This is a genomic window from Pseudomonas sp. FSL W5-0299, from assembly GCF_005930655.1.
Lineage (GTDB): Bacteria > Pseudomonadota > Gammaproteobacteria > Pseudomonadales > Pseudomonadaceae > Aquipseudomonas > Aquipseudomonas mandelii.
In genome coordinates, this window is the sequence record NZ_RXHX01000018.1 from 57,672 (window position 1) to 114,411 (window position 56,740).

Genomic DNA, 56,740 nt, shown 5'->3' on the forward strand with positions numbered 1-56,740 from the left:
TGGTGCTGGGCGGCGGTTTCCGCCTCGGTCGGCAACTATTACGGCACCGGGTCCTGGACCCAATGCGGCGTGGCCACCACTGCGCTGGACCGCAACTGCTGTAATCAACCGGGGCCGTGCAACGTGTATGGCTATCTGGATACAGCCCTGAGGATCACCCGCAGTTTCAACGGCATGAATCAGGGTTCGCTGCAGATGTCGGCCATCCAGAACCAGATCAACATGGGCCGACCGATCGGTTTGCGCTGTGCCTGGTTCGGTGGCGGTGCGCACTTCCTGACGATCTATGGCACCAACGGCAACTACGTGCTGGTCGCAGACTCGATCTACGGCTACTCGACCCGAGCGTTGAACGCGTTCCCCGGTTCTTACAACGGCGGCGGCAACTGGACCAACACTTACTTCACCGTTAAAAACTAGGAGGGCGACATCATGCAACTGACTTATCCAAAGGCGCCTTCCAACGGCGTGCAGACATTGCGTCCGGCGCTGCAAGCCGCCCTGCAAACCCAAGGCTTCGGCGTCAATCGCCAGTTTGCCAGCGCCACGCCTGGCAACATCAGCCTGAGCGAGGCCTACCGTGGTTACTCGCTCAGCCTGGAGGACGTGACCCAGGGCAAAGGCCTGAAAGACGCCAAAGTCGGCGATTGGCATTACCTGGTGTTTTCCAATGGCGTGACGATTGCCGATGCTCAATTGGCCGACGTCCGCGGCCATGTCGAGTTCGCCTCGCTGAACCATGGGGCCATCGCCGCTGCGACGGTCGGGGCGTTGAAACTGGCGGAACAGTCGCCGCAACTGCAGGGTAAAACCGTTGAGCTGCGGGTGCTGTTTGTTTCGGCGCTGCACTTGGTGGCGATCTGGCTGCATGCCGACACTGAAGACGTGCTGATCCCGATTGAGCCGACGCCAAAGGAACTGGCGGTCACACGGTTGTACGGCGAGGCCGAGCTACTCACGCTACTCAAACCGAAGGCTGATCAAGCCAAACAACGCTTTGATGCGGACACCAGTGGGCTGTTGGGGAGCTGACAAACGCTGGAGATAAAAAAACCCGGACACTTGTCCGGGTTTTTATTGGATCGCTACGGCTAAAACCAGTCCCCCAGTCAGTCAGAAGCAACACGGATCCTGTGGCGAGGGAGCTTGCTCCCGCTGGACTGCGCAGCAGTCCCTTCTTTTCAGGGCCGCTTCGCGCCTCAGCGGGAGCAAGCTCCCTCGCCACAAGGTTTTGTGTTCGCCATACCTACCCTAACTGACCTGACAACGCCTTATTCAGCAGCCGGTGCTTCCGGCTTGCGGCGCTTGAGCGGCGCCATGCCGTCCTTGCTGACCAGCGACAGGGCGTCGGTCTTCGGGCGGTTGGCGATCTTGCGCTTGGTCGGGGCCTTGGCGCCGGTTTTCTTCTTATCGCCCTTGGCGTCCACTTTTTTCTTCTTCACGCCAACGGCTTTGCCCGAGGCCTTGACCTTTTTCGGTCCGCCGTAGGTGCCTTTGACTTCCTTGATGGTGCGGCGCTCGAAGCTCTGCTTGAGGTAGCGCTCGACGCTCGACATCAGGTTCCAGTCGCCGTGGCAGATCAGCGAGATGGCCAGGCCATCGTTGCCGGCGCGGCCGGTACGACCGATACGGTGAACGTATTCGTCGCCGCTGCGCGGCATGTCGAAGTTGATCACCAGGTCCAGGCCTTCCACGTCGAGACCGCGAGCGGCGACGTCGGTGGCGACGAGGATTTTCACACCGCCCTGCTTCAGGCGGTCGATGGCCAGCTTGCGGTCTTTCTGGTCTTTGTCACCGTGCAGCACGAACGCTTTGTATTCCTGCGCCACAAGACGACCGTAGATGCGGTCAGCCATGGCCCGGGTGTTGGTGAACACGATAGCCTTCTGATAGGTCTCGTTGGCCAACAGCCAGTTGACGATCTGTTCTTTGTGCTGGTTGTGGTCAGCGGTGATGATCTGCTGACGGGTGGTCGCGTTCAGATCGCTGACGTTGTTCAGCTGCAAGTGTTCCGGGTTGTTCAGGACCTTGGCGACCATCTCGCGCAAGCCCGAACCGCCGGTGGTGGCGGAGAACAGCATGGTCTGCTGACGGTTGGTGCACTCTTCCACCAGACGCTGCACGTCTTCGGCAAAGCCCATGTCGAGCATGCGGTCGGCTTCGTCGAGGACCAGCACTTCAACTTCTTTCAAGTCGAGGTTGCCGGCGTTCAGTTGCTCGATCATCCGGCCCGGCGTACCGATCAGGATGTCCGGCACTTTGCGCAGCATGGCGGCCTGGACCTTGAAGTCTTCACCACCGGTGATCAAACCGGACTTGATGAACGTGAACTGCGCAAAGCGCTCGACTTCCTTGATGGTCTGCTGGGCCAGCTCGCGGGTCGGCAACAGGATCAGGGTCTTGATGCTGACGCGGACTTTGGCCGGGCCGATCAGACGGTTGAGGATCGGCAAAACGAATGCAGCGGTCTTGCCGCTACCGGTTTGCGCTGTCACCCGCAGGTCACGCCCTTGGAGCGCCAGCGGAATAGCCGCTGCTTGCACAGGCGTTGGCTCGACAAATTTAAGCTCGGCCACGGCTTTGAGCAGGCGTTCGTGCAGGGCGAATTGGGAAAACACGGGTGCTACCTCGAAGAAATACAAAAAAACAGCTGCATAGGGTAACGGTTTCGAGCGCCGAGGCCGAGTTTCTTTATGCAAACGGCGGTAAACAGTGGCTTTTTTGTTGCCTGATTTGTCTCAAAACGTCATGCAAAGCGTCTTAGATGCTCTAATCGCCCCGTCGCGTCCTACAGAAGAACCGGTTTTACCCATGGATATCAAACAGCTCTGGCTCAACGCCCAAGACCTCTGGGGTGCCCTCGATCAGCACCCGCTCCTGCATTCCAGCCTGGCACTGATCCTGCTGCTGGTGGTGGCGCTGGTCCTCGGACGAGTGGCGCGCTACCTCATTATTCATGCGACCAAAATGCTTGGCCGGCAACCGGCCTTGCACTGGGTCAACGACTTTCGGCATAACAAGGTCTTTCATCGCCTGGCACAGATGACGCCGTCGCTGGTGATCCAGTTCGGCCTGCACCTGGTGCCGGGGCTGAGCAAGACCAGCCTGATATTCCTCGGTAACGTCGCGCTGGCGTTCACCATTCTGTTCCTGATGCTGTCGGTCAGCGCCCTGCTCAGTGCCCTGCTGGACATCTACGCGCGCACCGAACATGCCCGTACCCGGTCGATCAAAGGCTACGTGCAACTGACGAAAATGGTCCTGTACGTGTTTGGCGCGATCATCATCGTCGCCACGCTGATCGACCGTTCGCCCCTGTTGCTGCTGTCCGGCCTGGGCGCCATGTCGGCAGTGATTCTGTTGGTCTACAAGGACACGCTGCTGTCGTTCGTCGCCAGCGTGCAACTGACCAGCAACGACATGCTGCGGGTCGGCGACTGGATCGAGATGCCGCAAGTCGGTGCCGACGGTGACGTGGTGGATATCACGCTGCACACGGTGAAAGTGCAGAACTTCGACAAGACCATCGTTTCGATACCGACCTGGCGCCTGATGTCCGAGTCGTTCAAGAACTGGCGCGGCATGCAGCAGTCCGGCGGACGACGGATCAAGCGCAGCCTGTTCATCGATGCCAGCGGCGTGCGATTCATCCGTGATGACGAAGAGTTGAAGCTGAGCCAGGTGCATCTGCTGACCGACTACATCGGCCGCAAACAGGCGGAGCTCAAGGCCTGGAACGAGGCGCAGGGCAACGTCGCGGCGATGTCGGCCAACCGTCGGCGGATGACCAACATCGGGACATTCCGCGCCTATGCGCTGGCCTATCTGAAGAGTCATCCGGAGGTTCAGCCGAGCATGACCTGCATGGTCCGCCAGATGCAAACCACCGCGCAGGGTATTCCGCTGGAAATCTACTGTTTCACCCGCACTACAGCGTGGGCGGATTACGAGCGGATTCAGGGGGATATTTTCGATTACCTGCTGGCGGTGCTGCCGGAGTTCGGATTGAGCCTGTATCAGCAGCCGAGTGGCGGGGACTTGCGGAGCGGGTTGCTCCCGGCCATGTTAGGCGCGAGCCACATTCCCGAGCCCGAAAAACACATCATGTAGCCCACCGAACTGATCGCTCCCACGCTCCGCGTGGGAATGATCATGCGATAGCTGGCCTGCGTACACCCAACCGACTGATCCACACCGCCATCAAAATCACCGATCCGCCGAAGAACAACCGCCCCAGCTCTTCATGCTGATTCCAGATCAACAGATTGATCAGCAACCCCACCGGCACATGCAGGTTGTTCATCACCGCCAATGTTCCACCGTTCACCATACAGGCGCCCTTGTTCCACCAGTACAACCCCAACGCGGTCGAGACCAGGCCGAGGAACACCAGCACACCCCATTGCAGCGGCGCCTCCGGCAGGAAATTCTGTTTGCCGAACATCAGGAATGCCGGTAATGCCACCGCCAGCGCGCCCAGGTAAAAGTAGCCGAAGCGTCGGTAATGCGGCAGATCGCTCGGATGGCGCGCCACCAGATGTTTATAAAGCACTTGCCCGGCGGCGTAGGTGAAGTTGGCCAGTTGCAGCAGCAGGAAGCCCATGAAGAAATCCGGGTTGATCCGGTCGTAACGAATCACCGCCGCACCGAGCACCGCCACCAGTGCGGCCACCAGCGCCCACGGATTGAAGCGCCGATTCAAGGCATCTTCGATCAAAGTCACGTGCAGCGGCGTGAGGATGGTGAACAGCAACACTTCCGGCACCGTCAGCACCCGGAAGCTCAGGTACAGGCAGACGTAGGTCACGCCGAACTGCAACGCGCCGATCAACAGCATGCCGCGCATGAACGCCGGCTCAACCGAACGCCAGCGCGTCAACGGGATAAATACCAGCCCGGCCAACAAAACCCGCACCAGCACCGCGAAGTAACTGTCGACATGACCGGCCAGGTATTCGCCGATCAGACTGAAGGAAAACGCCTGGATCAGCGTGACAAAAAGTAGATAGCCCATGCTCGCCTCGTTTCGAATGGCGGCGACGATAGCGGGTTTTGCAGGCGATCACGAGAACACATTGATCCCTGTAGGAGCGAAGCTTGCTCGCGAAGACGCTGTGTCAGCCGCTATCTATGTTGGATCTGACACCGTCTTCGCGAGCAAGCTTCGCTCCAGGTTCGTGTTCAACCCCAAAAATCCCAGGCAAAAAAAAGCCCGATCTCGCTAAAGCGTTCAATCGGGCGACAGCACTCAGGAGCAACAAGTGCAAAGGGAGGTTCGATGCGCGTAAAGCCTTGAAGGGGTTGCGCCAGGCCACTTGAACATCAAGGGATTATCTGGCGATTAAAGCCTCAGGCCACCTGGGAAAGCTTGGCGTTGGCCTGGTTCAGTCCTTTCTCCTGGAAGTCACCGCCCAGGTTCATGCCTTCGGCGTGAATGAAGGTCACGTCGTGAATCCCGATGAAACCCATCACCTGACGCAGGTACGGTTCCTGGTGATCGGCGGTGCTACCGGCGTAGATCCCGCCGCGAGCGGTCAGCACGTAGGCGCGCTTGCCGCTGAGCAAACCTTGCGGGCCGGTCTCGGTGTACTTGAAAGTCACGCCGGCACGCAACACATGGTCGAGCCAGGCTTTGAGGGTGCTGGGGATGGCGAAGTTGTACATCGGCGCGGCCATGACCAGTACGTCAGCGGCCAACAGTTCGTCGGTCAACTCGTTGGAGCGTTCCAGGGAGACCTGTTCAATGTCGCTGCGCTGTTCGGCGGGTTTCATCCAGCCGCCCAGCAGATTGATGTCCAGGTGCGGCACCGGGTTGACGGCGAGGTCACGCACGGTGATCTGGTCGTTCGGGTGAGCGGCTTTCCACTGGCTGATGAACGTCTGGGTCAACTGACGGGAAACCGAGTCTTGCTGACGTGCGCTGCTTTCGATGATCAGAACGCGTGACATGGGATGTAGGCTCCATCTGAGAATGCTGTAAGGCGATGGAGTGAAGGTTAAACAGAGTCATATCGATGAAAAAGCGCAAATAACTGCTATAACCCATCAATAAATTCGTTTATAAGCTGATCATGCCCTGCACCTGCAGGAGCGAGGCTTGCCCGTGAAGGGGCCGGTGTCATTCAACATCCATGTCGACTGGCACACCGTCTTCGCGGGCAAGCCTCGCCTCTACAGGGTTTTATGTCATTTGGGGGTGCAGCTCAGGTTGATGCGCATCTTGATGATGGTGCGGGTGAACTTGGCGGTGGCATTTTTGTGTTTGCCAGCGGCCACTTCGATAGAGCGGGTGCGCGGCGCTTCCGGGCCATTGTTGAAAACCACCTTGCAGATCGCATCGGTATCGCCGTAGTTGTTGACCTGAATGGATGCGATGTCGTTATCCGTGTCGTAGGCGTTGTAGTCGATCTTCATACCGTTGAGGTTTTTCTCCACATCGATCGGGTAAGCAAACGCAGTCAGCGGCAGCAGCGCCAGCACCAAACAACAGAATTTTTTCATTCAGCAGTCTCCAATAAGGACTGCCAGCTTAGGACAAGAGGAGCTATTCATGAAAGCGCCCCGCGTGACCCTTGATCAATGGCGAACATTACAAGCCGTGGTCGACCACGGCGGTTTCGCCCAGGCCGCCGAAGCGCTGCACCGCTCGCAATCGTCGGTGAGCTACACCGTGGCGCGTATGCAGGACCAGCTCGGCGTGCCGCTGTTGCGCATCGACGGCCGCAAAGCGGTGCTGACCGAAGCCGGCGGCGTGTTGTTGCGCCGCTCGCGGCAACTGGTGAAACAGGCCAGTCAGCTGGAAGACCTGGCCCACCACATGGAGCAAGGCTGGGAAGCGGAAGTGCGGCTGGTGGTCGATGCGGCTTACCCGAGCGCCCGCCTCGTCCGCGCATTGACCGCGTTCATGCCGCAGAGCCGTGGTTGCCGGGTGCGTCTACGCGAAGAAGTGTTGTCGGGCGTTGAAGAAGTACTGCTCGAAGGCGTGGCCGACCTGGCCATCAGTGGTTTCAGCATTCCGGGCTACCTGGGCGCGGAGTTGAGCGACGTCGAGTTTGTCGCGGTCGCCCACCCCGAACACGCCTTGCATCGCCTCAACCGCGAACTTAATTTCCAGGACCTTGAAAGCCAGCTGCAAGTGGTCATCCGCGACTCCGGTCGCCAGCAGCCACGAGACGTCGGCTGGCTCGGCGCCGAACAGCGCTGGACCGTCGGCAGCCTGGCCACCGCGGCGACGTTTGTCAGCAGTGGCCTGGGTTTCGCCTGGCTGCCCCGGCACATGATCGAACGCGAACTCAAGGAAGGCACGCTCAAGCTGCTACCGTTGGACCAGGGCGGCAGCCGCAACCCGAGTTTTTATCTGTATTCGAACAAGGACAAACCCTTGGGCCCGGCGACACAAATCCTGATCGAACTGCTGCGCACCTTCGACACCGCGCCGCTGGATGCGCCGTTCGCCGCCCCTGAACAAGCCTGACACGGAGTATCCGCATGGCCTATTTCGAACATGAAGGTTGCAACCTGCACTATGAGGAATACGGTCACGGCACGCCGTTGCTGCTGGTCCACGGGCTGGGTTCCAGTACCCTGGACTGGGAAAAGCAGATCCCGGCGCTGTCAGCCCATTACCGTGTAATCGTTCCGGATGTGCGCGGTCACGGCCGCTCCGACAAACCCCGGGAGCGTTACAGCATTGCCGGGTTCAGCGCCGACCTGGTCGCCCTGATGGAACACCTGAACCTCGGCCCCACGCATTACGTGGGCTTGTCCATGGGCGGCATGATCGGTTTTCAACTGGCCGTGGATCAATCGCACATGCTTAAAAGCCTGTGCATCGTCAACAGTGCGCCGGAGGTCAAGCTGCGCAGCCGCGACGATTACTGGCAGTGGTTCAAACGCTGGAGCCTGATGCGTGCCCTCAGTCTGGGCGCCATCGGCAAGGCCTTGGGTGCCAAGCTGTTCCCCAAACCCGAACAAGCTGATTTGCGCCAGAAAATGGCCGAGCGCTGGGCAAAAAACGACAAACATGCTTATCTCGCCAGCTTCGATGCCATTGTTGGCTGGGGTGTTCAGGAACGACTTTCCAAAGTCGCCTGTCCAACCCTGATCGTCACCGCCGACCGCGATTACACGCCGGTCTCGCTGAAGGAAACCTACGTAAAACTGCTGCCCGATGCGCGGCTGGTGGTGATCGCCGATTCCCGCCACGCCACCCCGCTGGATCAACCCGAACGCTTCAACCAAACCCTGCTCGAGTTTCTCACCGCAGTCGACACCCCCTCACTCAGGATCACTGACCCATGCTGAAAAAAATTGCCCTCGTCGCCGGCTCCGTTCTGTTTGCCGCCAACCTGATGGCCGCAACGCCCGCCGCCAAGGCGCCGCACGTATTGCTGGAAACCACCAACGGCCAGATCGAAATCGAACTGGACCCGGTCAAGGCACCGATCAGTACCAAAAACTTCCTTGATTACGTCAACAGCGGCTTTTACAACAACACGATTTTCCACCGCGTGATTCCTGGCTTCATGGTCCAGGGCGGTGGTTTCACTCAACAGATGCAGCAAAAAGAAACCAAGGCGCCGATCAAGAACGAGTCCAAGAACGGCCTGCATAACGTGCGTGGCACGCTGTCAATGGCCCGCACCTCGAACCCGGATTCGGCCACCAGCCAGTTCTTTATCAACGTCAAGGACAACGATTTCCTCGACCAGGGCGATGGCTATGCCGTGTTCGGAAAAGTCGTCAAAGGCATGGATGTGGTGGACATCATCGTCAATTCCCCGACCACCACCAAAGGCGGCATGAAAGATGTGCCGGCCGACTCTGTTTTCATCAAGTCGGCCAAAGTGATCAACTAATCTGCACAGGAGTGCTTGAGCGGCTGCCGGCATCCGGCGCCGCTCATATCGTTTAAAGGAGAGCCCGCGCGCGGGCGGAGAACTGATGCTTTATCGCCGTTTCGAGAAACTGATCGACATATTCCGCGACGCTCCGACGGCGGCTCCGCCAGATCGGGTTCTCCCCTTCTATACCTATTACTTGAAGCAGGTCTGGCCGAGTTTCGCCGCCCTGCTGATTGTCGGCCTGTTCGCCTCCTTGATCGAAGTCGCGCTGTTCAACTACCTGAGCCGCATCATCGACCTGGCCCAAGGCACGCCGAACCCCGATTTCTTCCAGGACCACGCACTTGAACTGACCTGGATGGTGGTAGTGACCCTGGTTCTGCGACCGATTTTCTTCGGCCTGCACGACCTGCTGGTGCACCAGACGCTGAACCCTGGCATGACCAGCCTGATTCTCTGGCAGAACCACCGCTATGTCCTCAAACAGAGTCTGAACTTCTTCCAGAACGACTTCGCCGGGCGCATCGCCCAGCGCATCATGCAGACCGGCAACGCCCTGCGCGATTCCGCCGTGCAAGCGGTGGATGCCCTGTGGCATGTGCTGATCTACGCCATCAGCGCGCTGGTGCTGTTTGCCGAAGCCGACTGGCGCCTGATGATCCCGCTGACGACCTGGATCGCCGGGTTCATCGGCGCGCTTTATTACTTCGTGCCGCGGGTCAAGGACCGCTCAGTGCAATCCTCCGATGCGCGCTCCAAACTCATGGGACGGATCGTCGACGGCTACACCAACATCACCACCTTGAAGTTGTTCGCCCATACCAACCATGAACAGCAATACGCCAAGGAAGCCATCAAGGAGCAAACCGAAAAAGCCCAACTGGCCGGGCGCGTGGTCACCAGCATGGACGTGGCCATCACCAGCATGAACGGCCTGCTGATCGTCACCACCACCGGCCTGGCCCTGTGGCTGTGGACGCAGTCGCTGATCTCGGTGGGCGCGATTGCCCTGGCGACTGGCCTGGTGATTCGTATCGTCAACATGTCCGGCTGGATCATGTGGGTGGTCACCGGCATCTTCGAAAACATCGGCATGGTCCAGGACGGTTTGCGGACCATCGCCCAACCGGTCAGCATCACTGACCGCGATCAGGCCAAACCGCTGGCCGTGCCCCGAGGCGAAGTGCGTTTCGAGCACGTGGATTTTCACTACGGCAAGAAGAGCGGAATCATTGGCGACCTTAACCTGACGATCAAGCCCGGTGAGAAAATCGGCTTGATCGGGCCATCCGGTGCCGGCAAATCGACCCTGGTCAACCTGCTGTTACGCCTCTATGACGTGCAGGGCGGGCGAATCCTCATCGATGGGCAGAACATCGCCGAAGTCGGCCAGGAAAGCCTGCGCGAGCGCATCGGCATGATCACCCAGGACACCTCGTTGCTGCACCGTTCGATTCGCGACAACCTGCTTTACGGCAGACCCGATGCCACCGACGCCGAGCTGTGGGAAGCGGTGCACAAGGCGCGCGCCGATGAATTCATTCCGTTGCTGTCGGACGCCGAAGGCCGTACCGGTTTCGATGCGCACGTGGGTGAGCGCGGGGTGAAACTCTCCGGCGGCCAGCGTCAGCGGATTGCGATTGCTCGTGTGCTGCTCAAGGACGCACCCATCCTGATCATGGACGAGGCGACCTCGGCGCTGGACTCGGAAGTCGAAGCGGCGATCCAGGAAAGCCTGGAAACCCTGATGCAGGGCAAAACCGTGATCGCCATCGCCCACCGGCTCTCGACCATCGCCCGGATGGACCGGCTGGTGGTGCTGGAAAAAGGCAAGATCGCCGAAACCGGCACCCACGCCGAGCTGCTGGCGCATGGTGGATTGTATGCGCGGCTGTGGCAGCACCAAACGGGTGGGTTTGTCGGTATCGACTGATATCCTGAGATCACCACCGAACCTGTGGGAGTGAGCTTTTGTGGCAAGGGAGCTTGCTCCCGCTCGGCTTCGCAGCAGTCGTAATTTCAGGCGGCCTGGTTTTTCTGACACTGTGGAGTTTTTGCCATGGGGACAGCTTCGCTGTCCAGCGGGAGCAAGCTCCCTCGCCATAAGCGCCCTCTAAATCCACCAAAAAACCGCCACAGCCTGCTAACCACAGGCCCTGGCGGTTTTTTGTGGCCGCTGGAAATCCGCAGAAACCCTGCTGTACTCAGCCAAGGTTCTGGAGATGAGCCTGTCGTAAGTCTGCAGGATGCATCACGCGATACAGTCTCGATAGGTCGCCTATCAAGGACGCTCTCATGTCGCTGTTCAAACGTTCTGTCACTGAGTTGTTAGGTACGTTCTGGCTGGTATTGGGGGGTTGCGGCAGTGCGGTGCTCGCTGCTTCTTCGCCCCTCGGAATCGGGGTACTGGGTGTGGCCATCGCGTTTGGTCTTACCGTGTTGACCATGGCCTTCGCCATCGGCCATATCTCCGGTTGCCACCTCAACCCTGCCGTCTCCGTCGGCCTGTGCGTCGGCGGTCGGTTCCCGGCGCGGGAATTGCCCGCGTATATCATCGCCCAGGTGATTGGCGCCATTATCGCCGCCGCGCTGATCTACTACATCGCCAGCGGCAAGGAAGGCTTCGACCTCTCCGCCGGCCTGGCGTCCAACGGCTACGGCGAACACTCCCCGGGCAAGTACTCGATGGCCGCGGGCTTTGTCTGTGAACTGGTGATGACCGCGATGTTCGTGCTGATCATCCTCGGTGCCACCGACAAACGAGCGCCCGCCGGGCTTGCACCGATTGCCATCGGCCTGGCCTTGACGCTGATTCACTTGATCTCGATTCCCGTCACCAACACTTCGGTCAATCCGGCCCGCAGCACCGGTCCGGCGCTGATGGTCGGTGGCTGGGCCATCGCGCAATTGTGGATGTTCTGGGTGGCACCGCTGTTGGGCGCGGTGATCGGCGGCGTGACCTATCGCTGGCTAGGCAAGGAAGGCACTTGAGGCCACGGGCGAGGATCATGCTTGCCGATAAGGCAACGCGGTCCTCGCTTCCTCGGCATAGGCCAACACCCCAAGACGCTCCTGGTGAAGGAAGTCTTTGACCGCGGCTTTCAGTCCCGGATGACGCAGATAGTGCCAGGAATGGGTGATCACCGGTTCGAACCCGCGAATCAGCTTGTGTTCGCCCTGGGCGCCGGCGTCAAAACGCTGGAAGCCATTGGCAATTGCGTAGTCCATGCCCTGGTAGAAGCAGGTCTCGAAATGCAGGCGGTCGAACTCCGCCAGGCAGCCCCAGTAACGCCCGTAAAAACTGTCGCCGCCCACCAGACTGAAGGCCATGGCCACGGGTCGTGAACCTTGCTTGGCCAGCACCACGCGAATGGCTTCGGGCATGCGCTCGGCCAACAGACTGAAAAATTCCCGCGTCAAATAGGGCCGTTGCCTACGCACTGCGTAGGTATTGGCGTAGCAGGCATAGACAAAATCCCACTGCGCCTGATCCAGCTGCTTGCCTTCCAGCCATTCGAACTCAATACCCTGCCCCGCCACTTGCTCGCGCTCTTTGCGCATCTGTTTGCGTTTGCGCGAACTGAGGACGTCGAGGAAGTCTTGAAAGTCCCGATATCCGCGATTCTGCCAGTGGTACTGACAGCCGATCCGCTGCAACCAGCCGGGTTGTTCGGCCAATGCCGCATCGGTGAAAGGGTCTGTGAAGTTGATGTGGGCGCTGGAGAGTTCTTCGATTTCAAGGTAGCCCGGCAGGCTCTTCAGTAGTTCAAAACCGTCCTCGACATTACGCGCCAGCAACCGTGGCCCACTGACCGGGCTGAACGGCACGGCGGTCAACAGCTTCGGGTAATAGTCGATGCCGGCACGCTCGCAGGCATCGGCCCAGGCGTGATCGAACACGTACTCGCCGTAGGAATGCCACTTGCGGTAACTGGGTAACGCGGCGATCAGACGCCCTTCTTCGAGGTGCAACAGATGCTCGGGCTGCCAGCCGGAATGGGGGCCGAGGCTGCCGCTGTCTTCCAGTGCACTGAGAAAGGCATGGCGTAGAAACGGCTGATTCTCCGGCACCAGGGCATCCCACGTGCGCGGACCAATATCGGACAGGCTTTCCAGACGTTGCAGCGGCATTGACACCCTCTCGACTTCTTCGCGTAACAGCCCGGCGAGTATCGCCTATCGCCCGCCATTACACATCCGTCAAAACCGCCTGACAGGGTTCTGGATCAAAAGTTCATACGGTCTTTGTATCGTCATCGAGACGCCATCACTTTGCCACCGCTCTGTAATAAACCATCGCGATACTGGCGCCAGTTTTTAGAGCGTCGGGTTCTACCCGGCCACTGTTTCCGTCCCTCAACGGTCGGTTGTGTCCCGGATGGCTCAGTCATCCCCTTACATCTTCGGAGATTGATATGCGTCTTGCTTCCACGAAAACTGCGGCGGCCCTGTGTGGCGGTCTGCTGCTGGCCATGAGTGTTCCGGCCAGTGCCGCAGTCGACGCCAAACTGCTCGACATGCTTAAGGCAAACGGCTCGATTACCAATGCGCAATACAGCGAACTGCAAGCCGAGCTGGCCAGGGATCAAAAAGATCAGCAAATCGCCCGTCAGGCTCAGCAAGAGACCAACGAGCAGATCGCGGCCACCGCGAAGAAAACCAATGAGCTGAGCACCTTCGACCAGAAACTGGCCTGGGCTGCCAAGACCCAATTCAAGGGCGACGTGCGTTTCCGTCAGGAAACGGTCAAGAACGATGGTGTCTCGAACAACCGGGACCAGGACCGTCAGCGCGTTCGTGCCCGTCTGGGTGCCTATACCGAAATCAACCCGCAAGTCGACACCGGTATCCGTATCGCCACCGGCAACAACGACGACGCGCGCTCCACCAACCAGAGCCTGGACAACTACTTCGACAAGAAGTCGATCTGGCTGGACCAGGGTTACGTCGACTACCACCCGGACGCGATCAAGAACCTGCACATCGTTGGCGGCAAGATGCCACAGCAATGGGTGAGCATGGGCGACATCATCTGGGATAGCGACATCAGCCCTGAAGGTCTGTCCGTGTCGTATAAATACCCGCTGGGCGCCAGCACCGAGGTGTTCGGTAGCGCCGGCCACTACACCCTCAAGGACAACGTCGACGGCGACGGCGTGCAGTTCAAGCACGACTTGCGTCTGTACGCCGGCCAGTTGGGCGCGCGCTTCGCCCTCACCGACAACCTGAAACTGACTCTGGGTGGCAGCGTCTACGGCTACGACAACGACGACGACATCACCGCCGGCGGCACCAGCATCCCGTCCGTACTGGCCACCAACGGCAATACCCCGAACGAGCAATTCAAACTGTACGAAGGCTTCGGTCAGATCGACATCACCGGCCTGCCACTGCCGCTCTCGCTGTACGGTCAGTACGTCAACAACAAAGACGCCAGCAACGATCAGGATTCTGCCTGGCTGGCCGGTGTAAAGACCAAGTTCTATGGCTTCGCCGTGGACTACAACTACCGCGACGTGCAGCGTAACGCCGTGGTCGGCGCCTTCACCGACTCCGACTTCGCCAACGGTTTCACCGGTTCGCGTGGCAGCAAGTTGAAAGTGAGTTACGAGCTGGACAAGAACTTCGCCCTGGGCGCGACGTACTTCATGGCTAACTCTGACTACACCAACGCCAACCTCAAGGATTCGGACATCAACACTCTGCAACTGGACGCCGAAGCCAAGTTCTAAGCAGTACCGCTCCACGCCTCAGGTCATGGACGCTTGAGGCGCTTTACAGTCTGGCGTGGATGGATCGATCCCCATCATCCGTTCGATGCATCCACGCCGGCCTGCTTCTGTTCCCTGCGATAACGCCACGACTTTACGGAATGTCCTTGCGACGCTCCGCAGCGAGACGTTCGGCGAGTGCATCGACCTCCGGCACAGCCTCCTCCGGCAAGACGCGCAGCGTCTGCTGCATCAAACGCATCTGACGAATGAACCGCCGGCAATTGGGGCAGAACATTAAATGATGCCGCACCAGCAACTTCTCCCGAAAGCTCAACTGGCCATCGAGATAATCACTGGCGCGCGCCACTTGCTCCTTACAGGTCAGCATTCGCCGGTTTCCTCAAAATGCTCCACGGTCGCAAAGACCTTCAACCGTGCCCGATGCAGCAGCACGCGAACATTGGAGAGCGATATGTCCAGAAGATTACAGATGTCTTCCAGTTCCAGGCCCTGACGCTCGCGCAACAGCAAGACGCTGCGTTGCAGTTCCGACAGGCTGAGCAACGTGTGTTCGAGACATTCGCGCAACTCGCGTTCGGTGAGCAACGCCTCCGGGGTGTCCTGGTGCCAGGCGAACGGCGCCACCAGCCAATGGCCATCAGCGGACGAAAAACGATCATCATCAATCGTGCCATGGGGCGATGGAAGGTCATCAAGCAGCACCTCGCGACGGTTCTGCTTGTAACGGCCCTTCGCCGCATTGGCGGTGATGGTCAGCAACCAGGTCTTGAGGCTCGAACGCGCCTCGAACTTGCTCAGGTTGCGCACGACCGACAGCCACGCATCCTGCACCACTTCGTCAGCATGCCGGTTGCCGACGATCGCATAAGCGACTGCACGCATCGGGCTCTGGTAAGTGCTGACCAACTCTTTGAAGGCTTGTTGTTCACCTGCCAGCAATCGTTGCAGCAGTTGCGCGTCGTCAGCCGCCATTCACAAACCCCTTGTCCTGACCTCGAAAAATGAGTCAGCAGGGCGTCGCCGTCGGCAACGTCCTGCTGTCATTTCCGAAAACTACAGCGTCCCGACTGCTTCGGCTGTAGGAAAAACCACCGCAAATCAACGGAAATAGCGACAGCCTTCCCCTCAACGCTTGCGCAACAGCACGCTACCAATCGAGTAACCCGCGCCGAACGAGCTGAGCACGGCCAGGGAACCGGCGGGCAGATCATCCTGATGCTTGTGAAAGGAAATCACCGACCCGGCGGAGCTGGTGTTGGCGTAGGTGTCGAGAATCACCGGGGCTTCTTCTTCGGTGGCTTCACGGCCCAGCAGCTTCTTCACGATCAGGTGGTTCATGCTGAGGTTGGCCTGGTGCAACCAGAAACGTTTCACGTCACTGACGTTGAGCTTGTTCTCTTCCAGGTGCGTAGCGATCAGCTCGGCCACCATCGGGCAGACGTCGCGGAACACCTTGCGGCCTTCCTGCACGAACAGTTTGTCCTTGGCTCCGATGCCCTCTTCCGCCGCGCGGTTGAGGAAGCCGAAATTGTTGCGAATATTGTTGGAGAACTTGGTCAGCAGTTTGGTGCTGACGATGTCGAACTGGTACGGGGAGGTCGCCAGGTCGGCACGCTCGATGATCACCGCCGTCGCCGCGTCGCCAAAAATGAAGTGGCTGTCACGGTCGCGGAAGTTCAAGTGACCGGTGCAAACTTCCGGGTTGACCATCAGGATTGCCCGGGCCTGGCCCAGTTGCACGCTGTTGGCGGCCGCCTGGATGCCGAAGGTCGCCGAGGAGCAAGCCACGTTCATGTCGAAACCAAAGCCCTGGATACCCAGCGCTTCCTGGACTTCGATGGCGATGGCCGGGTAGGCGCGCTGCAGGTTGGAGCACGCCACAATGACGCCGTCGATGTCGGCGGCGGTCTTGCCGGCACGCTGCAAGGCCTGTTCGGCCGCGCCGATGGCCATCTGGCAAAGCACCGACCATTCGTCGTTGGAACGCTCAGGCAGACGCGGCGCCATGCGTTGCGGGTCGAGGATGCCATCCTTGTCCATCACAAAGCGGCTTTTGATACCGGAAGCTTTTTCGATAAACGCAGCGCTGGATTCGGTCAACGCTTCGACTTCGCCACGGGCGATGGCGTCGGCGTTATCGGCGTTGAATTGCGCGACGTAAGCGTTGAAAGACTGCACCAGCTCTTCATTGGAGATGCTGTTGGCCGGGGTGTACAGGCCGGTGCCGCTGATGACGACGTTATGCATGGTCGTTTCTCTAATCTGTTCAGGCAGAAAGCGTTGGCACCGACGTACCAACACACAAAGGGTCTGTTCCCGTCACGGAAAGCACACCTGGCATCGCTTTATTCCGTACCGCCCGAACCTTGAGAGGCTCAAAACTGCGGGACCGGCGTTTATAGGCGCGAAGTTTGCCATAAACATTGGGTTTTGGCGCCATTTTGCTCGATGACTCCCACCTGCCAGGCAATACAAAAACCTGTGGGAGCGAGCCTGCTCGTGATGGGGCCATCACCTCCAACATCTATGTCGACTGTGATGCCGCCAGCGCGAGCAGGCTCGCTCCCACAGGTATTGCACAAGTCTCGGGGTCAGGGTTCGACCTGGGTCCATTGCTTGTTCAGGCGCTTGTCGGAGATTGGCACTTTGGTCCCCAGTTGCTGGGCGAACAGCGAAACCCGGTATTCCTCCAGCCACCAGCGATAGAGCTCCAGTTGCGGATCGCGCTTGCCTTCCTGGGCGTGTTTGTTGGCGCGGGTCTGGTATTGGGCCCAGAGACCGGACAGTTCGCCACTCCAGACCCGATCCCTCTGCACCTGTGCGCCAATCTTCTCGAAGCGTTGCTCGACAGCCTTCAGGTAACGCGGCAATTCCTTGAGCCACTGCATCGGCGTCTCCCGGACAAACCCCGGATACACCAGATGACTGAGCTGTTGCTTGATGTCGTTCAGGGCCACGGCTTGCGCCAGATCAATCTTGCCCTTGAAGCGCTTTTGCAGGCCGTGCCAGTGCTTGAGAATCTCCAGCGTCAACTTGGCCAGGCGCTCGGCGTGCTCGGTCCAGCCACCGCGCTTGCGCTCGGCCAACGAGGCCAGCCCGGCGCCATCCCGTGGCAACGGGTCTTCGCCCTCGAGAATGCAACTGTCGAGGCTGGCCAGCAGAATGTCTTCCACCAGCGCATCAATGCGCCCCAGTTCACGGTACATCAGCCCCAGCTCGGTCAGCCCCGGCAGCTTGCCGCGCAGGAACTTCGCCGGCTCGGCCAACTGCTGCATCAGCAATCGCTGCAAGGCGCGGCGATGCTGGAACTCGGCTTCGGCGGGGGTCGAAAAACGCCCTTCCTTGACTGTCCCGCTCTCTTCCACCAGCGCCGGATACACCGTCATCGACAACCCGGCGATCTTCTGCTGGGTTTTCTCGGCGACGGCGGCAAAGACTTTCGGCTCCACCGGCTGTTGGTTTTTCGCGGTTTGCGGCACGGCCAACGCGGCTTGGCTGGCTTCGGCAAAGCGTGCGGTCAACTCGGCCAGATCTCGCCCTTCGCCGAGGAACTTGCCCTGGCCGTCGACGATTTCCAGGTTCATGCGCAGATGACTGTCGACTTGCTGTGAAGCTTCCGCCCACGCCTCATCGCTGACCCGCGCGCCCGTCATGCGCAGCAGCTCGCGGCCCAACGCCTGCGGCAACGAGCCCTCGGCGAAGGTCATGCGCTGCAACGCGGCTTTGACGAAGTCCGGCACCGGCACGAAATTCTTGCGCAGGGCCTTGGGCAGGTTGCGCACCAGCGCGATGCACTTGGCCTCGATCACGCCCGGCACCAGCCATTCCAGACGTTCCGGCGGCAACATCGGCAACAGCGGCGCCGGCACGCGCAGGGTCACACCATCGCGGGGGTGATTCGGCTCGAAGTGGTAACTCAGGGCCAGCTCCAGATCGCCGATGTGCAAGGTGTCCGGGTAATGCAGGGCGGTGACTTCGCTGGCCTCACGGGCCAGCACGTCTTCTTCGCGCATGATCAGCAGCTGCGGGTCTTTCTGGCTGTTGACCCGGTACCAGCTGTCGAACGTTGCGGTCTGGTGGATCTCCGCCGGCAATCGCGCATCGTAGAAAGCGAACAGGGTTTCTTCGTCAGCGAGAATGTCGCGACGCCGAGCCTTGGCTTCCAGCTCGTCGAGTTGTTCCAGCAGTTGCGCATTGGCCGTCAGGCACTTGGCCTTGGATTGAATCTCGCCGCGTACCAGGCCTTCGCGAATGAAGAACTCACGAGAAACGACGGGATCGATCGGCCCGTAATGCACCGGCCGACGACCCACCACGATCAGCCCGAACAGCGTGATCTGCTCGAAGGCCACGACCTGGCCGCGCTTTTTCTCCCAGTGCGGTTCGAAGTGGTTTTTCTTGATCAGGTGCCCGGCCAGCGGCTCGATCCAGTCCGAGTCGATCTTGGCCACCATCCGCGCATAGAGCTTGGTGGTTTCCACCAGTTCGGCGGTCATCAGCCATTGCGGGCGCTTCTTGCCCAACCCGGAGGACGGGTGAATCCAGAAACGCCGCTGACGGGCGCCGAGGTAATCGCCTTCATCGGTTTTCTGGCCGATCTGGCTGAGCAGGCCCGAGAGCACGGCTTTGTGCAGCTTCGGGTAGTCCGCCGGCTCTTTGTTCAGGCTCAACTGCATGTCGCGGCAGATCAGGCTCAACTGACGGTGCGAGTCGCGCCATTCGCGCAGACGCAGGTAATTCAGGAAGTTCTTGCGGCACCAATTGCGCAGCGGGCTGGCGGTCAGGGCCTGACGCTGTTCTTCAAAACCACGCCACAGATTGACCAGCCCGGCGAAATCCGAGTCCACGTCCTTCCACTGTGCGTGGGCCTGATCCGCCGCTTGCTGGCGCTCCGGCGGACGCTCGCGCGGGTCTTGAATCGACATGGCGCTGGCGACGATCAACACTTCCTGCAAGCTGCCGAGTTTCGCCGCTTCCAGCAGCATGCGGCCCATGCGCGGGTCCACCGGCAGGCGCGCCAACTGGCGGCCGAGCGGGGTCAGCTGGCTGTTGCGGTCCACGGCCGAGAGTTCTTGCAGCAGGTTGAAACCGTCGCTGATCGCCTTGCCATCCGGCGGTTCGATAAACGGGAAGTCGGTGATCTCGCCGAGGCGCAAGTGCAGCATCTGCAAAATCACGGCGGCGAGGTTGGTGCGCAGAATTTCCGGGTCGGTAAATTCAGGGCGACCGATGAAGTCGTCTTCGCCATAGAGGCGAATGCAAATACCCGGCTCGACCCGACCGCATCGACCTTTACGCTGGTTGGCGCTGGCCTGGGAAATGGCTTCGATGGGCAGACGCTGAACCTTGGCGCGGTAGCTGTAACGGCTGATGCGCGCGGTGCCGCTGTCGATCACGTAACGGATGCCCGGCACCGTCAGCGAAGTTTCCGCGACGTTGGTCGCCAGCACCACGCGACGGCCAGGGTGCGACTGGAAAATCCGCTGCTGTTCGGCCGGCGACAAGCGCGCGTACAGCGGCAGAATCTCGGTGTGCTTGAGCTGGGCCTTGCGCAGCATGTCGGCGGCGTCGCGAATCTCGCGCTCGCCGGGCAGGAACACCAACACGTCGCCGGGGCTCTTGCGCTCGCTACGTTCGAACGCGGCAATTTCGTCGAGGGTGGCGAGGATCGCCTGATCCACGGTCAAGTCGTCCTCGACGCGGTTGCCCTCCTCGTCCTGCTCAAGCGTCAGCGGGCGATACCAGGTTTCAACCGGGAAAGTCCGGCCCGAAACTTCAACGATGGGTGCGTCATCGAAATGCCTGGAGAAGCGTTCCAGATCGATGGTCGCCGAGGTGATGATGACTTTCAGGTCCGGGCGACGCGGCAGCAGGGTTTTCAGGTAACCGAGCAGGAAGTCGATGTTGAGGCTGCGTTCGTGGGCTTCGTCGACGATGATCGTGTCGTAGCGTTCGAGGTAACGGTCGTTCTGGGTTTCCGCCAGCAGGATGCCGTCGGTCATCAATTTGATCAGGGTGTTGGAGTCGCTCTGATCCTCGAACCGCACCTGATAGCCGACCAGCGCGCCCAATGGCGTCGCCAGTTCTTCGGCAACCCGGCTGGCCACGCTGCGCGCAGCGATTCGACGCGGTTGGGTGTGGCCGATCAAGCCATGCTGGCCGCGGCCGATTTCCAGGCAGATCTTCGGCAACTGGGTGGTTTTACCCGAGCCGGTTTCGCCGGCGATGATCAGCACCTGATGCTTGAGCAGCGCTTCCTTGATTTCGTCGCGCTTGGCGGCGATCGGCAAACTGTCGTCGTAACGAATCACCGGCAGGCTGGCACGCCGCGCCAGCACCTGGTCACAGGACGCCTGCATGCGCGTCACCCACTGGGCCAGCTTGGCCTCGTCAGGTTTCTTGCGCAGCTCAAGCAACTGCCGCCGCAGCCGGTGGCGGTCGGCGAGCATGGCGTGATCGAGGTTTTTCAGCAGTTTGTCGATGGAAGGCGATTCGTCAGTCATCAGGTACGCAAAAGTCGTCTAGTGGCGCAGGGGCCGGATTGTCGCAGATTTGGGGGCTCGGCGACGAATTCAACCTGCCTTTGTGGTGAGGGAGCTTGCTCCCGCTCGGCTGCACAGCAGTCGTAATCCGGTCATCGAGATTTGTCTGAAGCTGCGCGGTGGATGGTTTTGGGGTCGCTTCGCGACCCAGCGGGAGCAAGCTCCCTCGCCACAGGGGGTTCACTCAGGGGTTTATTCGTTATCCAGGCCTTTGCGGCGATAAGGGAACACGTCGATGATTTTGCCGGCACGAATGGCTTCCTGCAGGCTTTTCCAGTAATCGGCGTTGTATAGCTCGCCATGCAACTGGTCAAACAGCTTCCTTTGCCCGGAATCGGCAAACAGGAACGGCGGAAACTCCTCGGGAAACACATCCAGCGGCCCGATCGAATACCACGGCTCGGAGGCCATCTCGTCTTCCGGCGTACGCGGTTGCGGGATGTGGCGGAAGTTGGCTTCGGTCAGGAAGCAAATCTCGTCATAGTCATAAAACACCACCCGCCCGTGCCGGGTGACACCGAAGTTCTTCAACAGCATGTCGCCGGGAAAGATGTTCGCCGCCGCCAGTTGCTTGATCGCCAGCCCGTAATCTTCCAGGGCCTCGTGGACCTGCGCCTCATTGGCGTTTTCCAGGTACAGGTTCAGCGGCGTCATCCGCCGCTCGGTCCAGCAGTGACGGATCAGCACGGTGTCGCCTTCCACCGACACCGTGGACGCCGCCACCTCAAGCAGCTCTTCCAGGCACGCCGGGTCGAACTTGCTCAAAGGGAAGCGAAAATCGGCGAACTCCTGGGTATCGGCCATGCGTCCGACGCGGTCGACGCTTTTCACCAAACGGTATTTTTCGATCACCGTGGCACGGTCGACGTTTTTCGACGGCGAGAAACGGTCCTTGATGATTTTGAACACGGTGTTGAAACCCGGCAGGGTAAACACGCTCATCACCATGCCGCGCACGCCGGGAGCCATGATGAATTGGTCGTCGGTGTTGGCCAGGTGATTGATCAGCGCCCGGTAGAACTCGGACTTGCCGTGTTTGTAGAAGCCGATGGAGGTGTACAACTCGGCGACGTGCTTGCCCGGCAGGATGCGCTTGAGGAAGCCGATGAACTCCGCCGGCACCGGCACATCCACCATGAAATACGAACGGGTGAACGAAAAAATGATCGACACATCGGCTTCGTCGGTAATCAGCGCATCGATCTGAATCCCGCGGCCTTCACGGTGCAGCAGCGGAATCACCAGCGGCCATTGTTCGTCCCGGGTATAGATGCGCCCCACCAGGTACGCGCCTTTGTTGCGGTAGAGCACCGAGGAGAACAGCTCGACGCTCAGTTCAGGGTCCTTGCACACCCAATCCGGCAGGTTCTCACGGAGTTGGGCTTCGAGGCGGTGCAGGTCGCCGGCCAGGTCGGCGTAATCCTCGCTGAAGCTGTAATCGGCAAAAATGCTCGCGAGCATGCCGGACAACTGGCCCTGGGGCTTATAGGTTCGGGTTTGCGCGGCGCGGGCCCGGCGCAGGCTGGGCCGGGTGGTGTGGATAAACATGCAGCCGTCGCTGATCAGGTCATGGCTGAACAGCCCGCAAAAAATCGAGTTGTACCAAGTCTCGGACAGTTCATCATCGAAACGCAGGTCGATCAGCGTGATGTAAGCGCTTTTGACCAGAGGCCAGCAACTGACGTCCAGTGTGTCGCTGTCAAACGCGACGCGCAGCCGTTCCACGGTTTCGCTGACTTTTTCTTCGTACAGATTGATCCGCGCGGCCGACGCGACCTGCGCCTCCTGCCACTGGGCCTGCTCGAAGCGGGCCCGAGCGCCGTCGGTGATCTGGCGGAAATGCTCGCGGTAATCGTCAAAGCCATCGAGGATCATTCGGGCGATGTCGGCGGCTGGCCATTGCTGCGGCATGGGTGAGACCTCTGCGGGAATTCGTGAGCCCTGAGCTTAGCCAGTGAACCGGGTGCAGGAGAAGCGTAATTTTCGGCTCGAGTTAAATGCTCGTTTTTCGGTTGCCATGGATAAGGCGCTCGGCAACACTCTCGTCCCCATCAAGGAAGGAGTGCACCGTGAGTCCTGTCGATATTTTCCGATTGCTGTCGCTGGCCGCGATCTGGGGCGCGAGCTTTCTGTTCATGCGCATCATCGCCCCGGTGATTGGCACAATCCCCACGGCCTTTTTCCGCGTGTCGATTGCCGCCGTCGGCTTGCTGGTGATTCTCGGCCTGATGCGCATCAGCTGGGACTTCAAAGGCAAGCTCAAGACGGTGATGCTGCTCGGGGTGATCAACTCCGGGATTCCGGCGACCCTCTATTCCGTGGCCGCCCAAGTGCTGCCGGCCGGTTACTCAGCGATCTTCAACGCCACCACGCCGCTGATGGGCGTGTTGATCGGCGGCCTGTTCTTCCATGAAAAACTCACCGCGGCCAAGCTTGGCGGGGTGTTCCTCGGGCTGTTTGGCGTAGGCGTGCTGACCCGTGCCGGTCCGGTGGCGTTCGACATGGAATTGTTGATGGGCGCCGCCGCCTGCCTGCTCGCCACCACCTGTTATGGCTTTGCCGGGTTCCTGGCCCGCCGCTGGCTTGACCACGCCGGCGGTCTCGACAGCCGTCTTTCAGCGCTGGGCAGCATGCTCGGGGCGACGCTGTTCCTGTTGCCGTTGTTCGGCTACAGCGTGATCAGCCAGCCACCGGCAAGCTGGGGCGGCTGGAATGTCTGGTTGTCGTTGCTTGGATTGGGGCTGATGTGTACCGCCCTGGCGTACATTATTTACTTCCGCTTGCTCAGCTCGATCGGGCCGGTGAGGTCGATGACCACGACCTTCCTGATCCCGCCGTTCGGGGTGTTGTGGGGAGCGCTGTTGCTGGATGAGCCGTTGTCGATGGCGCATATCTATGGCGGGGTGTTGATTGCGGCGGCGTTGTGGCTGGTGTTGAAGCCGGCGGTGGTGAAAGTGGCTGAGGTGACTGCCAAGTAGTTTGGCGGTGTGGCTGATGACGCCTTCGCGAGTAGGCTCGCTCCCACAGGATTTTGTGTTCACCGCAAATCCAATGTGGGAGCGAGCCTGCTCGTGAAGGCGGTAGAGACTACAACGCTGACTGACTCACCTCCCCATCCACCAACCGCCGAATCCCCAGCGGATTGGCGTTCTGCAACGCCTCGGGCAACAACGCATCCGGGTAATTCTGGAAGCACATCGGCCGCAGGAACCGGTCAATCGCCAAGGTGCCAACCGATGTGCCGCGCGAATCAGACGTCGCCGGATACGGCCCGCCATGCACCATCGCCTCACACACCTCGACCCCGGTCGGGTAGCCATTGAGCAGAATCCGCCCGACCTTTTCCTGCAGCAACTCCGCCAGCCAACGGTACTCCAGCAACTCGTCCGTCTCGCCAATCAGCGTCGCCGTCAATTGCCCGCGCAGACCGTGCAACGCTGCCGCCAGCTGCGCCCGGTCCTCAAGCTCGATGATGATGGTGGTCGGTCCGAACACCTCTTCCTGAAGCAGCTCATCGCCCTTGAGCAACAGACTGACGTCAGCCTTGAACACCTGCGGTTGTGCCTGATTGCCCTGTTGCGGCCTGCCCGCCAAGTGCGTCAGCCCCGGATGTTCGTGCAACTCGCCAAGGCCTCGGCTGTAACTGACCAGCGCGCCGGCATTGAGCATGGTCTGGGCCGGTTGCTGGTTCATGCTAGCGCAAAACGTTTCCAGGAACTGGCTGAACTGCGGCGAACGCAAACCCATGACCAGGCCCGGGTTGGTGCAGAACTGCCCGCAGCCCAGGGTCACCGACCCGGCCAGTTGCGCAGCGACTTGCTCACCGCGAACCTTGAGCGCTTCGGGCAGCAGGAACACCGGGTTGATGCTCGACATCTCGGCAAACACCGGAATCGGCTGTGGCCGGGTCGCGGCCATGTGGCTCAAGGCATTGCCGCCCTTGAGCGAACCGGTGAAGCCCACCGCCTGAATCGCCGGATGCTTGACCAGCCATTCACCGACACCCCCGCCGTAGATCATGTTGAAGACGCCGGGCGGCATTTCGGTGCGCTCGGCGGCGCGGATGATCGCGTCCGCGACCCACTCGGCCGTCGCCATGTGCCCGCTGTGCGCCTTGAACACCACCGGGCAGCCGGCGGCCAGCGCCGAAGCGGTATCGCCACCGGCGGTTGAAAATGCCAACGGAAAGTTGCTGGCACCGAACACGGCGACAGGCCCCAGGCCGATGCGGTACTGACGCAGGTCCGGACGTGGCAACGGCTGGCGATCCGGCAGTGCCCGATCAATGCGCGCGCCGTAGAAATCGCCGCGACGCAGGACCTTGGCAAACAAGCGCATCTGGCCGCTGGTGCGTCCGCGCTCACCCTGGATACGCCCGGACGGCAATGCGGTTTCGCGGCACACAGTGGCGACGAAGTCATCGCCCAGAGCATCGATTTCATCGGCGATAGCGTCAAGGAACAGCGCACGTTTTTCCTCGCTGAGGTTGCGGTAAACCGGGTAGGCAGCGGCCGCAGCGCTGGCTGCCGCGTCCACTTCCGCTTCAGTGGCCTGGAAAAAACGGACCGGCAGCGCTTCGCCCGTCGTGGCATCGAGGCTTTGCAGCTGTTGCGTACCGTTGGCGCTGCGGCGACCGCCGATGTAGTTGTGTCCGAGTAGCGTGGTCATGAGTGATCCCTTGACCGGCCGACAACGCCGGTGATTGAAGACTTAAAGCGTGCGCACCTGGCCGATGGCCAACGGCTGGGCACTTTCGCCGATGCCGTTTTCCAGGGGCGCGCCAAACTCATCGAGGCTGATCTGGAAGCGATCGCCCGGCTGGGTTTTTATCCCGTCGGCAAACGACAACGTTGCGGTGCCGAAGTAATGCACGTGGACATCGCCGGGACGCAAAAACTGCGCGTATTTGAAGTGGTGGAATTCGAGGTTGGCGAGGCTGTGGCACATGTTGTCTTCGCCGCTGAGAAACTCCTTTTCCCAGATCGTTTCGCCGTTGCGCTTGATCCGACTGGTGCCTGCAAGGTGCTTGGGCAACTCGCCGACGCGCAGCTCCGGACCGTAGGCGCAGAAACGCAGTTTCGAATGGGCGAGATACAGGTAATTGCGCCGCTCCATCACGTGGTCGGAGAACTCGTTGCCCAAGGCATAACCGACGCGGTACGGCTGGCCGTCGTCGCCGATCACGTAGAGGCCGGTCAGCTCGGGTTCCTCGCCGGCGTCTTCGGCAAACGGCGGCACAGGGAAATCCGCGCCGGGGCGCACGACGATGCTGCCATCACCTTTGTAGAACCATTCCGGTTGCGCGCCGACCTGCCCGGCCGCCGGTTTACCACCCTCCAGGCCCCATTTGAAAATGCGCATGGTGTCGGTCATGCTGGCTTCGACCGCGCCCTCCTGCTGGTGCATTTTGTCCCGCGCCGAGGCGCTGCCCAAATGGGTCAGTCCGGTGCCGCTGATCAGGCAATGGGCCGGGTCTTCGTGGTCCAGCGGTGGCAGGACTTTGCCCTGCTGCAACAGCTGGGCGTAATCCGGTCCCGGTTCGGTGCCGCGCAGTGCGACTTCTTCTTGCAGGCTGCGTTGGGCACGAATCGCCGCGAGGGCCAGTTCACGGGTACTACGGGTGCCTTGCAGCACCTGGATCTGCGAGCCCTCGACGAGACCCACCTGGCGTTCACCGGCAGTGTTTTCAAATTGAATCAGGCGCATGACGGCCTCCAGAAAGTCGTGGATGTGTGGGAGGGGATTAGCGAAACGTCGCACCGCCCTTCACCACCGGATCACTCGATGATGTTGAAGTCGCTCAAGTACTCATCGGAGATTTCCAGGCCCAGGCCGGGCTTGTCATCGTCGAGCTGGATGTAGCCGTTGACCGGTTGCGGTTCGCCCTTGAACACGTAGTAGAAGAGTTCGTTGCCGACCTCGACGTCGAATACCGGGAAGAACTCGGCCATCGGCGAGGCGGTGGTGGACATGGTCAGGTGGTAGTTGTGCATCTGCCCGGCGTGCGGGATCACCGGCACCGACCAGGCTTCGGCCATGGCGTTGATCTTGCGCGCTGCGGTGATACCGCCCACGCGGTTGGTGTCGTACTGGATCACGTCGACGGCGCGGCGTTCCAGCAGGTCTTTGAAGCCGTAGGAGGTGAACTCATGCTCGCCGCCGGAGATCGGCATGATCCCCATCTTCTTCAGCTCGATGTAACCTTCGATGTCGTCGGCAATCACCGGCTCTTCCAGCCAGCGTGGTTCGAATTCAGCAAGTTTGGGCAGCATGCGGCGGGCGTATTCCAGGGTCCAGCCCATGTAGCACTCGAGCATGATGTCGATGTCGGGACCGGCCAGGTTACGCAGGGCACGCACTTGCTCTATGTTCTTGCGCATACCCGCCGGGCCGTCTTTCGGGCCGTAGCCGAAACGCATTTTCAGCGCGGTGAAACCCTGGTTCAGATAGCCCTGGGCCTCTTCGAGGAACAGGTCGAGGTTGTCATTGGCGTAGAGCTTGGAGGCGTAGGTCCAGATCTTTTCCTTGGTGCGACCGCCGAGCAGTTTGAACACCGGTTTGTTCACGGCTTTGCCCATGATGTCCCAGATCGCGATGTCGATCGCCGAGATCGCCGCCATGCCGATGCCTTTGCGGCCCCAGGCGTGGCTCTGGCGGTACATCTTCTGCCAGATGTATTCGTTGTCGAACGGGTCTTCGCCAATGGCAATTGGCGCCAGGTAGGTGTCGATGATTTCCTTGGCCACACGCGGCGCCAGGGCACAGTTACCGATGCCGACGAGGCCGGTATCGGTCTCGACTTCCACCACCAGCCAGCCATGGAAACGGAACGAGCCCATGGCGTCGCCACGTTCGAACAGGATGTCGCTGGCGTTGGTGCAGAAGTGTGCTTGAGGCGGAACGACTTTGCCTTTCCACTCAAAAACGCGGGTACGGATGGCTTTGATTTTCATGAATACAGTTCCTTGCGCTGCCGGCTTTTTGTAGTTGTCGGGTCGCTGCACAAAACCGCACGGGGGCGGGTTCCGGCATTCGATGGAGCGACTTTAGCCAGCGCTCGGGGGTGCGGATAATCACTTATGCGTATCCGGCGATAACCTGCGGTGATAGGAAAAACCGAATAGTGAGTGGATAGGGTTATCAGCCACACACAAAACAAATGTGGGAGCGAGCCTGCTCGCGAAAGCGGTAGTGCAGCCACCTTTTTAGTGACTGTCAGACCGCTATCGCGAGCAGGCTCGCTCCCACAGTGGATCAGTGTTGTGTCAGTAGTTGTTGGTGCCCATTCGGCAGGCGATTTCGAAGGCCTGGCGGATCGCGCCGACGTTGGCCTTGCCCTGCCCCGCGATGTCGAAGGCGGTGCCATGGGCCGGCGTGGTAATCGGGATCGGCAAGCCACCCTGCACCGTCACGCCTCGGGAGAAGCCCATCAACTTGATCGCGATCTGCCCCTGGTCGTGATACATCGTCACCACCGCGTCAAAGGCACTGGCATCGCCCTGGACCTTGAGGAAAATCGTGTCCGCCGGGTATGGCCCTTCGGCCGCAATCCCCAGCGCCTGGGCCGAACGAACCGCCGGGCCGATGATGTCCAGTTCTTCGCGTCCGAACGAGCCGTTGTCGCCGTTGTGCGGGTTCAGCCCACACACGCCAATGCGCGGTTTTTCCAGGCCGTTGCGCTTGAGTGCGGTGTCGATCAACTGGATCGCTTCCACTACCCGCGTCTGGGTCAGCATGCCTGGCACTTGCGCTAATGCCACGTGGGAGGTCACGCGGGAGGTCCAGAGGTTGTCGAGCACGTTGAATTCGCAGAACGGCCCGTGAAAATCCAGCAGCTCGGCGAACCAGTGCAGCTCATCGCTGTGGGCCATGCCGGCCATGTGCAGCGAGGTCTTGTTCAACGGCCCGAACAACACCGCGTCGGTGGTCCCGGCCTCGGTCAGGCGCAGGGCTTGTTCCAGCGTGTCGAGGCTGTAGCGACCGCCGATGACACTGGCTTCACTGCGTGGAAATTCACCGACGGTGTCTCCGCGAAAGTCATAGAACAGCGGCGTGTCATCATGAAACTCCAACTGATCCAGCGACTCGACGCGACGGTAAGGAAACTCCGTCCCGGCGATGCGCATGCCGCGACGCATTTCGGCCTCGTCGGCGATCAGGATCACATTGGCCTGGCTGCGCACTTCAGGCTCCGCAAGCAAACGTGCGATCAGTTCCGGGCCGATGCCTGCCGGGTCACCCAGCACCATCGCGATGGTTGTTTTGTTCATGCTTCACTCCTCAAGGGTTCAGGCCATTGGCGGTCAACGGCGCAAGGCTCGCAGCGATAAACCCGCTGCGCGTTGCTGTAGAACAGTCGCTCCTGATCGGCGCTCGGCAGATCAGCAACGATGGATTTGAAACCGCTGTAGATGTCGTCGAACGAGCCGCACAGGCTGTCCACCGGGAAGTTGCTGGCGAACATCGCCCGGTCAGTGCCGAACATGGCGATCACTTCACGCACGATCCAGGCGTTGTCCTTGGCGCGCCATGCCTGCCCCCTCTGGCCAAGGCCGGAAATCTTCACCTGCACATTTGGCCATTTGGCCAGCCGAGCCATCGCCAGGCGCCAACCGGCCAGGCCTTCGGCGCTGCGGTCATTGGGCAACCCTGCGTGGTTGAGAATCAGCGTAGTGCCGGGAAAGTCCCGAGCCAGCCGTTCGGCTTCGTGCAAGTTCCACCAGGGGGTCTGCAAATCGAAGTGCAACCCCAGCCCTTCGAGGGCGGCAAAACTGCGCCGCCAGTGTTCGTCGCTCATCAGGCTGCGCACATGACCAACCTGCGCCGGTGAAGTCGCTCCACCCGGTTTGTGACGCACGCTGCGCACGCATTTGAAACTCGCTTGTTCGGTCAGTACCGCGAGGGCGTCCGGGTGGTCGAGCCAGGCCTGCGCCACGACCGCATTGGGTACGCCGTAACGGGCCGTCAGACTTTCGATAAAAACGGTTTCGCCAATCGGGTCTTGCGGGTCCCATTCGGTCTCGACGTACACCGTTTGCACCACACGGTGCGGGCCGGCGTCAGCGAAATAGTCCTCAGGAAAATAGCGCCGTTTAATCGCGCTGTAGTCGCCGTAGCGGAACGGGATATTGGCTTCGGGCGCCAGCCACGGATGGTCATTGATCGTCGGGTCCCAGAAGTGATGATGGGCATCGATGATCGGACCGTTCCATGCTTCGCCAGATAAGTGTTCAGCCATGGCGCACCTCGTCGAGACTGATGAACAACGTCGCCAGCACAAAGACTGCCGAGCACACGGCAAAGAACCCCAGCACCGGCGCAAAACCTCCGGTCATTTGCACAATGATCCCCACCAGGATCGGCACCGCGATCCCGCCGGTGCTGCCGGCCATGTTCATCACGCCGCCGATCAACCCGACCCGCGCCGGTGCCGCCAGCAATGCTGGGAAGCTCCAGTAGAGGCTGCCCCACATCAGGAAAAACGCGGTCATGGCCAACAACGCCACGGCGGCAAACGGATTGCTCAGCGTCGGCAACAACAGAAAGGCGCCGAGGGCGACCACACCGGAAAACGCCAGCAGGCTCTTGACCGCCACGCCACGGCTGACACCTTTGCGGATCAACCCGTCACAGAGGAAACCACCGGTCAACGACCCCAGGGCCCCGCACACGAAAATCACGAAGGTGGCCGCGCCGATGCCTTTGATGTCGAAGCCGCGAGCCTGGGCCAGATAGCTCGGGCCCCAGGTCAGCAAACCGAAATACACCATCGCCCAACTGGCACGGCCGATCAGCAAGCCGCTCAGGGAACGGGCCGCGATGCCCAGGCCTTTGACCGGCACACGGGCGGCTTCGGCAGCCGGCGTCGCGCGCCCGGCGTTGATCTTCTCCAGTTCTTCGGCATTCACTTGCGGGTGAGTGGCCGGGTCATCGCGCAGATAACGCCGGGCCAGCCAGGCCAGCACCAGGGTCGCGATACCGGCAATCACGAACGCCAGGCGCCACGAATCCAGGGATGCAATCAGGTAAGCAATGATCAACCCGCCCAGCGCCACGCCCAACGGGCTGCCGCTGTCCATCAGCACCGCGCCGCGACTGCGTTCGCTCGGCGCCAGCCACAGGGAGATCAGCTTGCCACCGGACGGGAACAACGGCGCTTCGGCGGCCCCGAGTGCAACGCGGGCGAACAGCAATGACAAGCCGCCGGTCGCAAACGCCGCCAACACTTGAAAGGTGCCCCACAACCCGGTGGACCAACTGATGACCCGATGCGGGCCGAAGCGATCGATCAGCCAGCCACCGGGAATCTGCAACAGCGCATACGCCCAGAAGAAGCTGCTGAGGATCAGCCCTTGCATGCTTGGCGACAGGGAAAATTCATGGGCAATGGTCGGCATGGCGATCGACAGCGAGACCCGGTCGATCAGGTTGACCATGGTCAGCGCGAAGACGATCGCAAAGATCCGCCAGCGCACGCTGCTGGCTTTGGTGGTGCCGGCCAGGGGTGTGGCCGCGTTGATCGGTTGGGCAGCTGCGCCAGGCAGATGCAGGGAAGCACTGGGACGAGCCATGGTGCGTACCTCGTTTCTTATTGTTGTGAATGCCGTGCGTGGTCGGTTCGCCGCGCTGATGAGCACTATCGAAGGCTCGGTGATAACCGTCTAATCAATGATTGAGATACGGCGATAGCCTCGGGTTATGGCATACCGCGCTTTCAGGGGGCTTTCATCGCCGGCCGCCTTGACTGACTTTTCTCTCAAAACGCTCTGGCACACAGTTTCCAGCCCTCGTCACGTATTTGCCCCTGATGACCTATAACCGCAGGCTATCGGTGTATGTATTGTTTTGACTAGACGCCGAAGCGGAGGCTTCCCACACTCAGTCCAGGCTTGCAGCTTTTGAGCACCGACAAGTCATTCATAACAATTACAAAAAACGAGGCCCTTCCATGCGAAATGCATTCGTCCGTCGCACATCCCGTCTGTTTCTTGGCTGCACACTGGTCGCCGCCGGCGCCCTCCCCGCACTCGCCAACGCTGCCTGGCAGCCGGACAAGAACGTCGAAATCCTCGTTGCCGGCGGCCCCGGCGGCGGTACTGACCAGCTCGGTCGGCTGATCCAGTCGATCATCACCACACACAAGTTCCTCGACGTGAATACCATCGTCCTCAACAAGGGCGGCGGCAACGGTGCCGAAGCGTTCCTTGACCTGAAAATGAACAAGGGCGATCCGGAAAAACTGGTGATCGGCACCAACAACATCTACCTGTTGCCGCTGGTTTCCAAGCTTGGCTATCAATGGCAGGAGCTGACTCCCGTGGCGGCCGTTGCAGAGGACGACTTCATTCTCTGGAGCTACAAGGATGCCCCCTGGAAAGACGCCAAAGGCTTCTACGAAGCGGCCAAGACTGATCCGTCGAAACTGCGCATGGGCGGCAGTCAGTCCAAGGATGTCGACCAGACCCTGACCCTGCTGCTGAACCAGACCAACAACAGCAAACTGGTGTACATCCCGTTCAAGAGCGGCAGCGAAGCCGCGACCCAACTGGCCGGCAAACACATCGCCGCCAACGTCAACAACCCCAGCGAAAGCATCAGCCAATGGCGCGGCGACCAGGTCGAACCGCTCTGCGTGTTCAGCAAGGAACGCATGAGCTACACCGAGAAAGTCGCGGGTGATAAATCCTGGGCCGACGTTCCGACCTGCCACGAACAAGGCCTGGGTATCGATCAATACCGCTTCCCGCGCACCGTGTTCATGCCCGGCGACGTCACCGCCGAACAGCGGGCGTTCTATGTCGAGCTGATGCGCAAAGTCACCGAGACTCCAGAGTTCAAGGCCTACGTGAAACAGAACGCTTTGGTACCCACCTTCCTCGAAGGCGAGCCGCTGACTGCCTACATTGAGAAAGACACCGCCCGCGTCACCCCGGTGTTCAAAGAAGCCGGCTGGCTGAAAAACTGAGTTGTTCACGGCCGTGCGCGTGCGCACGGCCGTCACCTCTGGAGGTGCTTTGATGTCCCATTCTTCGGATTCACCGGCGCTGGTCGGTACCCGCTGGGTCGAACTCGGCCTGACACTCTTCACCACGCTGATCGGCGCGGTGGTGATGTTCGGCAGTCTCGAACAAGGTATCGGCTGGGGCGATTCCGGCCCCGAGCCGGGTTACTTCCCCTTCTACATCGGCCTGCTGTTGAGCGCCGCGAGCGTGGGCAACGGCGTGTTGACCGTGGTGCGCTGGCACGCCCTGAGCATTGCATTCGTCAGCCGCAGTGCATTCAAGCAAGTGCTGTCGGTGTTCATCCCGATTGCGCTGTTCGTCGGCGCCATGCCTTTCACCGGCATTTACGTGGCCTCGGCCTGCTTCATCGCCTGGTTCATGTGGCGTGACAAGGTGCGCGCCAAGCCTTACGGCAAATGGATGATCGGCACCGTGTCCCTCGGCGCGGTGCTGGCCAGCTACCTGATTTTCGCGTTGTGGTTCAAGGTCCCGCTGGATGCCGGCCCGATGGGCGACTGGATTGCACTGGCCGGGAGAAGTTTCAAATGAGCGAATTCGATTCCCTGCTGCAAGGCATGAACCTGATCCTCACCCCGGGCCACATCGGCCTGATGGTGATCGGCGTGCTGCTGGGCATTCTGGTCGGCGTATTGCCCGGCCTCGGCGCCCCCAATGGCGTGGCGTTGTTGCTGCCGCTGACCTTCACCATGTCGCCGGTGTCGGCGATCATTTTGCTGTCGTGCATGTATTGGGGCGCGCTGTTCGGCGGCTCGATTACCTCGATTCTGTTCAACATCCCCGGTGAGCCCTCATCGGTGGCGACCACGTTCGACGGTTACCCGATGGCCCGCGAAGGTCGCGCTGCCGAAGCGTTGACGGCCGCATTCAGTTCGGCGCTGATCGGCGCGCTGGCCGGGGTGTTGCTGCTGACCTTCCTGTCGACCAAGATTGCCGCATTCGCCATGTCTTTCAGTTCGCCGGAGTTCTTCGCGGTGTACCTGTTGGCGTTTTGCACCTTCATCGGCATGAGCAAGAATCCGCCGCTGAAAACCGTGGTGGCGATGATGATTGGTTTCGCCATGGCCGCCGTGGGCATGGACACTGTCTCCGGCAACCTGCGCCTGACCTTCGATCAGCCCGCATTGATGACGGGCATCAGCTTCGAGGTGGCCGTGATCGGCTTGTTCGGGATCGGCGAAATTCTCTGCACCGTCGAGGAAGGCCTGGTGTTTCGCGGCGAGCATGCGCGCATCACGCCGATGGTCATCCTGCGCACCTGGGCCAAGTTGCCGCGTTACTGGTGGACGATCCTGCGCAGCACCCTGGTCGGTTGCTGGATGGGCATCACACCGGGTGGCCCGACGGCGGCCTCGTTCATGAGCTACAGTCTGGCGCGGCGCTTTTCGAAGAACCGCGAGAACTTCGGCAAGGGTGAACTCGAAGGCGTGATCGCCCCGGAAACCGCCGACCACGCCGCCGGCACCAGCGCGCTGTTGCCGATGCTGACCCTCGGCATTCCCGGATCGGCGACCGCAGCGGTCATGCTCGGCGGGTTGATGATCTGGGGCCTGCATCCTGGCCCGACGTTGTTCGTCGAGCAGCACGATTTTGTCTGGGGCCTGATCGCCAGCATGTACCTCGGGAACGTGGTCAGCCTGATCGTGGTGCTGGCCACGGTGCCGCTGTTCGCCTCGATCCTGCGCATTCCGTTCTCGATCATTGCGCCGATCATCATCATGGTCTGTGCCATCGGTGCCTACTCGGTGCACAACTCGTTCGTCGACGTGGTGTTGATGCTGGGCTTCGGCGCGCTGGGTTATCTGTTCAAGAAACTCGGTTACCCGATTGCGCCGCTGGTGTTGGCGGCGGTACTGGGCGACAAGGCGGAAGATGCGTTCCGTCAGTCGATGCTGTTCTCCGACGGCCACGTGGGGATTTTCTGGTCCAACCCGTTAGTGGGCTGCCTGACCACGGCGGCGTTGCTGATGCTGTTCTGGCCGTTGATTTCCAAGGCGCTGGGCACCCTGACGGGGCTGCGCAAACCCCAGGTCGCCAAGCCTAAATCGGTGCTGTAACACGGCAATGCTGGCAACGCCTGGCATTTGTTGTCAGGCTTGCCGCAGTCCTAATTGCGAGCACGGCCCATGACCCGAATTCCTGCTGCCAATGTGATCCACAGTCGACTGCGTCTGCGCCAACTGCGGCTGATGCTGGCGTTGCAGGAATTCGGCTCGTTGCGTCGCGCCGCCGACCACATCGGCATGACCCAGCCGGCAGCCACCAAGATGTTGCACGAAGCCGAAGACTTGCTCGGCGTCGAACTCTTCGAGCGTCTGCCCCGGGGCATGCGCTCGACCCCGTTCGGGGAAACCGTCATCTACTACGCGCGCATGGTGTTTGCTGAACTGAGTGGCATGCGTGAAGAACTGGTCGCGCTCGAATCCGGCAACCTTGGCCGGGTTGCGGTCGGTGCGATTCCGGCGCTGGCCTCGGGGCTGTTGACCCGCACCATCGCGACCTTGAAGCAAAGCCATCCACGCTTGTCGATGAGCATTCAGGTCGACACCAGCGACGTGCTGGTGCAGGCGCTGTTGCAGGACCAGCTGGATATCGTATTGGGCCGGATTCCGGCGGGCGCACGGGCCGAAGAGTTGCTGTTCGACAGCCTCGGCGAAGAAGCCTTGTGCGTCATCTCCGGCGCGCAGAACCCGTTGGCGAAAGAGAAAAACCTGAGCTGGGCCGAGTTGCAGAACATGACTTGGGTGCTGCAACAGCAACCGAGTCCGATGCGCGCGATCATCAATCAGGTATTCCACAATGCGCGGGTCGACATCCCCAGCAGCATCGTTGAGACCACCTCGATCATGACCTTGCTGTCCTTGATCCAGCAGACCGACATGCTGGGCGTCACACCGGTGTCGGTGGTGGAGGATTACCCGGGCCGTGATTTGCTGGCGGTGTTGCCGATCAAGTTTGAAGCACGGCTGCCGCCGTACGGGCTGATTACCCGCCGTCACCGCATTCAATCGTCAGCGATGCAGGCGTTCATGAATTCGGTGCGGGCCGAGCACGCGCTGACCAAATAAAAAAGGCCCGGAGCCAATGCTCCGGGCCTTTCATTTTCACGCTGCTTTACGCTGCTTTACGGAACACAAATACCAGCCCGACGATGATCAGCAGCATGCCGAGCATGCTCAATACCGCCAGCCGATTACCGAAAATCAGGTAGTCCATCACCGCCGTCACGGCCGGCACCAGGTAAAACAGACTGGTGACATTCACCAGATTGCCCCGGGCGATCAAGCGGTACAGCAGCAACGTTGCCAGCACCGACACCACCAATCCCATCCACAGCACCGGCACGATAAACCCGCTGCCGTGTTCGAAATGAAACGGCTGGAACGGCACGAAGATCCCGCAGAGCAGCAGCCCCGCGAGGTACTGCACCGGCAGTGTGCCGAGGGGATTGTCGGTGATGCGCTTCTGCATGATCGAGCCAAAGGTCATGCTCGCCAACGCCAGCAAACCAAAAAGCATCCCGGCCAAAGACATGCCGGCCAGACCGATGCCCTGGTAAACCACCATGATCAACCCGACCAGGCCCAGCGCCAGACCGAACATCCGGCTGGCCGAGCGCTGACGCTCCATGATCACCACCGTGAGAATCGGCTGCACACCCATGATGGTTGCCATAACGCCCGGTGTGACTTTGAGGTCCAGAGCCAGCAGATAAAAAATCTGATAAGCCCCCAGCAACACCACGCCCGTGGCCATCGCATACAACATCGCTTTGCCACCCTTGGGCAATTTCAGCTTGAGCAACGGCACCAGCAGCATCAATCCGCACAAGGCGATGGCAAAGCGAATCAGCAGAAAGGCAAAGGGCGATGCGTGGGCCAGGCCCCATTTGGAGAAGATCGCACCGCTGCTCCACAGCAGAACGAACAGGCTCGTGGACGCCGCCGCGAGCGCGGATTTTTTCGACAGGACAAACATGAATACCACCTGTAGTCAGGCAAGAAGCCAACTCAGCCGAAGCTGAAATTCAGTAGTTTTTTTCAGGCGGGCGCGCAGAACAGCAAAGAACGCTGATCAGCCCGAAACGCCAACGCCCGGCGGTGATACGACTGCGTACACCGGCGTGCTACTGACAGGTGGGGGGTAATGACTGATCTGCGCAGGCTGCTTATTCCCGCACGGCACGACGCCAGCGTTGACCGCTGAATCGACTACCGCATTGATGAGGGAAGCTGGCATGGGCTGATCTTTTTTGATGGGGTGGGCGGTGGGTCAGAGAACCACCGAGCGCCGACTATAACCAGCGGCGGACATGGATTGCAATGACTTGGACAAAGGGCCAGTCACGACACCTCGTCGCGGGCGCGCCATTTAAATTCTGCTCATAAAAAAACCGCTCCCAAGAGCGGTTTTCTTTTGAATCCAGTCACGCAAACAACCAATACCCCAACAACGTCAGCACCACCACCGCCAACACCGGCCGCAGCACGCGGTACGCCTTGGGATTACGACGCTTCCAGCGTTTGACCACGCCACTGACCTTGTCGCTGGAATTCTTGCTCCAGGCATACGCCTGGTTAATCCCGCCGACACGTTCATCATCAAGGTTCTGAGGTGCGGTGGCGCGACCGAGCAAGCCGCTGAGCCAGCGGTTGATGAAGGTCATGACGCGGTTGCTCAGCGGTCGTTCGATGTCGCAGAACAGAATGACGCGGGTTTTCTCGGATTCGTTCTTGACCCAATGCACGTAGGTCTCATCAAACATCACATCTTCACCATCACGCCAGGCATACACCTGGCCGTCGACAAAGATACGGCAATCGTCGGAGTTCGGCGTCGACAGCCCCAGGTGATAGCGCAGCGAACCGGCAAACGGGTCGCGGTGCGGGTTGAGGTGGCTGCCACCCGGCAGCAACGCGAACATTGCACCCTTTACGTTGGGAATACTGCTCACCAGCGCCACGGTTTTCGGGCACAAGGCTTCAGCGGATGGCAGGGGTTTGTCGTACCACTTGAGGTAGAAACGTTTCCAGCCTTTCTTGAAAAACGAACCAAACCCCGCATCGTTGTGTCTTTCGGCGGCGCGGATGTAACCCTCGTCGAACAGGTGCATGGCTTCGTCGCGGATGACTTCCCAGTTGTCTTTGAGCACGTCCAGTTCCGGAAACTTGCTGCGGTCCAGATAGGGTTTGGACGGCACCCCGGAGAACAGGTACATCAAGGCGTTGTAAGGCGCAAACAAGGCCGAGTGATTGACGAATTGACGCAGAACCGGCAATCGCGCCTTCCCGCGCAAATGCACATAGAGGGTGCTGCCCAGGAATAGCAGCAACACTGACGCTTTCGCGGCAAAGGAAAAGGTCATCTACGGCTCCTTGAGGTTAGGCTCTTCGCACAACGCCATTTACCCGACGTGGCAGCCGGCCATGATAAACACTACCGGCCTCGGGAAAAACCCGCAAAACTCGACATTCAGTATTAAGGTTTGTGCAATAAAGCACTTATTAACATAAGGTTCCTGAACGGGGGCTGACCTGAATCAGCCCTCTCACCAAAAGATCAAACCATCGCAGGCAGCGCCTACTGCTGATTTTCCTGCTCGGTGAACAGGTCGCTGAACAACATGCTCGACAAGTAGCGCTCACCGGAATCCGGCAGGATCACCACGATGGTCTTGCCCTGCATTTCCGGTGTTTCGGCCAGACGCACCGCCACCGCCATCGCGGCGCCACAGGAAATACCGCACAAAATCCCTTCTTCCTGCATCAGGCGCAGCGCCATGGCCTTCGATTCGTCATCGGTGACCAACTCAACCCGATCGACGATCGACAAGTCCAGATTCTTCGGGACAAAACCGGCACCGATCCCCTGGATCTTGTGCGGGCTCGGCTTGATCTCTTCACCGGCTATCGCCTGGGTAATCACCGGCGACACCACCGGTTCCACAGCTACCGAGATAATCGGTTTGCCTTGGGTATTCTTGATATACCGCGAAACACCGGTAATGGTTCCGCCGGTTCCAACGCCCGCGACCAGCACATCGACTGCGCCGTCAGTATCGTTCCAGATTTCCGGACCGGTGGTTTTCTCGTGAATGGCCGGGTTGGCCGGGTTGTCGAACTGCGACGGCATGAAGTATTTGGCCGGATCGCTGGCCAGGATCTCGGCAGCCTTCTCAATGGCGCCCTTCATGCCTTTGGCCGGTTCGGTCAGCACCAGTTCGGCGCCCAGTGCCTTGAGGACTTTGCGTCGCTCGATACTCATCGACGCGGGCATGGTCAGCATCAACTTGTAACCACGGGCCGCGGCAACAAAGGCCAGGCCAATGCCGGTATTGCCCGACGTCGGTTCGACGATGGTCATGCCAGGCTTGAGTTTGCCGGAGCTTTCGGCGTCCCAGATCATGCTCGCGCCGATCCGGCACTTGACCGAGTAACCCGGGTTGCGCCCTTCGATCTTGGCCAGGATGGTCACACCGCGCGGGGCAATGCGGTTGATCTGCACCAGCGGCGTATTGCCAATGGAATGGGCGTTGTCAGCGTATATACGGCTCATGGCTGGGTCCTTGTACAGCGTTGAATAAGCCCCCAAAGGTATGCCTGTTGCCAGTGGTCGTCCAGTCAGGTCGAACGTCCGGTAAACACCGCAGTCAATGGCTTTACATCGTCAGAGATTTGCCGCCATGAAACGTCGATACCGTTGGCCCCTGTGGACCCTCGCCGGTCTCGTTGTGCTGCTGATTGCCCTGCACTTCGCCCTGCCCTACCTGGTGCGCGATTACTTGAACGAGAAACTGGCGGACATGGGCGATTACCGGGGCCAGGTCACCGACGTCGACCTCGCGCTGTGGCGCGGCGCCTACAAGATCAACGGGCTGAAAATCGTCAAGGTCGACGGCAAGGTCCCGGTGCCTTTCGTCAATGCACCGCTAATCGACCTGTCTGTCAGTTGGCACTCACTCTGGTCCGACCGCGCTGTGGTGGCCGAAGTGCAGTTCTTCAACCCTGAGGTGAACTTCGTCGACGGCGGCGCCAACAAACAAAACTCCCAGACCGGTCAAGGCACCGACTGGCGCGCGCAGTTGAGCAAACTGGCGCCGTTCACCTTTAACGAAATACGCATCTACGACGGCAAGATCAACTTTCGAAACTTCAATTCCAAGCCCCCCGTCAACATGAACGCCACTCAGGTCAACGCCAGCCTCTATAACCTGACCAACGTGGTCGACACCGAAGGCAAGCGCGACGCGCGCTTTGAAGGCAAGGCCCTGTTGCTGGGCCACGCCCCACTGGAAACCACGGCCACCTTCGACCCCTTGAGCAATTTCGAAGACTTCGAATTCCGCCTGCGCGCCAAGGATATCGAGCTCAAGCGCATGAACGACTTCGCCTCGGCCTATGGCAAATTCGACTTCAACGCCGGTCACGGCGATGTAGTCATTGAAGCGCAGGCCAAAAAAGCCCAATTGACCGGCTATATCAAGCCGCTGCTCAAAGACGTGGACGTGTTCAACTGGCAGCAGGACGTGGAAAACAAGGACAAAGGGCTGTTCCGGTCCATCTGGGAAGCCATTGTCGGCGGCTCCGAAACCGTGCTGAAAAACCAGGGCAAGAACCAGTTTGCCACTCGCGTAGAACTGAGCGGCAACGTGCATCGACAAGATATCAGCGCGTTCCAGGCGTTTTTGCAGATTTTACGCAATGGTTTCGTTCAGGCATTCAATGCCCGGTATGAGCGGCCGAAACCGGATCAGGGTTAAGTCACCAAGTGACGCCCCATTCAGAGACTGAATAAGCCGTCTGCGTTCACAGTCGACCGGCCTGCGCGTTATAGTCGGGCACTACACTTATTGCGCCCCGCCCTGCCTGATTCAGGTCGGCTTACCGTTCGAGGATTAGCAGATGAAGTTCGAAGGCACCCAGGCCTACGTCGCCACCGATGACCTGAAGCTGGCGGTCAACGCCGCCATTACCCTGGAGCGTCCACTGCTGGTCAAGGGCGAGCCAGGCACCGGCAAAACCATGCTCGCCGAGCAATTGGCCGAATCCTTCGGTGCGAAATTGATCACCTGGCACATCAAGTCCACCACCAAGGCGCATCAGGGCCTGTACGAGTACGACGCGGTCAGTCGCCTGCGTGACTCGCAACTGGGCACGGAAAAAGTCCACGACGTTCGCAACTACCTGAAAAAGGGCAAGCTCTGGGAAGCGTTCGAGTCCGAAGAGCGAGTGATTCTGCTGATCGACGAAATCGACAAGGCCGACATCGAGTTCCCGAACGACCTGCTGCAAGAACTCGACAAGATGGAGTTCTACGTTTACGAGATCGACGAAACCATCAAGGCCAAGAAACGCCCGATCATCATCATTACCTCCAACAACGAGAAAGAGCTGCCGGACGCCTTCCTGCGCCGCTGCTTCTTCCACTACATCGCGTTCCCGGATCGCGTGACGCTGCAGAAAATCGTCGACGTGCACTACCCGAACATCAAGAAAGACCTGGTCAGCGAAGCGCTGGACGTGTTCTTCGACGTGCGCAAGGTCCCGGGCCTGAAGAAGAAGCCTTCGACCTCGGAACTGGTGGACTGGCTGAAGCTGCTGATGGCCGACAACATCGGCGAAGCGGTACTGCGCGAACGCGATCCGACCAAAGCGATCCCACCCTTGGCAGGCGCCCTGGTGAAAAACGAACAGGATGTTCAATTGCTTGAGCGCCTGGCGTTCATGAGCCGTCGCGGCACCCGCTAAGAGGCTGATCGCCATGCTGCTCAACCTGTTCAATGAAATGCGCGCAGCCAAGGTGCCGGTCTCGGTGCGTGAGCTTCTGGACCTGATCAATGCGCTGAAACAACGCGTGACCTTCGCCGACATGGACGAGTTCTATTACCTGTCCCGGGCGATTCTGGTGAAGGACGAACGGCATTTCGACAAGTTCGACCGCGCGTTCGGCGCCTACTTCAATGGCCTGGAGAAACTCGACGATCACCTTCAGGCCTTGATTCCTGAAGATTGGCTGCGCAAGGAATTCGAGCGTTCCCTGACTGAAGAAGAGCGGGCCGCGATCCAGTCCCTCGGCGGTCTGGACAAGCTGATCGAAGAATTCAAGAAACGCCTCGAAGAACAGAAAGAACGCCATGCCGGCGGTAACAAATGGATCGGCACCGGCGGCACCAGTCCGTTTGGCTCCGGCGGCTTCAACCCGGAAGGCATTCGTGTCGGCGATGCCGGCAAGCGCCAGGGCAAAGCGGTCAAGGTGTGGGATCAGCGCGAGTACAAGAACCTCGACGATTCGGTGGAACTGGGCACGCGCAACATCAAGGTCGCCCTGCGCCGCTTGCGCAAATTCGCCCGTCAGGGCGCGGCGGAAGAGCTGGACATCGACGGCACTATCGACCACACCGCGCGCGATGCCGGCCTGCTGAATATCCAGATGCGGCCGGAGCGGCGTAACACCGTCAAGCTGTTACTGCTATTCGACATCGGCGGCTCGATGGACGCGCATGTGAAGATCTGCGAGGAACTGTTCTCTGCCTGCAAGACCGAGTTCAAGCACCTGGAGTACTTCTACTTCCACAACTTCATTTATGAGTCTGTGTGGAAGAACAACATGCGCCGCACTTCCGAGCGCACGTCGACCCAGGACCTGCTGCACAAGTACGGCGCCGACTACAAAGTGATCTTCATTGGTGACGCTGCGATGGCACCGTATGAAATCACCCAGGCCGGCGGCAGCGTCGAGCACTGGAACGAAGAAGCCGGTTATGTGTGGATGCAGCGGTTCATGGAGAAGTACAAGAAGGTCATCTGGATCAACCCCTATCCGAAAGATACGTGGGGGTATACGTCGTCGACCAATATTGTGCGGGACTTGATTGACGACCAGATGTACCCGTTGACGTTGCGGGGGTTGGAGGAAGGGATGAGGTTTCTTTCCAAATAGAGATTTTTGTTGTCTGTGAAAACGTCTTCGCGGGCAAGCCTCGCTCCTACAGGTTTCTGTGTTCGTGCATCGTGCACCAACCCTGTAGGAGCGAGGCTTGCCCGCGAAGCTTTTAGCGGTTTGAAAATCGCTGCAAATACTCGACCTGTTCGCGATGCGCCACCTCCTGCACCACAGGCCGCAACCGCACTTTCGCCCCCGGCAAGCACTGCGCCAGCCGCGCGAGTGCCAACGGCGTCAACGCCCCCAATCGCGGATAACCGCCAATGGTCTGCCGATCATTGAGCAACACAATCGGCTGCCCGTCCGGCGGGACCTGGACCGCGCCTAGCGGGATGCCTTCGGAAATCATCGGCTGGCCCTGATACTGCAACGGCGTTCCCAGCAAGCGAATGCCCATGCGATCGGCACGGCTGTCGAGGGTCCAGACGCTGTTGAACGCATCGAACAGGCTCTGCCCGCTGAACTCACCGATCTGCGCGCCGAGGACCACATCCAGTGGCGAATCGACTTTGAAATTAGGCCGGTGTTCTGCCGGTAACTCCCGCAGCAATAACAGCGCACTCCCGCGATAGCTCAACGGCGCGCCTTTGGCCAATGGCCGGCCCATACCATCCAGGCCGCCGAGTTCTTCACGGACCACCGTCGCGCTGCTGCCCAACACCTTTGGCGCGTCAAACCCGCCCGGTGCCGCCAGATAGGCTCGCGCCCCGAGCAGCGGTTGAGTGAATTGCAATCGCTGGCCCTTGTTCAGCCGGAAACTGCGCCACGGCGCCAATGCCTCGCCATCCACTTTCGCGCCCAGGTCCGCCCCGGCCAGCGCCAACACGCAGTCTTCCTCGGCTACGACGCTGAAACCGCCGAGGGTGATTTCAATCACCGGCGCATCAAGGCCATTGCCCAACAACCAATTGGCCCATGACATCGAACGCCAATCCAGCCCGCCGCCCTGGGTCACACCCAGATGCCGCACGCCGAAACGACCCGCGTCCTGCAACAGGCACAGCGGCGTACTCGCCTCAATCAATAGACGGCTCATGCCTGGGCCTCCAATGGCGTGTCGTCACCGCCCAGGTTGATGAACTGCGCATGGTCGACCGCTTCAAAGCGCACGGTGTCACCCGGTTGCATCAGGCTGTAACCATCGCGTTCGCGGTCGAACAATTTGGCGGGCGTACGGCCGATCAGGTTCCAGCCGCCGGGGGACACCACCGGGTAGGCGGCGGTTTGCCGCTCGGCGATGCCGACACTGCCGGCCGCCACCTTTTTACGCGGCGTATTCAGACGCGGCGCGGCAAGCACTTCTTCCACCAGCCCCATGAAAGCGAACCCCGGCGCGAAACCCAGCGCGAACACTTGATACTCGCGCTCGCTGTGGCGGCGGATCACCTCGTCCACCGACAGCCCGCTGCGCTGAGACAACAAGCTCAACTCCGGACCGACGCTCAAGTCATACCAGACCGGCAGCACATGGCATTTACCGCGAGTGCTCGCGTTGGGTGACAGGTCGATCAGCGCCTGGGCGATCAATTCCCGGGCTTGAGTCGGACTCAACGCCGTCAAGTCGTAATGCACCATCAATGTCGTGTAAGACGGCACCAGATCAATCAGATGCCCGGCAAACGCAGCGCGCAGGTTTTCGCTGGCCGCCAGCATCCACGGCATGTTGGCTTCGGCAATTTCATCGAACAGACGCACCATCAGGCAATCCAGCGCCACCACCTCAACCCGCGGTTTCATGGTGCGCTCTGCTGATCAAGGGCTTCGCGAATCCGGCGCACGGCGGCCACCGAACTGGCGTTGTCACCGTGGACGCACAGGGTGTTGGCCTGCAAGTGCAAGGCGCTGCCGTCGCTGGCGATGAGGTTGTCGCCACGGGCGATGGTCAGCGCTTGCTCGATAATGGTTTCGGGATCGTGGTGTACCGCCCCCGGCAGTTGCCGCGAAACCAACATGCCGGCACTGTCGTAGGCACGGTCGGCGAAGGCTTCGAACCACAAGGTCACGCCGTATTCATCGCCCAGTTGCTGGGCGGCGCTGTTGTCGCGCGTGGCCATGAGCATCAGCGGCAAGGTCCGGTCATACGCCGCCACGGCCTGAAGCACCGCGCGCAATTGCGCCGGGTTGGCCATCATGTCGTTGTACATTGCGCCGTGGGGTTTGACGTAACTGACGCGCCCGCCTTGGGCCCGGCAGATGCCGTCGAGGGCGCCGATCTGGTAATGCAAAATGTCCTGAAGTTCCTGGGCGGTGTAGGCCATGGAGCGGCGGCCGAAACCCACCAGGTCCTGATAGGCCGGATGCGCGCCGATCTGCACGCCGTTACTCAGGGCCAGGCCGACGGTCTTGCGCATGATGCTCGGGTCGCCGGCATGGAAGCCGCAGGCGATGTTGGCGCAATCGATGAAGGGCATGACCTCGGCGTCCAGACCCATGGTCCAGTTGCCGAAACTCTCGCCGATGTCGCAATTCAATAGCAGGCGGCTCACGGTGAACACTCCTGTAGGCATTTTCTTTTTTTGCTGTCGGGCAGATGCCCGCAGATTATCAGCTACTCGGCTTCAAGTTGTTTGCCACGGGTTTCCGGCAAGCTCAACGCAGCAAGGATCACCACACCGTAGGACACCGCCGCAAAAGCCCCGATGCCTACGCTCAATGGCACCTTCTGGCTCATCAAACCGATCAGCAACGGAAACAACGCCGCCAGTGCCCGGCCGATGTTGTAGCAAAAGCCCTGCCCCGAACCGCGAATACGTGTCGGAAACAGCTCGGTCAAAAACGCGCCCATGCCACTGAAAATCCCCGAAGCGAAGAAGCCCAGCGGGAAGCCCAGCCACAGCATCACGCCGTTACTGACCGGCAACTGGGTGTAGAGCAACACGATGGTGAACGAGCCGACGGCGAACAGGATGAAGTTTCGTTTGCGGCCGAGGATGTCCGTCAAATAGGCACTGATGACGTAGCCGACGTAGGAACCGACGATCACCATCGCCAGATAACCGCCCGTGCCGAGTACGCTTAAACCGCGTTCGTTTTTCAGAAACGTCGGCAGCCAGGACGTGATCGCGTAGTAACCGCCCAGTGCGCCCGTGGTCAGCACCGAAGCGCGAATCGTGGTGAAGAGGATACCGGGGGCGAAGATCTCGTAGAACTTCGCGGCGTTGCCCGGCTCCTGCTTGGCCTTGGCTTCGCGGTAGATTTCCGGGTCCTTGACCAGTCGACGGACGAAGATCACGAAAATCGCCGGCACGATGCCGAGGATGAACAGCGCACGCCAGGCATCTTCCGGCGGCAATACCGAGAACAGCAGCGCATAGAGAATCGCCGTCAGCCCCCAACCCAGCGCCCAGCCCGATTGCACCATGCCCACGGCCTTGCCGCGGTCCTTGGCGCGAATCACCTCGCCCATCAGCACTGCGCCGGCGGTCCACTCACCGCCAAAACCGAAGCCCATCAAGGTGCGGCTGATCAACAGTTGCTCGTAGTTTTGCGCGAAGCCGCAGAGGAAGGTGAAGAAGGCAAACCACAGCACCGTCAGTTGCAAGGTGCGCACACGGCCGATGCGGTCCGACAGAATCCCCGCCACCCAACCACCGATGGCCGACGCAATGAGCGTGCTGGTATGGATCAGCCCGGCCTCGCCAGTCGTGATGCCCCACATGGCAATCAGGGTCGGCACCACGAAGCTGAGCATCTGGGTGTCCATGCCGTCCAGGCCATAGCCGATCTTGCAGCTCCAGAAGGTGCGGCGTTCCTGCTGATTGATGTTGCGGTACCAGTCGAAAGGTCCCGGCCGAGACGTGGCTTTGGGGATGTCGAGCGTGTCGGGCGCACTCATGGCAACTCTCCGTGCAAATTTTATTGGTATTGTTCTGAGCCCCGACGACGCCTATCGTGGGAACCGGATGGCCTGATTTTTGGTTGTCCGGCCCTGCTGCGTCCAACTAATAAAAACCCGCCCTAGGCATAAGAAAAACTTAACGCCATGAACCTGAAATTTCTCGAGACCTTTGTCTGGGTCGCCCGACTCAAGAGTTTCCGCCTGACGGCTGACAAGCTCTTCACCACCCAGGCATCGATTTCCAGCCGCATCGCGGTACTCGAAGGCGAGCTCGGGGTGAAGTTGTTTCTGCGCGACTCGCGGGGGGTGAGCCTGACGCCCGAAGGCTTGAAAGTGCTCGAGTACGCCGAGCAGATGATGGACACCATGCAAGCCCTCAAGCAGTCGATCGAGACGCGCTCAAGCAAGGTCGGGCGCGTGCGGATCGGCGTGATGGACACGGTGATTCACACGTGGCTGAGCCCGTTGGTGGCACAGATGATGGATCACTATCCGCGGGTGGAAATCGAGCTGGTGGCCGATACGGCGCTCAACCTCTGCGATCAGCTGCAAAAAGGCTTTCTCGATCTGATCCTGCAAACCGATCTGGTGCGTCAGGAAAGCGTGCGCAGCCTTGAACTGGCGAGCCATCCGATGGGCTGGATTGTCGCCAGCAATTCGATCTACAACCGTGGGTACACCGGCATTGCCGATCTGGCGCGCGAGCGGATCATTACCTACTCGAAAAACTCACATCCACATCAGGACATTCTGAGTCTGATGCAGGCGAACGGGGTCATGACGCCGCGGCTGAACTGCGTGAACTCGGTGTCGGCGATCACCCGATTGCTGCGCGACGGATTCGGCATTGGTGCGTTGCCGCCGGTTCTGGTAGCCGAGGAACTGGCGCGGGGGGAATTGACCTTGCTGGCCATCGATCAACAGCTGCCTAATTTGCAGGTCGTGGTGTCGTGGCGGGTGGGTGTGGAGTGGGTCGAGGAGATTGTTGCGTTGTGTCAGCAGGTGCTGGAGGGGTATGCGCGCAAGGTGGGTGAAGACTACATCGTCCTCGCACGCTGATCGGCGCTGATGATGATCGCTCCCACGCTCTGCGTGGGAAGGATCAGTGTTACAGGCCGCGCACATCCCGATCTTCGATCGGCCGGCTCTGGCGCAAGCGTTTGCCGCCCAGCACCACCCAGTCGATCAGACGGAACAGGCATTCGATGCCGAAGGACAGCAGCAACGCACCGCTCATGCCCCAGATCATCGCTTCCGGTGTCAGCAGGATCTGGTAGCTGTAGCCATTCCAGGTTTCCTTGCGAATATCCGGATCCGCCGCCAATGCGACCTGCAAGACACGGATGTACCACGGGCCCTGCATGGCGTGGAACTGTTTATCGAGCGCCACCTGACGGCTGAGCAAGGTGCTCAGGCTCTCGGCGTCGCTGCGGAAAATCGGGTCCTCACTGGCGCGGTAATGGGCGACCAGCGCCTGCATATCGCCCTTGAAGAACTGATTGGCGGTGCCCTGGAAACCGCTCAGGCTGGTTTGCGCCTCAATCAGATGCGCTTCGACCCGTTTCGCGTAATCGCTGATGAACCCGGGCACCTGGACACCGATCAACAGGCCCGCCGCAAACAACACCAGCCGTAGATAACTGAGCAACATCGGGTGAGATCCTTATTCGGTCTTGCCCTGGCTGACGCATTCGCCGCGTCGCCAGAGGCTCCATTGGCCCGGTTCGTAGCGGGTCCAGGTTTCGTTTTCGGTCAAAGGTTCGGTGGCGATCACCGTGACCACATCGTTGGGCGTGGTTTCGGCCTGGAAGTCGACGATCACATCGACATCCTTCAACCGCGCCGGGCCGAATGGCGCGCGACGAGTGATCTGGACCAATTTGGTCGAGCAATAGCAGAACAGCCAGTCGCCGTCACTCAACAGGCAGTTGAACACGCCTCTGCTGCGGTATTCGGCGCAAGCGGCGACCAGGTCCGGCAGCAGCGCTTCGATCTCGACCGGTTCTGGAAACGCTGCGCGCACACGGTTGAGCAGGTCACAGAACGCCGCTTCGCTGTCGGTGTCACCGACGGGGCGATAAAAGCTTTTGATCGGCTGAAAATCCGCCAGCTGACCGTTATGGGCGAAACACCAGTTGCGGCCCCACAGCTCACGCACGAAAGGGTGCGTGTTGGACAGGCAGACCTTGCCCACGTTGGCCTGACGGATATGCCCGATCACCACTTCGCTTTTGATCGGATAGCGCTGCACCAGGTTCGCCACTTCTGACTCGCTGCTGGCCGCCGGGTCCTGAAACAACCGCAGACCGCGCCCCTCATAGAAAGCGATGCCCCAACCGTCACGGTGCGGACCGGTGCGGCCGCCGCGCTGCATCAGCCCGGTGAAGCTGAACACGATATCGGTCGGCACATTGGCGCTCATGCCCAATAACTCACACATGCTCGGACTCTCGCTTCAAGGCCGGATTACAACCGCGGTTCGACCCGCAATCGCTGAGGGTTGCTCGGCACTGGCGGACGACCGTAACGATCATCGCCGGCACCGCCGAACGGATGATCGTCGTCAGGATCGTCGGCCCGGGCGGCGGCCTTGGCGGCGGCGGCCTGTTCCTTGCGAGCGTTGGAAGCCCGTTCAATAGGGAACCGGATCGCCACGAACACCAGATAAATGCCAAAGGCGATCATGCCGTACATGAACAGGTCGGAAACCGCCCGCCAGGCGTTGTTGCCCACCTTGAACAGCAGATCGAGCGCAGTGATGGCGATGGCCGGGGCCACTTTTTCCTTCACCGGGTCGATGATGGTCGGGCTGAACAGCAGTACGGCGACCAGCAGCCGCAGCGGTTCACGCAGCCAACGCCACATCCAGCGGGTGATGCGCATCCACACCAACAGGCAGCCTAAAGCGGCAAAGGCGTATAGGCCCCAAGCGATCAGATAGTCGTTCTCGGTCATGGTGTCCATGGCAAGGCAGGCAAAGAGGCGCTTATAGTAACGACTTTTCGCCCGTCAGGCGTAATCCATGTGGGAGCGAACTGTGGCGAGGGAGCTTGCTCCCGTTCGGCTGCGAAGCAGTCGCAGAGCTTTTGGGGTCGCTTCGCAACCCAGCGGGAGCAAGCTCCCTGGCCACACAGGCTCACTCCTACAGGGTCTGCACAGGCATCAATATTTGCATTGCGCCTGCAAAACCCTATTTTTCGTACAACGTCCGAGAGTCCTTCATGCCCTTATCCGCCAACGTCACCAGCGCCCCGATTGCCCACAAGGCCGACGGCCCTGACCCGTATGCCTGGCTGCAGGAGCGCGACACCGACGCGGTGCTCGACTACCTCAAGGCTGAAAACAGCTACCAAGAGGCGCAGACCGCCGATCAGGCCGGGCTGCGCGAAACCCTGTTCGAGGAGATCAAGGGCCGGATTCTCGAAACCGACCTGTCGCTGCCCTCCCCTTGGGGCCCGTACCTGTATTACACGCGCACCACCGCCGGTGACGAATACGCCCGCCACTACCGCTGCCCACGCCCGGCCGATGACAGCCTGCAACTCGACGAAAGCCAGGAACAGCTGCTGCTGGACCCGAACGAACTGGCCAATGGCGGCTTCTTTTCCCTCGGCGCGTTCAGCGTCAGCCCGGATCACCAGCGCCTAGCCTACAGCATCGATTCCACGGGCGATGAGATCTACACGCTGTTCGTGAAGGAATTGTCCAACGGCCGTGTCAGCGAACTTGAGTTCCAGGATTGCGACGGCAGCATGACCTGGGCCAATGACAGCCTGACGCTGTTTTTCGGCGAACTGGACGACACCCACCGTCCGCACAAACTGCTGCGCTATCGACTGGACGGCACGGCGGCCGAAGAAGTGTTCAACGAGCCGGACGGCCGCTTCTTCCTGCATTGCTATCGCTCCAGTTCCGAACAGCAATTGCTGCTGTCGCTGGGCAGCAAGACCACCAGCGAAGTCTGGGCCCTCGACGCCTCGCAGCCGCAGCAGGCCTTCACTTGCCTGGCGCCACGGGTTGAAGACCATGAATACGACGTCGACCACGGCACGCTGAACGGCGAGTGGGCCTGGTTCATCCGCACCAACCGCGACGGCATCAACTTTGCTCTGTACACCGCCGTGGATACCGGTGTTGCGCCCACCGAGGCCGACTGGCAGAACCTGATCCCCCACAGCGACAGCACGATGATCGAGGGCATGAGCCTGAACGTCGGCGCGATGACGTTGAGCCTGCGGGTCGGTGGCTTGCCGGTGATTGAAGTCCACCCGCAGGATTTGCCGAGCTACCGCGTGCAACTGCCGGATGCGGCGTACAGCCTGCATGTGCAGAACAGCCTGGAGTTTGTCAGCGAGCGGATCCGCCTGCGTTACGAAGCCCTGAACCGTCCGGCGCAAATTCGCCAGCTGGAGCTGGACAGTGGCGAGCAGAAAGTACTCAAGGAAACCCCGGTGCTCGGCCCGTTCGACGCCGACGCCTACGTCAGCCAGCGCCTGTGGGCGACGGCACCCGATGGCACGCAAGTACCGATCAGCCTGGTGGTCAAGCGCGAAGCCCTCGGTCAGCCGACGCCCCTGTATCTCTACGGCTACGGCGCTTACGGCGAAAGCCTTGACCCGTGGTTCTCTCATGCCCGCTTGAGCTTGCTGGATCGCGGCGTGGCGTTTGCGATTGCCCACGTACGGGGCGGCGGTGAACTGGGCGAGGCCTGGTATCGCGCCGGCAAGCAGGAACACAAGCACAACACCTTCAGCGACTTTATAGCCTGTGCCGAGCACCTGATCGACAACGGCTTCACCACCTCAGCACAATTGGCGATCAGCGGCGGCAGTGCCGGCGGTTTGCTGATCGGCGCGGTACTCAATCAGCGACCCGAGCTGTTTGGCGCGGCCATTGCCGAAGTGCCGTTCGTCGACGTGCTCAACACCATGCTCGACCCGGACCTGCCGTTGACCGTCACCGAATACGACGAGTGGGGCAATCCTGAAGAACCGGACGTTTATGATCGGATCAAGGCCTACGCCCCTTACGAAAACGTCACCGCGCAAGCCTATCCGGCGACCCTGGTGATCGCCGGCTACAACGACAGCCGCGTGCAGTACTGGGAAGCGGCGAAGTGGGTGGCGAAATTGCGCGCGACCAAAACCGACACCAATCCCCTGTTGCTCAAGACAGAACTAGGCGCCGGGCATGGCGGGATGAGCGGTCGTTACCAGGGATTGCGTGACGTAGCACTCGAATACGCATTTGTTTTCAAGGTTTTGGGGATTGCCTGAGGAACTTGGCCCGGTGTTTCGGTCTTAAGACCAGACACCGGGCCCAATACAACACAACTCCCTTGTGGGAGCGAGCCTGCTCGCGATAGCGGACTTTCAGTCAATAATTGCGTGACTGACACACTGCAATCGCGAGCAGGCTCGCTCCCACAGGGATTGGGGATGTCCCGAACAACCGGAACCAGACACAAGAAAAAGACCGTGCCGACATGTCAGAACCGACCTTACTGAACAACGAAATCCGCGACTGGCTGATGGACTGCGGCCTGTTCGATCAATTGCTGCCGGCAGACTTCGCCGCGGCCTCCGGCTACTTCAGCATCAGCACCATCGCCGAAGGCGAAGAGATTTTCCATGAGGGTGATGCCGGCAGTTTCATGTGCATCATCCATACCGGCCAGGTGTCGGTGCAGAAGACCAACGGCGACGGGCAGCTGGTGACCATGGCCACCCTGCGCAGCGGTCGCTCGTTCGGCGAAATGGCGGTGCTTGATGGCGAACGCCGCTCGGCCAGTTGCGTGGCCGCCAGCAACTGCCAACTGCTGAACCTGGGTAAGGACTCTCTGGAAAAAATGATCAACGAGGCGCCGAAAATCGCCGCCAAGATCATCCGCGCCCTCGCCGTCGCCCTTTCCAAACGTTTGCGCATGGCCGACGGGCAACTGCTCTCGCAGCAGGTTTAACCGCCTGGGGTTTTGGTTTTCGTGCTGTTCGGCTCAATCCCCGGCACCGGTTGATCCTTGGTCGGCGGACTGGGCATCTCGATCGGCACCAGCGGTGGGCCGCCACTGCCAGGCCCGGCCTTGGGCAAGGTGGTCGGGGTGATGGGCGGATACGGCGTCGGGGTCGCCGTGCCGGGCGAACCGGGGATCGGCGCAGGGCTTGCTGGAATGGTTTGCAACTGCTGGGCCTGCACTGCACTTATCGAGAGCGCGGCCAAGGCAATGACCGTTAGAATGGTGCGCTTCATCAATGGCTCCGTTGGCCTTGTTGTCATTGGCAGGCTACTCCCAACTGCCTCTGTTTGCCTTCCCCCAATTTGAGATTTCCATGAAACGTTTCGTTCTGCTCGACACCGCCCCTATCCCTGAAAACGGCGGCGCCTTGTGCCTGTTCGAGTATGGCGAGGATTTCGTCATCAAGATCCAGGGCGGCGACGGCGGGCAATTGATGAACACCCGCATGCACGGCTCAGAAGATGCCCTGGCCGAGATCCCGTGTCGCAAAGTGGCCGGCCGGCCGAACTCGCGAGTGCTGATCGGCGGCCTCGGCATGGGTTTTACCCTCGCTTCGGCCCTCAAGCATTTGGGCAAGACCGCTGAAGTGGTGGTCGCCGAGCTGGTGCCTGGCGTGGTGGAATGGAATCGCGGGCCGCTGGGCGAGAAAGCCGGCAATCCGCTGCTCGACCCGCGCACCGTGATTCGCCTGGAAGACGTGGCCAAAGTCCTGCAAGCCGAGCCGCAAGGTTTCGATGCGATCATGCTCGACGTCGACAACGGCCCCGAAGGCCTGACCCAACGGGCCAACAGCTGGCTTTACTCCGCCGGTGGCCTGAGCGCCTGCGCCAAGGCCCTGCGGCCCAAAGGCGTGCTGGCAGTGTGGTCGGCCAGCGCCGACAAGCAGTTTTCCGACAAGCTGAAGAAGGCCGGTTTCAAGGCCGAAGAAGTCCAGGTCTTCGCCCACGGCAACAAAGGCACCCGCCACACCATCTGGATTGCCGAGAAGCTCAAGGGCTGAGCTAAACTCACGCCATAACCGTCATTAGTCTTTTACAAAGGTGAACCCATGAGTTCGTCAACGCCGACCAATACCTCGAAGCTGGATCGCATCCTCGCCGACAACCAGCGCGACAAGGAAATGGGTTACCGCGACAAGGCCCTGAAGATGTACCCGCACGTGTGCGGCCGCTGCGCCCGCGAGTTCTCCGGCAAACGCCTGAGCGAGTTGACCGTGCACCACCGCGACCACAACCACGACAACAACCCGCAGGACGGCTCGAACTGGGAATTGTTGTGCCTGTATTGCCACGACAACGAACACTCGCGGTATACCGACCAGCAGTATTTTCACGAAGGCTCGCTGAGCACGCCGAAAATCGCCAAGGCGACGCATAACCCGTTTGCGGCGTTGGCGGGGCTGATGAAAAAGGAAGACTGAGCCCTTTCGCCCACACAAAGGCACGCTACCAGCGCTTACTTGGGCGATGACTTGAAAACAAAACTGACCCGCAGCATGGGGCAAATCCTGCTGGGGGAGCTGGCGCGGTGAAGAATGCACCCGGGAAATATAACGATGCGCCCTGGCAGAGGGGCCACTGACTTTATGATTTCCCCACCCTCACCGTAAAACAGGAGCTCGGCCCCCCAGTCTTGTTGCCAGTCGTCATGGGCAAAATAGATCGAAGACAGATAGTCCTCTCGGCTACTGTCTTTATGCGCATACCCTTCCGTGCCGTAGGTATGTCCATTGGCGTACGCCCTAAGCAGATTCTGCGATGAACCAATGGCTGCTTCGATCTGTAGCCATAGCGCGCTGACCGATTGCAGCCCCTGCCTGTCGGCTAAAATAGCGGCGCTGTCCGTCTCGCTACTGGTATCTCCACCGGCAAAGTGCGAGTGCCAGAAAAAATAATTATCGTTTTGAACATTAGAACGCCAGCCGTACTGCCAGATCGGTTTTTTAGCCAGCGAGCTCAACTGACTTGCCAACTCTGTCGATATTATCCCGTCGTAGATTTTTACATCGTCAGCGCCCAGACTCATCTCAATCTCCCTATCCAATCCATAACACGTATTCAATATTTAGCCCGCCATACGCTTCACTGCTCGGATGTTCATGACCATGACTGGCAAAACTGCCGAGTCCGCCGTCAGCAGCAATGACACTGAGTTGTTGAGCCATGAACCCCGCGCGCAACCAATTCACCCGCTTATCCGATTCGACTGAACGTGTCGATATAAACAAAAATAATAAAGCCTGCCTTCCCACATTGACTTCATCTTCAAGTGATTTCTGTAACTGCTGAAATATCACGTCCTCCGAGGAGACTTGAACAATGTCCAGCTGGGGGTCACCCCACTTTTCTATCAGTGCCATGCAACGATGCTTCACTTCATCCAGACGCCAACTACTTGTTTCGTATCCCAGCTCGCGTGATGTTTTACGCTGCAACCAGGTACTATCAGACACGTCGATCATCCGTCGAGTCAGTTGTACAAACTCCCGCACATTCAACGTACGCGCCTCTCGCCAGCAACTGTAAATAATCGAATACAGCGGCATATCAAGCTCAATAAACCCAACCGTCGCTTCGTCCAGTTTTATCAGCTTATGCATGCGCACTCCTTATAGCGTGATGATCGCCATGGATGAGCAGCAATAATTCATGGTCGGTTTAAAACCGCTCAGTTCGAGCGACACCGGGTTTTTATTTCTGACCTGCAGCGCATGAAATAACGCCGCTATCGAATGGCCCAACTCGATATAAAGTGCGCTGAGACTTCTCACGTCTCGATAGCGTTCGGCCAGCCGTTCGAAATCACATTGAATGACCAGCTTTCCTGGACGTTCACCGATCGTCGTGGCGTCGTGTATCACGAAAAACCGATCATGGTACGAGTCATAAAGAAAACAATGGCCGTGCCTATCTGTATATCGACATTCCAAAGAATGGACCGCGCCATTAGAGGGATAGACACGCCGAACACCTGGCCCCAGATCCTTGATTGCCCACGACGTGATTGCGTTGTTCCTGAAAACAAATCTGATGGCCTCGAACACACAATCCGCAACCGCTGGGTCACTGGCTTCTTCAAGCTGGGGCGTACACCGGAGTCGAGGTTTACCAAACAATACAGATTGGGTTCGCATTCGTTGATTGATGGCGGTTTTTCCCCCGCTCGAGTAGTGGGTTCTGCAGCGCTCACATTCATAAATCGCGCCAGCCATCAAATTCGCAGCCTGCGCCCTGCTGTCGACTCCCTCGTCCGTCAGCCTTTCGAACAAACGCTCATTCTGTGAAAACAGCAGCCGACCCGTATCCGCGTCATACCTGTACAGTGATTTTTTTGACTCAAACAAGGCATCGATTATCATCCAGAAAAATCCTTTTCCTGTACAAGTGATACATCAACAACAGCCTGGCCATATAACTGATGCCCACGAAATGGATAATCTGCGCCGCTCCAATATAGCCAAAATAGATCAACGCACTCAAAGGCACAAAATAGAAAACCAACAGCCATTTATTGGCGGCGGAAATAACCCTGTTCATCGCGTTCAGCCGAAACACCCCATTCAGCGAGATAACAATGACCATGGCCGGGTAGTAGGTCATCGCCACCAGCGAATGAATGAATTGCCCCGGCGATATTTGATTTACCAGAACACTGGCGATCAATGCCAGGCCGAACGGAACAAACCAGGTGACCTTGAACGTATAAATAATCGCCCTGAAAAACAGCGCAGAGTCTTGCGCTGAATTTCGACGAATGATCAACACGGCAGCACGCGCACAGATCATCCAGCAGGCCATTTGAAACGCA

53 protein-coding genes and 1 pseudogene (2 of these 54 only partly in view) are annotated in these 56,740 nt (G+C 59.9%); 22 read left to right on the forward strand and 32 right to left on the reverse strand.

The features are described 5' to 3' along the window. Both FHL16_RS20550 and FHL16_RS20555 read left to right on the forward strand, forming a co-directional pair. A protein-coding gene (locus FHL16_RS20550; RefSeq protein WP_077749148.1) for a papain-like cysteine protease family protein crosses the window boundary here: on the forward strand, nt 1–420 show its 3' portion. It extends 165 nt beyond the left edge of the window; only the last 420 of its 585 coding nucleotides appear in the window; the start codon falls outside the window, past its left edge; its stop codon occupies nt 418–420. A gap of 12 nt (nt 421–432) precedes the next feature. Beyond that, the gene (locus FHL16_RS20555; protein ID WP_077749149.1) at nt 433–1,032 is read left to right on the forward strand and encodes a hypothetical protein; all 600 of its coding nucleotides are present in this window, start codon (nt 433–435) and stop codon (nt 1,030–1,032) included. A 239-nt stretch (nt 1,033–1,271) separates the two neighbouring features. On the opposite strand, the gene FHL16_RS20565 is transcribed toward FHL16_RS20555, so the two are convergent. Next, nucleotides 1,272–2,618 carry a DEAD/DEAH box helicase gene (locus FHL16_RS20565; RefSeq protein WP_008153197.1) on the reverse strand — a complete coding sequence of 449 codons (1,347 nt, stop codon included), beginning with the start codon at nt 2,616–2,618 and terminating at the stop codon, nt 1,272–1,274. 193 nt (nt 2,619–2,811) lie between these two features. On the opposite strand from FHL16_RS20565, the gene FHL16_RS20570 reads away from it, so the two are divergent. Then, nucleotides 2,812–4,110 carry a mechanosensitive ion channel family protein gene (locus FHL16_RS20570; protein WP_010462041.1) on the forward strand — a complete coding sequence of 433 codons (1,299 nt, stop codon included), beginning with the start codon at nt 2,812–2,814 and terminating at the stop codon, nt 4,108–4,110. A 40-nt stretch (nt 4,111–4,150) separates the two neighbouring features. Here FHL16_RS20570 and FHL16_RS20575 read toward each other — a convergent pair whose 3' ends face one another. The 3 genes from FHL16_RS20575 to FHL16_RS20585 all read right to left on the reverse strand — a co-directional run bounded on the left by FHL16_RS20575 (nt 4,151) and on the right by FHL16_RS20585 (nt 6,501). Continuing rightward, nucleotides 4,151–5,014, reverse strand: coding sequence for a carboxylate/amino acid/amine transporter (locus FHL16_RS20575; RefSeq protein WP_010462042.1), 864 nt, complete (start codon nt 5,012–5,014; stop codon nt 4,151–4,153). A 335-nt stretch (nt 5,015–5,349) separates the two neighbouring features. Next, on the reverse strand, nt 5,350–5,949 hold the full coding sequence (locus tag FHL16_RS20580) for an FMN-dependent NADH-azoreductase (protein ID WP_010462046.1): 600 nt from the start codon (nt 5,947–5,949) through the stop codon (nt 5,350–5,352). Between the two features lie 237 nt (nt 5,950–6,186). Next, on the reverse strand, nt 6,187–6,501 hold the full coding sequence (locus tag FHL16_RS20585) for a 3-phosphoglycerate kinase (RefSeq protein WP_077749151.1): 315 nt from the start codon (nt 6,499–6,501) through the stop codon (nt 6,187–6,189). A 49-nt stretch (nt 6,502–6,550) separates the two neighbouring features. On the opposite strand from FHL16_RS20585, the gene FHL16_RS20590 reads away from it, so the two are divergent. From FHL16_RS20590 to aqpZ, 5 genes and pseudogenes are all read left to right on the forward strand, one after another. Further along, entirely contained in the window at nt 6,551–7,474 is a 924-nt protein-coding gene (locus FHL16_RS20590; protein ID WP_010462050.1) for a LysR family transcriptional regulator, read from the forward strand. Nucleotides 7,475–7,488: 14 nt separating this feature from the next. Next, nucleotides 7,489–8,294, forward strand: a pseudogene (locus FHL16_RS20595) (alpha/beta fold hydrolase). 3 nt (nt 8,295–8,297) lie between these two features. Next, a complete protein-coding gene (locus FHL16_RS20600; protein WP_010462054.1) occupies nt 8,298–8,858 on the forward strand; it encodes a peptidylprolyl isomerase A in 561 nt (186 codons plus the stop codon). An 85-nt stretch (nt 8,859–8,943) separates the two neighbouring features. After that, complete coding sequence (locus FHL16_RS20605; RefSeq protein ID WP_010462056.1) at nt 8,944–10,776, forward strand: ABC transporter ATP-binding protein; 1,833 nt, start codon at nt 8,944–8,946, stop codon at nt 10,774–10,776. A gap of 362 nt (nt 10,777–11,138) precedes the next feature. Further along, nucleotides 11,139–11,834, forward strand: a complete 696-nt coding sequence (gene aqpZ / locus FHL16_RS20610; RefSeq protein WP_010462058.1) for an aquaporin Z — start codon at nt 11,139–11,141, stop codon at nt 11,832–11,834. Between the two features lie 15 nt (nt 11,835–11,849). Here aqpZ and FHL16_RS20615 read toward each other — a convergent pair whose 3' ends face one another. Then, nucleotides 11,850–12,974 carry a GNAT family N-acetyltransferase gene (locus tag FHL16_RS20615; protein ID WP_010462060.1) on the reverse strand — a complete coding sequence of 375 codons (1,125 nt, stop codon included), beginning with the start codon at nt 12,972–12,974 and terminating at the stop codon, nt 11,850–11,852. Between the two features lie 284 nt (nt 12,975–13,258). On the opposite strand from FHL16_RS20615, the gene FHL16_RS20620 reads away from it, so the two are divergent. Further along, the gene (locus FHL16_RS20620; protein WP_010462062.1) at nt 13,259–14,575 is read left to right on the forward strand and encodes a putative porin; all 1,317 of its coding nucleotides are present in this window, start codon (nt 13,259–13,261) and stop codon (nt 14,573–14,575) included. 133 nt (nt 14,576–14,708) lie between these two features. Here FHL16_RS20620 and FHL16_RS20625 read toward each other — a convergent pair whose 3' ends face one another. The 5 genes from FHL16_RS20625 to aceK form a co-directional block, all read right to left on the reverse strand. Further along, a complete protein-coding gene (locus FHL16_RS20625) occupies nt 14,709–14,945 on the reverse strand; it encodes an anti-sigma factor family protein (protein WP_010462064.1) in 237 nt (78 codons plus the stop codon). Continuing rightward, nucleotides 14,939–15,550, reverse strand: coding sequence for an RNA polymerase sigma factor (locus FHL16_RS20630; protein WP_010462067.1), 612 nt, complete (start codon nt 15,548–15,550; stop codon nt 14,939–14,941). The genes FHL16_RS20625 and FHL16_RS20630 overlap by 7 nt, the downstream gene beginning before the upstream one ends. A 153-nt stretch (nt 15,551–15,703) precedes the next feature. After that, nucleotides 15,704–16,825: a beta-ketoacyl-ACP synthase III gene (locus FHL16_RS20635; RefSeq protein ID WP_077749153.1), complete on the reverse strand. Its 1,122-nt coding sequence runs from the start codon at nt 16,823–16,825 to the stop codon at nt 15,704–15,706. Nucleotides 16,826–17,169: 344 nt separating this feature from the next. Beyond that, nucleotides 17,170–21,081 carry an ATP-dependent RNA helicase HrpA gene (gene hrpA / locus FHL16_RS20640; RefSeq protein ID WP_077749154.1) on the reverse strand — a complete coding sequence of 1,304 codons (3,912 nt, stop codon included), beginning with the start codon at nt 21,079–21,081 and terminating at the stop codon, nt 17,170–17,172. Nucleotides 21,082–21,312: 231 nt separating this feature from the next. Next, nucleotides 21,313–23,031 carry a bifunctional isocitrate dehydrogenase kinase/phosphatase gene (aceK, locus tag FHL16_RS20650; RefSeq protein ID WP_077749155.1) on the reverse strand — a complete coding sequence of 573 codons (1,719 nt, stop codon included), beginning with the start codon at nt 23,029–23,031 and terminating at the stop codon, nt 21,313–21,315. Between the two features lie 158 nt (nt 23,032–23,189). Between aceK and FHL16_RS20655 the strand changes: the two genes are divergently transcribed. Beyond that, the gene (locus tag FHL16_RS20655) at nt 23,190–24,098 is read left to right on the forward strand and encodes a DMT family transporter (protein ID WP_010462074.1); all 909 of its coding nucleotides are present in this window, start codon (nt 23,190–23,192) and stop codon (nt 24,096–24,098) included. A 109-nt stretch (nt 24,099–24,207) separates the two neighbouring features. Here FHL16_RS20655 and FHL16_RS20660 read toward each other — a convergent pair whose 3' ends face one another. From FHL16_RS20660 to FHL16_RS20685, 6 genes are all read right to left on the reverse strand, one after another. Then, nucleotides 24,208–25,788, reverse strand: a complete 1,581-nt coding sequence (locus FHL16_RS20660; RefSeq protein ID WP_077749156.1) for an aldehyde dehydrogenase (NADP(+)) — start codon at nt 25,786–25,788, stop codon at nt 24,208–24,210. Between the two features lie 42 nt (nt 25,789–25,830). Further along, entirely contained in the window at nt 25,831–26,826 is a 996-nt protein-coding gene (gene araD1, locus FHL16_RS20665) for an AraD1 family protein (RefSeq protein WP_077749157.1), read from the reverse strand. Between the two features lie 71 nt (nt 26,827–26,897). After that, nucleotides 26,898–28,073 carry an L-rhamnonate dehydratase gene (locus FHL16_RS20670; RefSeq protein WP_010462080.1) on the reverse strand — a complete coding sequence of 392 codons (1,176 nt, stop codon included), beginning with the start codon at nt 28,071–28,073 and terminating at the stop codon, nt 26,898–26,900. 312 nt (nt 28,074–28,385) lie between these two features. Continuing rightward, nucleotides 28,386–29,390, reverse strand: a complete 1,005-nt coding sequence (locus tag FHL16_RS20675) for a 4-hydroxythreonine-4-phosphate dehydrogenase PdxA (RefSeq protein ID WP_010462082.1) — start codon at nt 29,388–29,390, stop codon at nt 28,386–28,388. Next, entirely contained in the window at nt 29,387–30,358 is a 972-nt protein-coding gene (locus FHL16_RS20680) for an amidohydrolase family protein (protein ID WP_010462085.1), read from the reverse strand. Before FHL16_RS20680 ends, FHL16_RS20675 begins: the two co-directional genes overlap by 4 nt. Further along, nucleotides 30,351–31,691 (reverse strand): MFS transporter, encoded by a 1,341-nt coding sequence (locus FHL16_RS20685; RefSeq protein ID WP_010462087.1) that lies wholly within the window; start codon nt 31,689–31,691, stop codon nt 30,351–30,353. Before FHL16_RS20685 ends, FHL16_RS20680 begins: the two co-directional genes overlap by 8 nt. Nucleotides 31,692–32,068: 377 nt before the next feature. Here FHL16_RS20685 and FHL16_RS20690 point away from each other — a divergent pair, with 377 nt between their 5' ends. From FHL16_RS20690 to FHL16_RS20705, 4 genes are all read left to right on the forward strand, one after another. Further along, nucleotides 32,069–33,085, forward strand: coding sequence for a Bug family tripartite tricarboxylate transporter substrate binding protein (locus FHL16_RS20690; RefSeq protein ID WP_077749158.1), 1,017 nt, complete (start codon nt 32,069–32,071; stop codon nt 33,083–33,085). A 52-nt stretch (nt 33,086–33,137) separates the two neighbouring features. Continuing rightward, nucleotides 33,138–33,671, forward strand: a complete 534-nt coding sequence (locus FHL16_RS20695; RefSeq protein WP_010462091.1) for a tripartite tricarboxylate transporter TctB family protein — start codon at nt 33,138–33,140, stop codon at nt 33,669–33,671. Continuing rightward, nucleotides 33,668–35,197 (forward strand): tripartite tricarboxylate transporter permease, encoded by a 1,530-nt coding sequence (locus FHL16_RS20700; RefSeq protein ID WP_010462093.1) that lies wholly within the window; start codon nt 33,668–33,670, stop codon nt 35,195–35,197. Before FHL16_RS20695 ends, FHL16_RS20700 begins: the two co-directional genes overlap by 4 nt. A gap of 69 nt (nt 35,198–35,266) precedes the next feature. After that, nucleotides 35,267–36,208 carry a LysR family transcriptional regulator gene (locus tag FHL16_RS20705; RefSeq protein ID WP_077749159.1) on the forward strand — a complete coding sequence of 314 codons (942 nt, stop codon included), beginning with the start codon at nt 35,267–35,269 and terminating at the stop codon, nt 36,206–36,208. A 46-nt stretch (nt 36,209–36,254) separates the two neighbouring features. On the opposite strand, the gene FHL16_RS20710 is transcribed toward FHL16_RS20705, so the two are convergent. The 4 genes from FHL16_RS20710 to cysK form a co-directional block, all read right to left on the reverse strand. Next, on the reverse strand, nt 36,255–37,118 hold the full coding sequence (locus FHL16_RS20710) for a DMT family transporter (protein ID WP_077749160.1): 864 nt from the start codon (nt 37,116–37,118) through the stop codon (nt 36,255–36,257). Nucleotides 37,119–37,214: 96 nt separating this feature from the next. Then, entirely contained in the window at nt 37,215–37,379 is a 165-nt protein-coding gene (locus FHL16_RS34075) for a hypothetical protein (protein ID WP_167362268.1), read from the reverse strand. A 187-nt stretch (nt 37,380–37,566) separates the two neighbouring features. Continuing rightward, nucleotides 37,567–38,505 (reverse strand): aspartyl/asparaginyl beta-hydroxylase domain-containing protein, encoded by a 939-nt coding sequence (locus FHL16_RS20715; RefSeq protein ID WP_010462099.1) that lies wholly within the window; start codon nt 38,503–38,505, stop codon nt 37,567–37,569. A gap of 215 nt (nt 38,506–38,720) precedes the next feature. Next, nucleotides 38,721–39,695 (reverse strand): cysteine synthase A, encoded by a 975-nt coding sequence (gene cysK, locus FHL16_RS20720; RefSeq protein ID WP_010462101.1) that lies wholly within the window; start codon nt 39,693–39,695, stop codon nt 38,721–38,723. 97 nt (nt 39,696–39,792) lie between these two features. Here cysK and FHL16_RS20725 point away from each other — a divergent pair, with 97 nt between their 5' ends. From FHL16_RS20725 to FHL16_RS20735, 3 genes are all read left to right on the forward strand, one after another. Next, entirely contained in the window at nt 39,793–40,899 is a 1,107-nt protein-coding gene (locus FHL16_RS20725) for a DUF748 domain-containing protein (RefSeq protein WP_446730763.1), read from the forward strand. A 142-nt stretch (nt 40,900–41,041) separates the two neighbouring features. Then, a complete protein-coding gene (locus FHL16_RS20730) occupies nt 41,042–41,887 on the forward strand; it encodes an AAA family ATPase (RefSeq protein WP_010462104.1) in 846 nt (281 codons plus the stop codon). A 13-nt stretch (nt 41,888–41,900) separates the two neighbouring features. Continuing rightward, nucleotides 41,901–43,079, forward strand: a complete 1,179-nt coding sequence (locus tag FHL16_RS20735) for a vWA domain-containing protein (protein ID WP_077749161.1) — start codon at nt 41,901–41,903, stop codon at nt 43,077–43,079. A gap of 112 nt (nt 43,080–43,191) precedes the next feature. On the opposite strand, the gene FHL16_RS20740 is transcribed toward FHL16_RS20735, so the two are convergent. From FHL16_RS20740 to FHL16_RS20755, 4 genes are all read right to left on the reverse strand, one after another. Further along, nucleotides 43,192–44,118, reverse strand: coding sequence for a 5-oxoprolinase subunit C family protein (locus tag FHL16_RS20740; protein WP_077749162.1), 927 nt, complete (start codon nt 44,116–44,118; stop codon nt 43,192–43,194). Beyond that, a complete protein-coding gene (gene pxpB, locus FHL16_RS20745; RefSeq protein ID WP_010462110.1) occupies nt 44,115–44,819 on the reverse strand; it encodes a 5-oxoprolinase subunit PxpB in 705 nt (234 codons plus the stop codon). The genes FHL16_RS20740 and pxpB overlap by 4 nt, the downstream gene beginning before the upstream one ends. Next, the gene (locus FHL16_RS20750) at nt 44,816–45,568 is read right to left on the reverse strand and encodes a 5-oxoprolinase subunit PxpA (RefSeq protein WP_010462112.1); all 753 of its coding nucleotides are present in this window, start codon (nt 45,566–45,568) and stop codon (nt 44,816–44,818) included. The genes pxpB and FHL16_RS20750 overlap by 4 nt, the downstream gene beginning before the upstream one ends. 62 nt (nt 45,569–45,630) lie before the next feature. Further along, entirely contained in the window at nt 45,631–46,917 is a 1,287-nt protein-coding gene (locus tag FHL16_RS20755; RefSeq protein ID WP_010462114.1) for an MFS transporter, read from the reverse strand. Between the two features lie 147 nt (nt 46,918–47,064). Between FHL16_RS20755 and FHL16_RS20760 the strand changes: the two genes are divergently transcribed. Next, nucleotides 47,065–47,979: a LysR family transcriptional regulator gene (locus FHL16_RS20760; protein ID WP_010462116.1), complete on the forward strand. Its 915-nt coding sequence runs from the start codon at nt 47,065–47,067 to the stop codon at nt 47,977–47,979. A 49-nt stretch (nt 47,980–48,028) separates the two neighbouring features. On the opposite strand, the gene FHL16_RS20765 is transcribed toward FHL16_RS20760, so the two are convergent. Genes FHL16_RS20765 through FHL16_RS20775 form a run of 3 tightly spaced genes read right to left on the reverse strand, consistent with a single transcriptional unit; the run spans nt 48,029 to nt 49,884 of the window. After that, entirely contained in the window at nt 48,029–48,571 is a 543-nt protein-coding gene (locus FHL16_RS20765; protein ID WP_010462118.1) for a DUF2937 family protein, read from the reverse strand. Nucleotides 48,572–48,583: 12 nt separating this feature from the next. Beyond that, entirely contained in the window at nt 48,584–49,360 is a 777-nt protein-coding gene (locus FHL16_RS20770; protein ID WP_077749163.1) for a class II glutamine amidotransferase, read from the reverse strand. Nucleotides 49,361–49,386: 26 nt separating this feature from the next. Next, nucleotides 49,387–49,884 (reverse strand): hypothetical protein, encoded by a 498-nt coding sequence (locus FHL16_RS20775; protein WP_010462122.1) that lies wholly within the window; start codon nt 49,882–49,884, stop codon nt 49,387–49,389. Nucleotides 49,885–50,141: 257 nt separating this feature from the next. On the opposite strand from FHL16_RS20775, the gene FHL16_RS20780 reads away from it, so the two are divergent. Together FHL16_RS20780 and FHL16_RS20785 are read left to right on the forward strand one after the other, a co-directional pair. After that, nucleotides 50,142–52,196, forward strand: coding sequence for a S9 family peptidase (locus FHL16_RS20780; protein WP_077749164.1), 2,055 nt, complete (start codon nt 50,142–50,144; stop codon nt 52,194–52,196). Nucleotides 52,197–52,405: 209 nt separating this feature from the next. Further along, the gene (locus FHL16_RS20785) at nt 52,406–52,879 is read left to right on the forward strand and encodes a cyclic nucleotide-binding domain-containing protein (RefSeq protein ID WP_077749165.1); all 474 of its coding nucleotides are present in this window, start codon (nt 52,406–52,408) and stop codon (nt 52,877–52,879) included. On the opposite strand, the gene FHL16_RS20790 is transcribed toward FHL16_RS20785, so the two are convergent. Continuing rightward, the gene (locus tag FHL16_RS20790; protein WP_077749166.1) at nt 52,876–53,166 is read right to left on the reverse strand and encodes a hypothetical protein; all 291 of its coding nucleotides are present in this window, start codon (nt 53,164–53,166) and stop codon (nt 52,876–52,878) included. The genes FHL16_RS20785 and FHL16_RS20790 overlap by 4 nt on opposite strands. Before the next feature lie 80 nt (nt 53,167–53,246). On the opposite strand from FHL16_RS20790, the gene FHL16_RS20795 reads away from it, so the two are divergent. Beyond that, complete coding sequence (locus FHL16_RS20795) at nt 53,247–53,933, forward strand: spermidine synthase (RefSeq protein ID WP_010462130.1); 687 nt, start codon at nt 53,247–53,249, stop codon at nt 53,931–53,933. Nucleotides 53,934–53,981: 48 nt separating this feature from the next. Continuing rightward, nucleotides 53,982–54,353 (forward strand): YajD family HNH nuclease, encoded by a 372-nt coding sequence (locus FHL16_RS20800; protein WP_028624492.1) that lies wholly within the window; start codon nt 53,982–53,984, stop codon nt 54,351–54,353. 35 nt (nt 54,354–54,388) lie between these two features. Here FHL16_RS20800 and FHL16_RS20805 read toward each other — a convergent pair whose 3' ends face one another. The 4 genes in view from FHL16_RS20805 to FHL16_RS20820 are tightly spaced (at most 10 nt apart) and all read right to left on the reverse strand, a layout consistent with a single transcriptional unit that may run on beyond the window. Further along, nucleotides 54,389–54,958 (reverse strand): 2OG-Fe(II) oxygenase, encoded by a 570-nt coding sequence (locus FHL16_RS20805; protein ID WP_077749167.1) that lies wholly within the window; start codon nt 54,956–54,958, stop codon nt 54,389–54,391. A 10-nt stretch (nt 54,959–54,968) separates the two neighbouring features. Then, the gene (locus FHL16_RS20810) at nt 54,969–55,532 is read right to left on the reverse strand and encodes a hypothetical protein (RefSeq protein ID WP_077749168.1); all 564 of its coding nucleotides are present in this window, start codon (nt 55,530–55,532) and stop codon (nt 54,969–54,971) included. A gap of 9 nt (nt 55,533–55,541) precedes the next feature. Further along, nucleotides 55,542–56,291: a hypothetical protein gene (locus FHL16_RS20815; protein ID WP_077749169.1), complete on the reverse strand. Its 750-nt coding sequence runs from the start codon at nt 56,289–56,291 to the stop codon at nt 55,542–55,544. Continuing rightward, a protein-coding gene (locus FHL16_RS20820; protein ID WP_077749170.1) for a hypothetical protein crosses the window boundary here: on the reverse strand, nt 56,269–56,740 show its final stretch. Its footprint extends 758 nt past the window's final position; the window shows 472 of its 1,230 coding nt (coding positions 759–1,230); the start codon falls outside the window, past its right edge; it ends in the stop codon at nt 56,269–56,271. Before FHL16_RS20820 ends, FHL16_RS20815 begins: the two co-directional genes overlap by 23 nt.

Bases quoted from the DNA above. Each gene is read 5' to 3' on its own strand.
- FHL16_RS20555 (WP_077749149.1), top strand. From the start codon at position 433: ATGCAACTGACTTATCCAAAGGCGCCTTCCAACGGCGTGCAGACATTG.
- FHL16_RS20570 (WP_010462041.1), top strand. From the start codon at position 2,812: ATGGATATCAAACAGCTCTGGCTCAACGCCCAAGACCTCTGGGGTGCC.
- FHL16_RS20575 (WP_010462042.1), bottom strand. From the start codon at position 5,014: ATGGGCTATCTACTTTTTGTCACGCTGATCCAGGCGTTTTCCTTCAGT.
- FHL16_RS20580 (WP_010462046.1), bottom strand. From the start codon at position 5,949: ATGTCACGCGTTCTGATCATCGAAAGCAGCGCACGTCAGCAAGACTCG.
- FHL16_RS20585 (WP_077749151.1), bottom strand. From the start codon at position 6,501: ATGAAAAAATTCTGTTGTTTGGTGCTGGCGCTGCTGCCGCTGACTGCG.
- FHL16_RS20590 (WP_010462050.1), top strand. From the start codon at position 6,551: ATGAAAGCGCCCCGCGTGACCCTTGATCAATGGCGAACATTACAAGCC.
- FHL16_RS20600 (WP_010462054.1), top strand. From the start codon at position 8,298: ATGCTGAAAAAAATTGCCCTCGTCGCCGGCTCCGTTCTGTTTGCCGCC.
- FHL16_RS20605 (WP_010462056.1), top strand. From the start codon at position 8,944: ATGCTTTATCGCCGTTTCGAGAAACTGATCGACATATTCCGCGACGCT.
- aqpZ (WP_010462058.1), top strand. From the start codon at position 11,139: ATGTCGCTGTTCAAACGTTCTGTCACTGAGTTGTTAGGTACGTTCTGG.
- FHL16_RS20615 (WP_010462060.1), bottom strand. From the start codon at position 12,974: ATGCCGCTGCAACGTCTGGAAAGCCTGTCCGATATTGGTCCGCGCACG.
- FHL16_RS20620 (WP_010462062.1), top strand. From the start codon at position 13,259: ATGCGTCTTGCTTCCACGAAAACTGCGGCGGCCCTGTGTGGCGGTCTG.
- FHL16_RS20625 (WP_010462064.1), bottom strand. From the start codon at position 14,945: ATGCTGACCTGTAAGGAGCAAGTGGCGCGCGCCAGTGATTATCTCGAT.
- FHL16_RS20630 (WP_010462067.1), bottom strand. From the start codon at position 15,550: ATGGCGGCTGACGACGCGCAACTGCTGCAACGATTGCTGGCAGGTGAA.
- FHL16_RS20635 (WP_077749153.1), bottom strand. From the start codon at position 16,825: ATGCATAACGTCGTCATCAGCGGCACCGGCCTGTACACCCCGGCCAAC.
- hrpA (WP_077749154.1), bottom strand. From the start codon at position 21,081: ATGACTGACGAATCGCCTTCCATCGACAAACTGCTGAAAAACCTCGAT.
- aceK (WP_077749155.1), bottom strand. From the start codon at position 23,031: ATGCCGCAGCAATGGCCAGCCGCCGACATCGCCCGAATGATCCTCGAT.
- FHL16_RS20660 (WP_077749156.1), bottom strand. From the start codon at position 25,788: ATGACCACGCTACTCGGACACAACTACATCGGCGGTCGCCGCAGCGCC.
- araD1 (WP_077749157.1), bottom strand. From the start codon at position 26,826: ATGCGCCTGATTCAATTTGAAAACACTGCCGGTGAACGCCAGGTGGGT.
- FHL16_RS20670 (WP_010462080.1), bottom strand. From the start codon at position 28,073: ATGAAAATCAAAGCCATCCGTACCCGCGTTTTTGAGTGGAAAGGCAAA.
- FHL16_RS20675 (WP_010462082.1), bottom strand. From the start codon at position 29,390: ATGAACAAAACAACCATCGCGATGGTGCTGGGTGACCCGGCAGGCATC.
- FHL16_RS20680 (WP_010462085.1), bottom strand. From the start codon at position 30,358: ATGGCTGAACACTTATCTGGCGAAGCATGGAACGGTCCGATCATCGAT.
- FHL16_RS20685 (WP_010462087.1), bottom strand. From the start codon at position 31,691: ATGGCTCGTCCCAGTGCTTCCCTGCATCTGCCTGGCGCAGCTGCCCAA.
- FHL16_RS20690 (WP_077749158.1), top strand. From the start codon at position 32,069: ATGCGAAATGCATTCGTCCGTCGCACATCCCGTCTGTTTCTTGGCTGC.
- FHL16_RS20695 (WP_010462091.1), top strand. From the start codon at position 33,138: ATGTCCCATTCTTCGGATTCACCGGCGCTGGTCGGTACCCGCTGGGTC.
- FHL16_RS20700 (WP_010462093.1), top strand. From the start codon at position 33,668: ATGAGCGAATTCGATTCCCTGCTGCAAGGCATGAACCTGATCCTCACC.
- FHL16_RS20705 (WP_077749159.1), top strand. From the start codon at position 35,267: ATGACCCGAATTCCTGCTGCCAATGTGATCCACAGTCGACTGCGTCTG.
- FHL16_RS20710 (WP_077749160.1), bottom strand. From the start codon at position 37,118: ATGTTTGTCCTGTCGAAAAAATCCGCGCTCGCGGCGGCGTCCACGAGC.
- FHL16_RS34075 (WP_167362268.1), bottom strand. From the start codon at position 37,379: ATGCCAGCTTCCCTCATCAATGCGGTAGTCGATTCAGCGGTCAACGCT.
- FHL16_RS20715 (WP_010462099.1), bottom strand. From the start codon at position 38,505: ATGACCTTTTCCTTTGCCGCGAAAGCGTCAGTGTTGCTGCTATTCCTG.
- cysK (WP_010462101.1), bottom strand. From the start codon at position 39,695: ATGAGCCGTATATACGCTGACAACGCCCATTCCATTGGCAATACGCCG.
- FHL16_RS20725 (WP_446730763.1), top strand. From the start codon at position 39,793: ATGGCTTTACATCGTCAGAGATTTGCCGCCATGAAACGTCGATACCGT.
- FHL16_RS20730 (WP_010462104.1), top strand. From the start codon at position 41,042: ATGAAGTTCGAAGGCACCCAGGCCTACGTCGCCACCGATGACCTGAAG.
- FHL16_RS20735 (WP_077749161.1), top strand. From the start codon at position 41,901: ATGCTGCTCAACCTGTTCAATGAAATGCGCGCAGCCAAGGTGCCGGTC.
- FHL16_RS20740 (WP_077749162.1), bottom strand. From the start codon at position 44,118: ATGAGCCGTCTATTGATTGAGGCGAGTACGCCGCTGTGCCTGTTGCAG.
- pxpB (WP_010462110.1), bottom strand. From the start codon at position 44,819: ATGAAACCGCGGGTTGAGGTGGTGGCGCTGGATTGCCTGATGGTGCGT.
- FHL16_RS20755 (WP_010462114.1), bottom strand. From the start codon at position 46,917: ATGAGTGCGCCCGACACGCTCGACATCCCCAAAGCCACGTCTCGGCCG.
- FHL16_RS20760 (WP_010462116.1), top strand. From the start codon at position 47,065: ATGAACCTGAAATTTCTCGAGACCTTTGTCTGGGTCGCCCGACTCAAG.
- FHL16_RS20765 (WP_010462118.1), bottom strand. From the start codon at position 48,571: ATGTTGCTCAGTTATCTACGGCTGGTGTTGTTTGCGGCGGGCCTGTTG.
- FHL16_RS20770 (WP_077749163.1), bottom strand. From the start codon at position 49,360: ATGTGTGAGTTATTGGGCATGAGCGCCAATGTGCCGACCGATATCGTG.
- FHL16_RS20775 (WP_010462122.1), bottom strand. From the start codon at position 49,884: ATGGACACCATGACCGAGAACGACTATCTGATCGCTTGGGGCCTATAC.
- FHL16_RS20780 (WP_077749164.1), top strand. From the start codon at position 50,142: ATGCCCTTATCCGCCAACGTCACCAGCGCCCCGATTGCCCACAAGGCC.
- FHL16_RS20785 (WP_077749165.1), top strand. From the start codon at position 52,406: ATGTCAGAACCGACCTTACTGAACAACGAAATCCGCGACTGGCTGATG.
- FHL16_RS20790 (WP_077749166.1), bottom strand. From the start codon at position 53,166: ATGAAGCGCACCATTCTAACGGTCATTGCCTTGGCCGCGCTCTCGATA.
- FHL16_RS20795 (WP_010462130.1), top strand. From the start codon at position 53,247: ATGAAACGTTTCGTTCTGCTCGACACCGCCCCTATCCCTGAAAACGGC.
- FHL16_RS20800 (WP_028624492.1), top strand. From the start codon at position 53,982: ATGAGTTCGTCAACGCCGACCAATACCTCGAAGCTGGATCGCATCCTC.
- FHL16_RS20805 (WP_077749167.1), bottom strand. From the start codon at position 54,958: ATGAGTCTGGGCGCTGACGATGTAAAAATCTACGACGGGATAATATCG.
- FHL16_RS20810 (WP_077749168.1), bottom strand. From the start codon at position 55,532: ATGCATAAGCTGATAAAACTGGACGAAGCGACGGTTGGGTTTATTGAG.
- FHL16_RS20815 (WP_077749169.1), bottom strand. From the start codon at position 56,291: ATGATAATCGATGCCTTGTTTGAGTCAAAAAAATCACTGTACAGGTAT.